Below are 55,418 nucleotides of genomic sequence, written 5' to 3'. Positions count from 1 at the left end.
GTCGGCATCCCGGACCCGGACCGGCGGTTGGTGGAGTACCCGCACCAGCTGTCCGGCGGCATGCGGCAGCGCGCGCTGATCGCCATCGCGCTGGCCTGCAAGCCGCGGCTGCTGATCGCGGACGAGCCGACCACCGCGCTGGACGTGACCATCCAGGCGCAGATCCTCACCCTGCTCAAGCAGCTGGTCGACGAGACCGGCACCGCGCTCATCATGATCACGCACGACCTGGGCGTGGTGGCCGGCCTCTGCGACACGGTCAACGTGCTCTACGGCGGCAAGGTGGTGGAGCGGGCGCCGCGGCACGAGCTGTTCGCCCGGGCGCGGCACCCGTACACGCACGGGCTGCTCAGCTCGGTGCCGCGGCTGGACTCGCCGCGCGGCGAGCGGCTGCACGCCATCCGCGGCTCGGTGTCCGACAACATCCCGTGGGCGGAGGGGTGCGCCTTCGCGCCCCGCTGCGACAACGTGGTGGACGCCTGCCTGGAGGGCTCGCCTCCGCTCGAGCCCACCGCCACCGGCGGCGACCTTCGCTGCAACAACCCCGTTTCCGAGGAGGTGGCGGTACCGTGACCGAGCGGACCGGACCACTGGTCGAACTGCGTGACCTCAAGGTCCACTTCCCGATCAAGAGCGGCCTGCTCTTCGACCGCACCGTCGGGTACGTCTACGCGGTCGACGGCGTCTCGCTGTCGATCAACGCGGGTGAGACGTACGGGCTGGTCGGTGAGTCGGGCTGCGGCAAGTCCACGCTGGGCCGGGGCCTGCTCCGGCTGGTCGAGCCGACCGATGGCGAGATCGTCTTCGACGGCACCGACGTCCGCCAGCTCAAGGGCGAGACGATGCGCCGGGCCCGGCGCCGGATGCAGATGATCTTCCAGGACCCGCTGTCCAGCCTCGACCCCCGGCAGTCGGTGGAGTCGCTGCTGGTCGAGGGGCTCAAGGCGCACGGGCTGGCCGACGACAAGGCGGAGACGAGCAGGCGGCTGCGGGAGACCCTGGACGCGGTCGGCCTGCCCGCCTCGGCGCTGAGCAAGTACCCGCACGAGTTCTCCGGCGGCCAGCGGCAGCGGATCGGCATCGCCCGGGCGCTGGTGCTCAACCCGGAGCTGATCGTCGCCGACGAGCCGGTCTCGGCGCTCGACGTGTCGATCCAGGCGCAGGTGCTCAACCTGATGGAGGACCTGCAGAACGAGCGCGGGCTGACGTACCTGATCATCGCGCACGACCTGGCGGTGGTCCGGCACATCGCCGACACGGTGGGCGTGATGTACCTGGGCGGACTGGTGGAGGAGGCGTCCAGCGACGACCTCTACCGCGAGCCGATGCACCCGTACACCAGGGCGCTGATGTCGGCGGTGCCGGTGCCGGACCCGCTGGTGGAGGATCGCCGTGAGCGGATCCTGCTCGCCGGTGACCTGCCCTCGCCGACCAACCCGCCGGCCGGGTGCCGGTTCCACACCCGGTGCCCGTGGGCGCAGCCGACCCGCTGCGCCGACGAGCGGCCGGCGCTGCGCGAGGTGGTCACCGGTCACCGGGTGGCCTGCCACTTCGCCGAGGACATCGCGGCCGGGCGGATCCGCCCGCACGAGGTCGAGCCGGAGCTGGTCCGGCCGGACGACGGGGCGGCACCGGGTGACCCCGGCGAGCTGATCCCCACCCCGTGAGGACGTGACGAGGCCCCCTTCCCCGCCCGGGGAAGGGGGCCTCGTCGGGTCTCAGCCCTCCGGCCGGTTGAGCAGCGCGACCGCGATCGCGTGCACCGCGTCCAGGCCCGCCGGGTCGTCCAGTTTCGCCTTCGCGCCGGTGACCGCGTACCACTCGTCGGCGTCCTTGTACTGGACCGCGAGGGTGACCTGGCCGTCGGCGTACCCGGTCTTCAAGGTCAGCTCGCCGGTGACCACGCCGACCTCGTCGGTCATCACCCCGCCCGGCCCGGCGGTCAGGTCCGCGGTCAGCTCCCGCGGTGCTCCGGTGCCGCCCGCGTCGGCGTGCATGCCGGCGCCCGGCACCTCGGCGGACTCGGCCGGCCTACCGTCGGCATTCATCCCGGCGGTGGTGGCGCCGGGCGCCGGCGCGGGGCCGGCACCGCCCTCGCCGATGGCCGCGGCGGTGCCGTCCCCGCCGGCGTCCGGCATCTTCTCCGGGGCGGGCCTCGCCCCGGCCCCGGTCACCGCTTGCTCGCCCATGTGCAACCCTCCAACATGTCGCCGAGAGCGGCCTTCTCGGCACTGGTCACCGTCAGCCGCCAGTAGTGTTTGACCGTCACCCAGTTTTCCGCGTACTTGCACCAGTACGAGCGGTTCGCTGGCTTCCACTGCGACGGGTCCTGGTCACCCTTTGCCCGGTTGGAGGTCGCGGAAACCGCGATGAGCTGCGGTCGGGTCACGTCGTTGGCGAAGTTGCCACGCTTCGCGTCGTCCCACTCGTCGGCCCCGGAACGCCAGGCGTTGGCGAGCGGGACCATGTGGTCGATGTCCACGTCGGAGGGATCGGTGAAGGTCCGGCCGTCGTAGACGCTCGACCACCGCCCGGCCACCACGTTGCAGCCGGAGAGCCGGATGTCCTTCCCGTCCCGCTTCAACACGCTGTCCCGCACGTCGCAGTTCGTGCCGGTGTCCCGCCAGTGCGGGAAGCGTGCCCGGCTGTAACCCTTCATCGAGCCGGCGGACGCGACGGTCAGCTCGGCCAGCTGCTCACCGACGTTGCCGGCGCCGCTCGGCGGCGCCTCCGGCTCGTCGATGGCGATGTCGCAGCCACCCACGCCGAGGGCGAGCGCCGTGGCCAGCGCGGCCGCCACCGCCGCACGGGCTCCTGATCTGGTACGCACAGACGACACCTCTCCAGCTTGCGGGCTCCGGGCGATCCCGCACAGTACCCAAGCGTGGTTTCCGCGTTTCGTGGCGTCTCCACGGCGGTCCGGGCAGATTGGTACCCATGACGACTCCCGCTCACGCGCTCCGGGTGGGCACCCCCGCCGGTCGGGGAACCCTGCTCGCGGCGATCCTCGCCTCCGGCATGGTCTTCCTCGACAGCACGGTCGTCAACGTGGCACTGCCCCGGCTCGGCGCCGAACTCGACGCCACCGTCGCCGATCTGCAATGGACCATCAACGGCTACCTGCTGATGCTCGCCGCGTTCGTGCTGCTCGGCGGGGCGCTCGGGGATCGCTTCGGCCGGCGGCGGGTCTTCCTGCTCGGGGTGGTCTGGTTTGCGGTCGCCTCCGTCCTCTGCGGCCTGTCGCAGGACACCGGCCAGCTGATCGCCGCCCGCTTCCTCCAGGGGGCCGGCGGCGCGCTGCTCACCCCCGGCTCACTGTCGGTGCTCCAGGCCAGCTTCCACCCGGACGACCGGGGCCGGGCCATCGGCGCCTGGGCCGGGCTCTCCGGCGTCTCCACCGCCCTCGGCCCGCTCCTCGGCGGGTGGCTGATCGACGCCCTCTCCTGGCGGTGGATCTTCTTCATCAACCTGCCGCTGGCGGTGGCCGTGGTGCTCGCCGCCCTGCGCTGGGTGCCGGAGAGCCGGGACGAGGACGTCTCGCGTACCGGGGCGGGACGCCGCCGGTTCGACGTGACCGGGGCGCTGCTCGGCGCCCTGGCGCTCGCCGGCATCACGTACGCGCTGATCGACGCCCCGGCGCGCGGCGTCGGCTCGCTGCCGGTGCTGGTGGCCGCGCTGGTCGGCGTCCTCTCCGCGGTGGTGTTCGTGCTGGTGGAGCGGCGGCGTGGGGACAGCGCCATGCTCCCCACCGGACTCTTCAGCAGCCGGCTCTTCTCGGTGCTGAACATCTTCACCGTGGTGGTCTACGCGGCGCTCGGCGGTTTCACCTTCTTCCTCGCCGTCTACCTGCAGAACGTGGTCGGCTGGTCGGCGCTGCGCACCGGCCTGGCCACCATCCCGATGACCGTGCTGCTCCTGCTCGGCTCGGCCCGGGCCGGGGCGCTCGCGGCGAAGATCGGCCCGAGGCTGCCGCTCACCGCCGGCCCGGTGATCGCCGCCCTCGGCCTGCTGCTGCTGCGCGGGGTCGGCCCGGGCGCGTCGTACTGGCGGGACGTGCTGCCCGGGGTGACGCTCTTCGGCCTCGGCCTGACCCTGGTGGTGGCGCCGCTGACCGCCTCGGTGCTGGCCGCCGTCGCGGACCGGTTCGCCGGGGTGGCGAGCGGCTTCAACAACGCCGCGTCCCGGGCCGGCGGCCTGCTCGCGGTGGCCGCGCTGCCGCTGCTGGTCGACCTCTCCGGCACCGGGTACGAGCAGAGTGCCGCGCTGACCAGCGCGTACCGGGGTGCCCTGCTCTGGTGCGCGGGCGGGCTGCTGGCCGGCGCGGCGATGGCCGCCGTGCTGATCCACCGCCCACCCCGGGAGGCCCCGCCCTCCCAGCCCTGCCCCTCCCTGCCCGCCTCGACCCCGCCGGAGAAGCGCCGCTGACCCGGCGAGGCGCCACCGTTGCTACGGTCCGTGGATGGACGATCATGATGGCCGGCTGCGCTACCGGCTGCTGACCGGGCCGGACGACGCCGACTTCTGCCGCCGGGTCAGCGAGGCGCTCGGCGACGGCTACCGACTGCACGGCTCCCCGGCGATGACCTTCGACGGTGGGCGGGTGGTCGTCGCCCAGGCGGTGGTGCTCGGCGACGGCTGGTCCGCCGGGGTCACCCCGGTCTGACCGCGCGTCGGCCGGGGCCCGGCCGGAGCCGGGCCCCGGCCCCGTACGTCAGCCGCGAGCGCGGTTGACCGCGCTGGTGACCGCCTTGATGGAGGCGGTGACGATGTTCGCGTCCGTGCCGACCCCCCAGACCGTACGACCGTCCACGTCGCACTCCACGTACGCGGCGGCCTGCGCGTCACCGCCCGAGGAGAGCGCGTGCTCGTGGTAGTCGAGCACCCGCACCGCCACGCCCACCGACTGGAGCGCGTTGACGTACGCGTCGATCGGGCCGTTGCCGACCGCGGCGAGTGACCGCCGCTGGCCGCCGAGACCGACCTGGGCCTCGATCTCGACCTTGCCCTCGGCGGTGCCGATCGTGTAGTCGGCCAGCGTGAGGGCCGGGTCCACCTGATGGTCGAGCAGGTAGTTGCGGGCGAAGATCTCCCACATGGTGCCCGGGTCGACCTCGCCGCCGTCGTGGTCGGTGAGCTGCTGGACCACCCCGGAGAACTCGATCTGGAGCCGGCGCGGCAGGTCGAGCTGGTGCTCGGTCTTCATGATGTACGCGACGCCGCCCTTGCCGGACTGCGAGTTGACCCGGATGACCGCCTCGTAGGTGCGGCCCAGGTCCTTCGGGTCGATCGGCAGGTACGGCACCGCCCAGGTCTGCTCGTCGACCGGGACCCCGGCCGCCGCCGCGTCCGCGGCCAGGGCGTCGAAGCCCTTCTTGATCGCGTCCTGGTGGGAGCCGGAGAACGCGGTGTAGACCAGGTCGCCGGCGTACGGGTGGCGCTCGGGCACGGGCAGCTGGTTGCAGTACTCGACCGCCCGCTTCACCTCGTCGATGTTCGAGAAGTCGATCATCGGGTCGATGCCCTGGGAAAAGAGGTTCAATCCCAGCGTCACCAGGTCGACGTTGCCGGTGCGCTCGCCGTTGCCGAACAGGCAGCCCTCGATCCGGTCCGCGCCGGCCAGCAGGCCCAGCTCGGCGGCGGCCACCCCGGTGCCCCGGTCGTTGTGCGGGTGCAGGCTCAGCACCAGGCTGTCCCGGCGGGGCAGGTGCCGGTGCATCCACTCGATCGAGTCGGCGTACACGTTCGGCATGGCCATCTCGACGGTGGCCGGCAGGTTGACGATCAGCTTGCGGTCCGGGGTGGGGTCGACCACCTCGATGACCTTGGCGCAGACCTCCAGCGCGTACTCCAGCGCGGTGCCCGTGTAGGACTCCGGCGAGTACTCGTAGTGGATGTCGGTGTCCGGGGTGTGGATCTCCGCGTACTTCTGGCAGAGCCGGGCGCCCTGGGTGGCGATGTCGGTGATGCCGTCCCGGTCCAGGCCGAAGACCACCCGGCGCTGCAGCGTCGAGGTCGAGTTGTAGAAGTGCACGATCGCCCGGCGCGCGCCGCGCAGCGATTCGAAGGTCCGCTCGATCAGGTGCTCCCGGCACTGGGTGAGCACCTGGATGGTGACGTCCTCCGGGATCAGTTCCTGCTCGATCAGCTGCCGGACGAAGTCGAAGTCGGTCTGGCTGGCCGACGGGAAGCCGACCTCGATCTCCTTGTAGCCCATCTGCACCAGCAGCTGGAACATCCGGCGCTTGCGCTCCGGGGACATCGGGTCGATCAGCGCCTGGTTGCCGTCGCGCAGGTCCACCGCGCACCAGCGCGGCGCGACCTCGACGTGCCGGGTGGGCCAGTTGCGGTCCGGCAGGTCGATCCGGAACTGCTGCTGGTAGGGCTGGTAGCGCGCGAAGGGCATCCGGCTGGGGCGCTGCCGGGCGATCGGATCGGTCTCGGTGACGGGTTGAGCCATGGCGGAGAGCTCCCGTGGGTCATGTCGGGCGTCAGCAATCGGAAGGCGTCGGCGAGGTGCCGGGCGACGGTGCCCGAGCGGGTGCCGAGGAGAAGTTCGGATGTGCTGGACGGCGCGGTTCGACTCCGCGACGAGGTGCCGGCCGGTCAGGCCTCGTCGCGGCGACCAAGGAGGAGGTACGCCCGCCACATGACAGAGTGACCCTACGTGATGGGCCGGGGGGTGGGAAGGCAGGTCCGGACTATGAGACCGGAGCCGCAGCCGGAGTCGTAGCCGCAGCCGCAGCCGCAGCCGCCGGCTCCGGCTCCGGGGCCGGCTCGCCGAGCCGTGGGCGGCGGGCCGCCCAGCCCACCAGCGGCATCGCCGCGAGCGCGGCGACGGCGAACATCGCCGCCATCGGGAGCCAGCCCCACCCGCCGGTGCCGACCCCGAGCGCGGTCAGCCCGGCCGGGGCGGCAAGGTACTGCAGCTGCCCGCCGAGCCGGAAGGCCCCGACGTACGCGCCGCGGTGCGTGGCTGGCGGCAGGGTGCTGGTGAGCCCCCACATGCCCGCCGACTGGACCAGTTCGGCGAGGGTGAGCACCACCGCCGCGATCACCAGCACCACGATCGTGGCGACCCCGCCGGTCAGCGTGGAGATCGGCAGGACCAGGCAGAACAGGGCGATCAGCAGCCCGCCGGTGCGCAGCGCCCGGCCGGCGCCGGGGGTCGTGTCGGCGCCCCGGCTGACGCGGACCTGGAGCAGCACGGCGAGGATCGTGTTCAGCAGCACCAGCGCGGCGATCAGGATGCGCGGGGCGTCGGTGTGGCTGAGCACCCAGAGCGGGAGCACCACCAGGTAGAGCGTGCCGTGCGAGCTGAGCAGCCCGGACAGCAGCGACACCGCCATGAACGGCCGGTCGCTCAGCACCGCCAGCCGGCTGGTCTTCTCCGCCGGCCGCGTCGCCTCCGGGATCCGGGGCAGCCGCCGGACGAAGACCGCGGTGACCAGCATCATCGCCGCGTTGAACCAGACCATTCCCCGGTACGCGGCCATCGTGTCCACCGCCAGCACCACGCCGCTGATCACCGCGCCCAGCCCGAAGCCGACGTTGAGCGCCGAGCGCTGGTAGGCGAGCGCGGTGACCCGCTGGTCCGATGGGAGCACGTTGATCGAGTAGACGTGCCGGGCCACCCCGGCGGTCGCGTCCACCGCGGCCAGCGCGACCACCACGGCGAGGAACCCGGCGAAGCTCCCCACGAACGGGTACGCCCCGAAGAGCGCCGCCTCGGCCAGCAGCCCGACCAGCCAGATCCGCCGCGCGCCGTACCGGTCAGTGAGCGCGCCGAGCGGGACCGTGCCGAGCAGGGACACCCCGGCGGCCAGCGAGAGTCCGAGCCCCACCTGGGTCGGGCTCAACCCGAGCGCCCGGGTGAAGAAGACCGCGCTGCCGGCCTGGAAGAGGCCGTGGCCGATCGCGTAGACCGTGGCCTGCACGGCCAGGGCGCGGGTCAGCCCGGCCGGTGGTACGACGTCCCGGACGGCGGTGCGGATGGTGTTCCTGGTCCCCATGGCCGCCGAGCCAACCGTGCCCCCCACCGGCGGGTCGAGCCTTTTAGGCTGGGCCGAATTCTCGACGGGGGTGAAGGATGTCCCAACTGCGGTTCGGCGCGGCCGACGTCGCGGGCGTGCGGCTCGGGGTCTCCCCGGTCTGGGAGACCGTCTCCAGCCACTGGGCGCTCCGCGAGCCGGTCCGCAACGCGGTGCACCTGCCCTGGATCGACCGGGCCCGGGCGATCGTGCGGCGCCCCGAGGTGGCCGCGCGGGTGGGGCCGCTGGTCGAGCTGACCGGGCTGCGGCGCTGGCTGCCCGATTTTCTGACCCCGCCGCCGTCCCGGCCGGACGTCACCTTCGACGAGCAGCTCGACCAGATCGCCGCCACCGGGCCGGACGTGGTGGTCCGCGACCTGCTGGCCACCACCCGGAAGCGACCGCTCGGCGCGTTCGGCCAGGCGCTCCTGGTCGAGCCGGCCGCCCTGCTGCCGTGCCTGGTCACCGCCCTGCGGGTCTGGTACGACGAGGCGATCGCCCCGGACTGGCCGCGGATGCGGGCCCTGCTGGAGGCGGACATCGCCCACCGGGCCGGCCTGCTCGCCGAGCAGGGCGCCGGCCAGCTCTTCGACCGGTTGCACCCCACCCTGCGCTGGGCCGGTGACCGGGTGGTCAGCGACGACCCGTGGCGGCTCGACTTCGACCTGGGCGGGCGGGGGCTGGCACTCAACCCCGGCGTCTTCACCGGCCGCCGGGTGCTGTGGAACCTGCTGGAGGCCTCGCCGCCGGGCGGGACGTACCCGGTGCGGGCGGTGGCCACCCTCTGGGAGGCGGTCCCGTCCGCGGCCGGCGATCCGCTGGCCCGGGTGATCGGGGCGGGCCGGGCGGCGCTGCTCGCCCGGCTGGACACCGCGTCCACCACCACCGACCTGGCGCTGCGGACCGGGATGTCGTGCGGCAACGTCTCCCAGCACCTGGCCGCCCTGCACGCCGCCGGGCTGGTCTCCCGGGTCCGGCAGGGCCGGCACGTGCTCTACCGGGGGACCGAGGCGGCGGCCGTCCTGCTCCGGGCCAGCCGGGGCGAGTGACCGCCGGCCGGGTCAGCGGAGCAGCAGGGCGGCGACCGGGCGCCGGCGGCGCAGCGCGGCCTCCCGGTGCCGCAGCTCCTCGGGGAGGCTGAACGGGTCGCCGAGCCGCCCGACGGCGGCCACCACCAGCGGGCGTACCCCGGGCGGCAAGGCCAGCTCGGCGGCGAGCGTGGCGCGGTCCAGGCCGGTCAGCTGGTGCACGTGCAGGCCGAGCGCGGTGGCCTGCACGGTCAGGTGGGCCATCGCCTGGCCCAGGTCGTACGCCGCCCGCTCCGGGTCGAGGCCGGCGTGCGCGCCGACCACCAGTGCGGCGGCGTGCCGCGCCCAGCGCTGGTCGCCCGCCGGCAGGCTGACCAGGATCCGCTTCCACGTCTCGTCGTCCCGGTGCCCGAGGGCGAACCGCCAGGGCTGGGCGTTGCCCGTCGAGGGTGCCCAGCGAGCGGCCTCCAGCAGCGAGGCCGCCTCGTCGCCGGTCAGTTCGGCGTCCGGGTCGAAGGCCCGGGGACTCCAGCGGTACGCGAGCAGCGGGGTGAGGTCGGTCATAGGGAGAGCGTCCCGTATGGGCGATTCGCCGGAAGGGCCGGGTCGGACAGATGTGGCCAAGAGCACCCGTAACGCCACGCCGGGTCAGGACGTTCCCGCGCCCGGGCTCCCCGACGGGGTCGGCGCGGCGACGCCCAGCGGCTCGGCATCCACCACCGGGCCGGCCAGCGGCGCGGTGGCCGGCGCCGGCCCGGGCGGCCCGGCCAGGGTCAGCGTGCCGAGCGCCGCCCGCACGAAGGTGGGTGTGCCGTCCCGGTCGTAGCAGTAGATGCCCACGTCCAGCGGCGGGTTCAGCGAGGCGGAGGTGGTTTCCACCGCGTAGCAGCTCCCGGTCGCGCCGGGCGGAGCAGCGGCGGCGGAGACCGAGAGCGGCGCCCGTCGGTCGGTGAGCACCGGCAGCCAGTCGGTGAACGGGTGCTGCACCCGTGGGTCCAGCCGGCGGGGCAGGACGTCGTCCCGGTCGCCGAGGCGTACGCAGCTGGCGGCCTCGGGTCGTCCGGCCGACGGCAGGCCGCACTGGAAGAGCCCGTCGGCGGTGGCGGCGAGCGACACGTCGGCCGTGCCGCCGAGCGCCCCGCCCGGGACGTCGACCCGCCAGGTGCCGTCGTTCGCGCTGGTCACCGTGATGTCCCGGGCCGGGCCGTCGGTGCCGGTCAGGGTGTACCGGGCGGTCAGGTGGCGGTCCTGCGCCGCCGCCGCCAGCGCGGCCAGCTCATCGCGGGCCGCCTCCACCTCCGTCGGCGCGGCGGCGGTGGACGCGGGTGGGGTCCCGGAGGCCGTCACCGGCCCGTCGGCGGTGCAGGCGGCGAGGAGCGCCGGGAGGATCAGGGACAGGGCGCCGGACATCCGACGCGCCGTGCGCGGGTGGGCATGCACCGGAACATTCTGCGCCGTGCCGGCGCCGCCGCCGGGCCCGTCCGAGCGGTGGCCCGACGGCGTGTCGCGCGCCGCCGGACCTGCGCCGGGACCCACCGTCCGACCGTCGGCTCCCGCCGGATGGTGGGGTCACCTGACCCGGCCTCGTGGACCGCCCGATACCCTGAGGAGGTCTGACACGCGCCGCCGGACTCCGACGCCGGCGGCGTCGGCACGCTCAGGGTCGTCGCTGGGAGGGAGTGCACCGTCGTGGCACTCGTGGTGCAGAAGTACGGCGGGTCCTCCGTCGCCAACGCCGAGCGGATCAAGCGGGTGGCCGAGCGCATCGTCGCCGCCCGCAAGGCCGGCGACGACGTCGTGGTGGTGGTCTCCGCGATGGGCGACACCACCGACGAGCTGCTCGACCTGGCCAACCAGGTCAGCCCGCTGCCGCCGGGCCGCGAGCTGGACATGCTGCTCACCGCGGGGGAGCGGATCTCCATGGCGCTGCTCGCCATGGCCATCCACAACCTGGGGTACGAGGCCCGCTCGTTCACCGGTTCGCAGGCCGGCGTGATCACCACCTCGGTGCACGGCAGGGCGCGGATCATCGACGTCACCCCGGGCCGGCTCAAGGGCGCGCTCGACGAGGGCGCGGTGGTGATCGTCGCCGGCTTCCAGGGCGTCTCGCAGGACACCAAGGACGTCACCACGCTTGGCCGGGGCGGGTCCGACACCACCGCCGTGGCGCTCGCCGCCGCGCTGGACGCCGACGTCTGCGAGATCTACACCGACGTGGACGGCATCTTCAGCGCCGACCCGCGGATCGTGCCCAACGCCCGGCACATCCGGCAGATCACCTACGAGGAGATGCTGGAGCTGGCCGCCTGCGGCGCCAAGGTGCTGCACCTGCGCAGCGTGGAGTACGCGCGGCGCGCGGGGTTGCCGATCCACGTCCGTTCGTCATACTCGACCAACACCGGCACCATGGTCACCGGATCGATGGAGGACCTTCCCGTGGAACAGGCACTGATCACCGGGGTCGCCCACGACCGCAGCGAAGCCAAGATCACGATCGTCGGCGTGCCCGACGAGCCGGGTGCGGCCGCGCGGATCTTCGACACCGTGGCCGGTGCCGAGATCAACATCGACATGATCGTGCAGAACGTCTCCACCGAGGGCACCGGCCGGACGGACATCTCGTTCACCCTGCCCAAGACCGACGGCCCCACCGCGATGGCCGCGCTCAGCAAGATCCAGGAGCAGGTCAAGTTCAAGGGCCTGCTCTACGACGACCACGTCGGCAAGGTGTCGCTGATCGGCGCCGGCATGCGCTCGCACCCCGGTGTGGCCGCCGGCTTCTTCTCCGCGCTCGGCGCGGCCGGTGTCAACATCGAGATGATCTCCACCTCGGAGATCCGGGTCTCCGTGGTCTGCCGGGACACCGACCTGGACAAGGCGGTCCGGGCCATCCACGACGCGTTCGAGCTCGGCGGCGATTCCGAAGCCGTGGTCTACGCGGGGACGGGACGGTAGCGCCGATGACGGCGCTGCCCACCCTTGCCGTGGTCGGGGCGACCGGTGCCGTCGGCACCGTGATGTGCGAGCTGCTCTCCTCCCGGCGCAACGTGTGGGGCGAGATCCGGCTGCTCGCCTCCGAGCGCTCGGTCGGGCGGACGGTGCGCTGCCGGGGCGAGGAACTCACCGTCCAGGCCCTCACCCCGGAGGCCTTCGACGGCGTCGACGTGGCGATGTTCGACGTGCCGGACGAGGTCTCCGTCGACTGGGCGCCGGTCGCGGTCGCCCGGGGCGCGGTGGCGGTCGACAACTCCGGCGCGTTCCGGATGGACCGGGACGTCCCGCTGGTGGTGCCGGAGATCAACCCGGAGCAGGTGCGCAACCGGCCCAGGGGGATCATCGCCAACGCCAACTGCACCACCCTCGCCATGATCGTGGCGATCGCCCCGCTGCACCGCGAGTACGGGCTGCGCGAGCTGGTGCTCGCGTCGTACCAGGCGGTGTCGGGGGCGGGTCAGGCCGGCGTGGACGCGCTGCACCTCCAGCTCGGGAAGATCGCCGGTGACCGGGTGCTCGGCTCCCGCCCCGGCGACGTGCGGCAGGCGGTCGGCGACGAGCTCGGCCCCTTCCCGGCGCCGCTGGCGCTCAACGTGGTGCCGTGGGTCGGGTCGTTCGGCGACGGGGGCTGGTCCTCCGAGGAGATGACGATCCGCAACGAGTCGCGCAAGATCCTCGGGCTGCCCGACCTGAAGGTCTCCGCCACCTGCGTACGGGTGCCGGTGGTGACCGGTCACTCGGTTGCGGTGCACGCGGTCTTCGCCACCGAGGTGGACGCGGAGAGCGCCCGCGAGGCGCTGCGCAACGCCCCCGGCGTGATCCTGGTCGACGACCCGGCCGCCGGCGAGTTCCCGATGCCCATCGACGCGGTCGGCACCGACCCCTCCTGGGTGGGCCGCATCCGCCGCGCCCTGGACGACCCCAGAGCCCTCGACCTCTTCGTCACCGGCGACAACCTCCGCAAGGGCGCCGCCCTCAACACCGCCCAGATCGCCGAACTCCTGGCCAGGGAACTGACCCCCCGCTGACCCCTCCCCCCTCCCCCCTCCTCCCCGCCCCCGCGATCTTGCACTTCGTGCCCGGGCAAATGGGGCGACGGCCGCGAATCAAGGGCCGAAAGTGCAAGATCGCGCGGCGCCGGGGTGCGGTCAGGCGGCGGAGAGGCGGACGGCGTCGCGGCCCTGGCGTTTCGCCGTGTAGAGGGCCTGGTCGGCGCGGCGGAGGGTGACCTCCGCCGGTTCCCCGGGGTGGGGGAGGGCGACGCCGACGCTGATGGTGCGGCCGGTGCGTCTCGCCGCCTCGGTGAGGCGCTCGGCGATCCGGACCGCCTCCTCCGGGCGGCTCACCTCGATCACCGCGACGAACTCGTCGCCGCCGGTCCGGTACAGCTCGTCGCCGTGTCGCAGCGCCCCCTCCAGGGCCCGGGCCAGGCTGACCAGCAGCCGGTCGCCGGCCTGGTGGCCGTACGTGTCGTTGACGGTCTTGAAGCCGTCCACGTCGATGGCGAGCAGGGCGGTACGCCCCGGCGTGGCCGCCGCGATCCGCCGGCCGAACGGCCCGGTGTGCCGCAGCCCGGTGAGCGGGTCGGAGCTGGCCTGCTCGCGCAGCTGGGCGAGGGTACGCAGCCGGTCCAGCGCACCCCACGCCTGCCCGGCGAGCAGCTCGATCAGGTTGACCGTGGTCGGGTCCGGCTTCAGCAGCCGCTCGTCGGCCACCAGCAGCACCCCGCCGGAGTCGGGCGGGCCGACCGGCACCGACACCAGGGTCCGCACCCCGGCCCGGGCCAGTGGCAGGTACTCGTCGGTCGGCGGATGCCCCGCCTCGCCCAGCGTGTACGCCGAGCCGTGCCGGTGGGCGCGGGTGACGATCCGGCCGAGCGGACCCGCGCCCGCCTCGGTCAGCTCGGCGCGGATCCGGGACTCCAGCTCCCCCGGAGCTCCGGTCGGCGCGGAGAGCCGTGGGCCGCGCCGGCCGTGGAGCACCAGCACGGCGGCGGCGAGGGTGGAGACGTCCCGCGCGGCGCCGATCGCGGCGGTCATCAGGTCCCACTCGGTGGGGGCGGAGGTCATCGCGGTGGCGTGCCGGAGCAGCTTCTCGCTGCGGCTCTCGGCTGGCGGGCCGCCGAGGGCCGTGATCCGGGCGCCAAGTCGGTCGGCCAGCCGCTCGGCGGTCTCCCGCCACCGGTCCAGCTCGGCCGGCTCGCTCCACTGCAGGTCGAGCACGCCGATCGGGCGGCCCGCCGGGTCGCACACCGGTACGCAGATCTCGGCGGTGACGTCGGGGCGTAAAGGGAGGTAGTCGGGGTCGTCGGCGACGTCGGGGACGGTGGCGCCCGCGCCGGAGGCGTACACCCGGCCGACGATGCCGGACTTCGGTGGCACGGTGGAGAAGACCTGCCAGGAGCCGGTCGCCGCGACGCAGCGGAGCCGGTCGTGGACCTGGAGCAGGACGGAGATCGTGGCGGGGGCGTGCCGGGCGAGCGTGCTCACCGTCCACTGGCACGCCTCGACGGCGGTCGACGCCATCGGCAGGCGGACCGTGACGTCCCGGACGACTCGCTGGTGATCCACGTCTTTCCAGGTGGGGGAGGGGCCCGGTCGGCGCCGGGACTGCGATCAAGCGTACTCAGCCCGTCGCGCTCCGCCCACGGCAAGATCACCCAGCGTTCGTACACATGTGCCATCCACAGGCTGTGGACGCGGCCTGTGGGTACCCGGCGGGGGCCTCCGGGGGGTTAGCGTGAGGGTCCCGGTCGCAGTGGAGGAGCCATGCTCATCGCCCAGCTGAGTGACCCGCACCTGACCACCGGCGTGCTCGCCGACGCTCCCGCCGCCGGGCTGCACCGCGCGCTCGGCCGCGCGCTGGCGCTGCGCCCCCGCCCGGACTGCGTGGTGATCACCGGCGACCTGGTCGACCAGGGCCGCCCCGACGAGTACGCGGCGCTGCGCGAGCTGATCGGCCGCTACCCGCTGCCGGTGCACCTGGTGACCGGCAACCACGACGACCGGGAGTCGCTGCTCGACGCCTTCGGCGGCACGCCGTACCTGGGCGGTGGCTTCTCCGCGTACTACCACGTCGATCATCCGGATATGACCGTCGTGGTGCTGGACTCGCTGGTGCCCGGTGAGGGCGGCGGCCGGCTCGGCGACGACCAGCTCGGCTGGCTCGACGGCGTGCTGGCCGGCCGTCCGGAGGTGCCGGCGATGGTCTGCCTGCACCACCCGCCGGCCGCCGTCGGCGTCCCGGCCGCCGACGCGATCCGGCTCGCCGACGGCGACGCGCTCGCCGAGGTGATCCGCCGGCACCCCCACGTGGTCCGCGTCGCCGCCGGCCACCTGCACCGCGCGGTGACCACCGGGTACGCCGGCACCGTGCTCACCGTCGCGCCGAGCACCTGGCGGCAGGCGTCGCTCACCATGACCGCCGACGACGAGATCGGTTGGGTGGACGAGCCGACCGCCTTCCTGCTGCACCGGGTGACCGGGGGCGGCTGCGTCACGCACACCGTGCAGGTCAGCCACGCCGCCGGGCAGACCTGCGGGTTCTGAGCAGGCCCCGACGGTGGACCTGCTCTGGTACGTCGCGCACGGATCGGACCTGCACCCCGCCCGGCACCGAGCTTGACCTGGTCGACGTGGCGGTGGCCGACAGCCGGGCCACGGTCGGCCCGGGCCGGTACGAGACGCGGCACCCGGGCACTGACCGGCCCCGGGCCGGCCATGCCGGGGGGCCGCCGGTCAGCCGAGCAGGGCGCGGCGCAGTGCGGGGGCGAGCCGCTCGGCGGGCACCTCGTGGAAGCCGCCCTCCAGGCTGACGTGCCGGGCGCCCGGGACCGCCTCGGCGGTCGCCCGCGCCGCGGCGCGCAGCCAGGCCGGGCTGCCGGTGCTGTCCACCACGACCGTCGGGGCGGTGATCGCGGCGAGCCGCCCGGCGGGGAGCGTGCCGTCGCCGGTGACGGTGCTGTCGTAGACCAGCGTCGGGGCCATCGCCTCCAGCCACGGCCACATCGGCTGCCCGCGCATCCCGCGCACCTGCTCGGTGGGGATGCCCACCGCGTCCACCATGAAGCACTCGACCGCGTCACCCCGCAGGCCCGCCGCGACCAGCTCGGCCAGCCGCCCGGCGATCGACGTGCGGGACCCGGCGTGCGGCCCGACCTGGAACGGCGGCTCGAACAGGGCCAGCCCGGCGACCGGCAGGCCGGCGGCGGTGGCCAGGGCGGCGAGGATCGCCCCGGACGAGACGCCGTAGAGGTACGCGGTGCCGCCGGCCGCGTCGATCACCGCGGCGAGGTCCTCGATCTCCCGCTCGACCGCGTACGGGGTGGTGTCACCGCTGTCGCCCCGGCCACGCCGGTCGTAGCCGAGGACGGTGAAGTCCGCGGCCAGTTCGGCGGCGATCGCGCGGGTGGTGGAGCGGTCGTTGAAAGCGCCGCCGACCAGCACGATGGCCGGCCCGTCGCCGGAGCGCTCGTACGCGATGGTCGTGCCGTCGGCGGAGCGCGCCGTGCCCACCGTCAGGGTCGTCCCACTCATCTCCCGGATCCTTCCGTCGTCCGTCGTCTCCATCCTGGTCGGAGCCACCGACGGAAATCCGACGGCATGCGTGGCTGCTCTTTCACCTACCCGTCATGTCGGAATGGTCCGAACGTCCGGCCCGGGTCACCTCACGTATCCGCAGGTCTGTTCGACTTGCCCGGTCGACCGGCGGTGGCAGGAGATGAGAGGCTGTCCTTCGAAGAGAGCGGCGACCCCCGACCGCCGCCCTCCGCGATCGACCCCTGTCACGGCACGGATCAGGGTTCCCGGGCGAACCATCGCCCGCGAGCGTCCAACGCCGAACCTCACGAGGAGTTCCATGTCCGTCCCCGGGATGCGTCGGGCCGCCATCGGCCTGACCGCACTCGCCGCGGCCGCGCTGAGCACGGTCGCCGTCCACCCGAGCCAGGCCGAGGCCGGTCCCCCGCCGGTCGACGTCAAGCTGCTCGCCATCAACGACTTCCACGGCAACCTCGAGCCGCCGACCGGCTCCAGCGGCACCATCGCCGGGCAGCCCGCCGGCGGCGCCGAGTACCTCGCCACCCAGCTCGCCAAGCTGCGCGGGGCCACCGAGGAGGAGCAGGAGCGCACCATCACGGTCGCCGCCGGCGACCTGATCGGCGCCTCCCCACTGCTCTCCGCCGCGTTCCACGACGAGCCGACCATCGAGTCGCTCACCATGGCCGGGCTGGACTTCGCCAGCGTCGGCAACCACGAGTTCGACGAGGGCGCCGCCGAGCTGCTGCGCATCCAGAACGGCGGCTGCCACCCGGTCGACGGCTGCGCCGACGGCACCCCGTACGCGGGCGCCGGCTTCAAGTACCTGTCCGCGAACGCGTTCAAGACCGCCACCGGCCAGCCGCTGCTGCCGCCGTACGCGGTCAAGAAGGTGGAGAACGTCAAGGTCGGCTTCATCGGGATGACCCTGGAGGGCACCCCGCAGATCGTCAGCCAGGAGGGCGTCGCCGGCCTCACCTTCGCCGACGAGGCGGAGACCGCCAACAAGTACGCCCGCATCCTGCGCGCCCAGGGTGTGGAGACCATCGTCGTGCTGCTGCACGAGGGCGGCCAGCAGGAGAGCACCGGCGGCATCAACGACTGCAACGGCTTCACCGGCCCGGTCGTCGACATCGTCAACCGGATGGACCCGTCGATCGACGCGATCGTCAGCGGGCACACCCACCAGGCGTACAACTGCGAGATCAACGGCAAGCTGGTGACCAGCGCCAGCTCCTTCGGCCGGCTGGTCACCGACATCGACCTGCGGATCGACCGCAAGACCGGCGACGTGCTCACCGCCAGCGCGAACAACGTCGTGGTCACCCGGGACGTCACGAAGGACGCGGCCCAGACCGAGCTGATCACCCGGTACAAGACCGCGCTCGGCCCGGTCGCCATCAAGGTCGTCGGCGAGACCGCCGAGCCGCTCAACCGCGTCCAGGAGACGCTGTTCGGCACGGCCAAGGGTGAGTCCCCGCTCGGCAACGTCATCGCCGACGCGCAGTTCGCAGCGACCGACAACGAGCAGGGCGCGCTCGGCGCGTTCATGAACCCCGGTGGTGTCCGCGCCGACCTCGACGCCGGCCCGGTCACCTACGAAGAGGCATTCACGGTCCAGCCGTTCGCCAACAACCTGGTGACGCTGGACCTCACCGGGGCGCAGCTCTACTGCGTGCTGGAGCAGCAGTTCGTGGTCGGCCGGACGCTCTACCCGTCCTCGTCGGTCCACTACACGGTCGACGTGAACGGCGTCACCGGCACCACCACCGACCCGTGCGCCGGCACCCGGGTCGTCCGGGGCAGCCTCAGCCTCGGCGGCGTGGCGGTCACCGACGCCGGCACCTACCGGGTCACGGTGAACAACTTCCTCGCCGGCGGCGGGGACGGTTTCTCCGTCCTCAAGGGCGGCACGAACCAGGTCACCGGCATGATCGACCTGGATGCGTTCGTGGCGTACCTGACCGCGTCCTCGCCGGTCTCCGCGCCGACGCTGGACCGGATCCGTACCACCGCCGAGGTCCCCGTCGCCTGACGGCAGGACCCCCGCGCGCAACGGGCCCCGGAGCATCCGCTCCGGGGCCCGTCCCCGTTCCCCGCCCCGCCGTGCCGGCCCGTCCGGCAGATCCGATCTTGGTGGGTGCGGCCCGGCGCGGCGGGCGTGGGGCGGGCGCGGTCCGACGCGGGCGCGCGGGCAGGTGCGTGCGGGCGTGGGCCCGGTGGGTCGGGGGTGGTGTGAGCCTGCCGGGCCGTGATCAGGCGGGAACGCCCTCGGCGGCCCGGTCGGCTGCCGGGGCGCGGCCATCCTGGACCGCGGTGAGCAGCGGGCGCAGGGAGAGGGCCACCACCGAGGCGGCCAGGCAGCCGCCGACCACCACCGCCACCCAGACCTTCCCGTCGGCGGCGCCGATCAACGGTCCGGCGGTGACCGGGCCGATCACCCCGCTGATCCCGAAGATCATCGAGCTCATCGCGTTGTACCGGCCGCGCAGCTCGTCGGTGGCGAGGGCGTTGGTCAGCGCCGGCATGACCGGCGACAGCATCGTCTCGCCGAAGCCGAAGATCGCCGCGCAGGCCACCACGCCGAGCGCCGCGACCAGCGCGTCGCCCGTACCGACCTGGCCGGCGGCGCCGAGGACCAGCCAGGCGGTCGCGAAGACCGCGCCCACCGCGACCAGCGCCCCGGTCCGGCTGCGCCCCTCGATCCGGCGGAGCACCAGCAACTGGGAGAGCACGATCATCACCGTGTTGGCGGCCAGCGCCCAGGCGACCACCCGTGGGGTCACCTCGGCCACCCGGATCGCGTACGCGGTGAAGCCCACCTCGATCTGGGCGTACCCGCAGGTGGTGAGGACCAGACCGAAGATCACCAGGCGCCGGAACGGGCGGTCCCGGAGGACCGTGAGGTAGCCCCCGGCCGAGGTCGCCGCCCCGGTCGCACCGGCGGCGACGAGCCGGTGCCCGACGTGCGGCAGGCTCAACAGGATGATCGCCGGGGTGAGGTAGCTGACCGCGTCGATCAGGTAGATCAGCTGGAAGGTGGCCGGCCGGGCGGTGTCCACGATGGCGCCGGCGGTGAGGCCGCCAACGCCGATGCCGAGGTTGAGCAGGGCGAAGTTCAAGCCGTACACCCGTTGCCGCTCGTCGTCGGCGGTGAGTGAGGCCAGGATGGTGTTCTGCCCCGACCAGATCGCCGAGCTGCCGACCGCGATCACGGTGGCCACGCCGAACGCCGACGCCGTCGAGTCGACCAGCGCCAGCGCGCCGGTGCCGATCGCCTCGACCAGCAGGCACGGCAGCACCACCCGGCGCGCGCCGAACCGGTCGATCAGCGTCCCGCCCAGCGGGGAGAGCGCCAGGGTGACCGCGCCGTACCAGCCGATGACCAGGCCGGCACGCGGGTCGGAGAGGCCCCGCACGTCGGTCAGGTAGATGAAGAGGAACGGCAGGGTCAGGCCGCGCCCCACGGCGGACAGCAGGGTGCCGAGCAGGATCCGCCGGGCTTCCGGACGGCGAGGGAGGGCGCGACGCAGCATGCCGCGATTCTCCGCGCAGGGTACGACGGCCCGCGAACCGTTTACCGTCCGTCCGGCGTGGCGGCCGATCGCACGTGACCAAGCGCACGTCCGCGTCGGCCCGTCGGCCTGTCGGGGTGCTCTGCCATGCTGGCCTGGTGACCGTGACCTGGCGACACCTGCCCGCACCGGCCCGCGAGATCGCGCTGGCCGCCACCGAGGCGGTGGACGCCGCGAAGGACCGCGACGACGAGGCGTACGAGGCGGCGGTCGCCCGGCTCGCGGCCGCCGAGCGGTCCGGCCTGGTCCTCGGCGCGGTGGTGCGGCTGCTGCTGGAGGAGACCCACCCGGACGGGTTGGACGGCGACGACGTCCGGCGGGTGCTGGAGCAGTGCGTCCGGTCGGCGGCCGGATGGCGGCCGGACGTAAGCCCGCACGTGGTGCTGGTGCTGCTGGCCGGTGCGCTCGGCGTCTACAACCCGGGCGAGGACGACTCCCCGCCCGACCCGGCGGCGATCGCCCGGCACGCCCCGCTGCTCGTCACCGACCTGATCGCGGCGACGGGCCGGCCGGTGGCGGGCTACCTCGACGCGGCGTTCGCCGAGATCGAGCGCACCGAGCGGCACGACTGACCGGCCCGGCGCCGCCGGTCAGGGGCTGGCGGCGAGGAAGACGAAGGCTGCGAGCAGCACGAGGTGCACCCCGCCCTGGAGCACGGTCGCCCGGCCCGGCACGACGGTGAGCACCCCGGTCACGGCGGTGAGCGCCAGCAGGGTCAGCTGGGTGCCGCCCAGGCCGAGCAGCAGCGGGCCCTCCAGCCAGATCGAGGCGAGCGCGATCGCCGGGATGGTCAGTCCGATGCTGGCCATGGCGGAGCCGAGGGCGAGGTTCAGGCTGATCTGCACCTGGTCCCGGCGGGCCGCGCGGGCCGCCGCGAGGGTCTCCGGGAGCAGCACGAGCAGCGCGATGACCACCCCGACGAATGCCTGCGGCAGGTCCGCCGCGGCGACCCCGGCCTCGATGGCGGGCGAGACGCTCTTCGCCAGGCCCACCACCGCGATCAGCGAGACGACGAGCAGGGCCAGGCTGGCCAGCGCGGTACGCGCCGACGGCGGGTCGGCGTGCCCGTCGCCGTCGGCGTCCAGCACGGTCCCGTCGCTGGTGACCGGGAGGAAGTAGTCCCGGTGCCGTCCGGTCTGCACCATCACGAACAGCCCGTAGAGGGCCAGCGAGGCGACGGCGGCGAAGGCCAGCTGGTCGGGGGAGAACTCGGGCCCGGGCCGGCTGGTGGTGAAGGTCGGCACGACCAGACTCAGCGTGGCCAGGGTGGCCACCGTCGCCAATGCACCGCCGGTGCCCTCCGGGTTGAACACCGCCACCCGACGCCGGAGCGCGCCGATCAGCAGGGACAACCCGAGGATGCCGTTGCAGGTGATCATGACCGCGGCGAAGACGGTGTCCCGGGCCAGCGCCTGGGTCTTGTCCCCGCCGCTGATCATCAGGGTGACGATCAGCGCCACTTCGATCACCGTGACCGCCACCGCGAGCACCAGCGAGCCGTACGGTTCGCCGACCTTGTGGGCGACCACCTCGGCGTGGTGGACGGCCGCGAGGACCGCGCCGGCCAGGAAGGCCGCGACCACCGCGACCAGCACCGCCGGCAGGTCACGGCCCCAGGTGAGGATCAGCAGCACGACCGCGAGCGCGGGTACGACGAAGGTCCAGTCGGTCATCCGGGAGCGAATCAGCGCGGCCATCCGCCAACCTTGCCAGGAAAAATGATCAACTGCCCCCGCGTGCGCACTTCACCGCCCGATCGCGTCGCCCGATTTCGGAAGGAAACACCCCGCATGAGAGACGTCGCGAACGAGGCCGCCCGGTTGGCCGAGCGCCGACTACGCGAGTGGTGTGACCTCGGGTACGCCGACTGGCTCGCGATGGTCGACGAGAAGGAGACCCGGCAGTGGCCCTCCACATCGGCCATTCGGCGGCACCCGGATCGGCGACGGTGACGGAGCCACCCAGCCGGCGGCCTCGAACGTCAACTTCGTCGCGGGCGAGACGGCCGCGAACCTCGTCGTGGCGGGGGTGGGCCCTGACGACCAGGCGGTCATCGTCAACAACAGTCCGGTCAACACCCACGTGATCGTCGACGAGGCGGGGCACTTCATCGCCGCCGCGTCCTGACCCGCGTACCTCTGAAAGGAGCCGGCGCCCCGGGATCAGCGGGGCGGACGCCGGCTGGGCCTGTCGTGGGGCCGGAACAAACCCGTCGATCCGGTTGAGCCGTCCCTCCGGGGGTACGGACTTCCTTGCACGCGAAGGACGGATCCCTCCCGGGTGGAGGGAGGTTCGACCGGAACGAGGAGGAGTGTCATGACCACCAAGGTCGAGAAGTCGATCGAAGTCGGCGTCCCGGTCAGCACCGCCTACAACCAGTGGACGCAGTTCGAGGAGTTCCCCCGCTTCATGGGCGGCGTCCAGGAGGTGCGTCAGCTCGACGACAGGCGGATGCACTGGGTGGCCCAGATCGCCGGGGTCAAGCGCGAGTGGGACGCCACGGTGCTCGAGCAGGTACCGGACCAGAAGGTGGCCTGGGCGGCCACCGAGGGCGCGACGAACGCCGGCGCGGTCTACTTCCAGCCGGTGGGCGCCGACCGGACGATGGTCCGGCTGCATCTGGAGTACGAGTCGGAGGGGCTGGTCGAGAAGGCCGGCGACAAGCTGAACATCGTCGAGAAGCAGGCCGAGTCCGACCTGGAGAAGTTCAAGAGCTTCATCGAGTCGCGGGGCGCCGAGACCGGCGCCTGGCGCGGCTCGGTGGGTGAGGGCCACGGCGTCGGCACGCCGGGCGTGGCGCACGCCGCCTCGTCGCGGGGTGACAGCGGCAAGGCCGGCGTCTCCGGCACGGCGGTCGCGGCCGGCGCCGCCGCCGCGGGTGCCGCGGCCGCCGCGGGTACGGCCGCCGCCGCCAACCGGTCCTCGGACGACGACGACCGCACGGCCGGCAGCACCGAGCCGGAGTACGTGGTGACCGAGGTCGAGGTGGTGCCGGAGACCGGCACCACGCCCTACCCGGGTGGCCCGGTCAGCGAGCCGAACCGCCCCATCTGACGTACCTCTGTGAAGGGCTCGGCGGCCCGACCACCCGGTCGGACGCCGGGCCCGCGTCTGTGCCCGGCACCGGGAGTGGCCCCGCCGAACGCGAACAACGTGAGGCCCTGCACGCTGAACTTCTCACCGAGGTGGCTGCTGGCCACCCCCTGCACGGTCAAGGGAAGAACAGAAAGATCGTCTAGCCGGACGTGTCACCCACGTCCCGAGAAAGATCTGTCACGGACGTCCTGAGACCCGACATCGCCGGCAGTCGGCCGGCTTGGCTGTACGGATGGCTGTACTGATCCCCTAGCCTGGCATCGTCTAAGGGAGGCGTATGGGTACGTGGGGCGAGGGTCCGTTCGACAGCGACGGGGCAGAGGACTTCCTGGACTCACTTGAGGAGTTGACGCCGGAGGCGCGCCTGGTGGTGGTGTCGCGGCTGCTTCGATCCGCCGCCGTCCCGCTTTCTGAGTGGCCACGCGATCTCGGGGACATCGAGGTCATCGCGGCCGCAGCCGTCCTGGCCGTAAACGTCGCCGGCAACGACCCGTTCGATGCAGAGCAGGACGTGACGCACTGGCTTCCGAAGCCACTGCGATCAGAGCTACTGACCCTTGCGCTGCGTGCGCTCGAAGAGGCAACCACCCCCGGTAGCCCGTGGTCGCGAAGCTGGACCACGGATCAGAGCCGCGCCGACGCATTCGACGCCATCGTCCATATCCGCGACGTCATTGCCGGCGAGATCCAGCAGAGCGGGTGATCCGCACCGTCAGTTTGGAAGGACGAGGATCACTGCCCCGAGATGCCCGGAACGTCTGTTCGTGGCAGGGGAGTGGCGCACAGTTCGTGCCCGCTCCTGCCTTGGCTCCGTCCGCTCGGCGGCCTGGCAGTGGACCTTGACCTTAAGCCCGCTTGAACTTCTACCGTGGCTGGGTCTGTGAAACTGGTCAGAAGGAGCCTCGAGCGTGGTTTTGAAGGAATACTCCCAAGACAAGCTTGCCTCCCAGCCCATCGGCTACTGGAGCGGGGAGGCGTATCGCAGAGCGGTCGGCCGCATTCGAGCGGAGCTCGCTGTGGAGGATCTCACCCAGCCGCACTGGTGGACGCTCAACCATGTCGCTGGCTCCCCCAGCACCTGGAGCCGCCCCGCCCTCGCCGAACGGCTCGCCCCGTTCGATGACCTCGGGATCGATTTCGACGAGGTGTTCACCGACCTGCTCGCCCGTGGATGGATGAAGGAGGACGGTGGAGCCTTGACGCTCACCGAGGAGGGGGAGGCGGGACGGCTCCGCGCCAAGGCCCGAAACGCACGGGCTCACGAGCAGATGCACGAAGGCATCGGAACCGCCGAGTACGTTGCGGCACTCAACGTCCTGCGCCGCATGATCGCCAACCTGGGTGGTAACGGCGACCTCCCCTAGCAGGCGGCGCTCGCCACCGCCTCGGGGGCCAGCACCCGGGTGCCGCGATCATGCGGTCTACCTGGGCCTCCGCGGGTGGGAGCGGGCGACGGGAATCGAACCCGTACCGTCAGTTTGGAAGAGCGCGCTCAACCGGTCGTGATGCCCAAAACGCCTGCTGCCGGCAGCCGACCCGGTTGCGTCTCGTGCCCGCTCGTGACCGCTGCGTTCCACGGTTGCTGGCCCACGGATGGCCCATGACGGTCTTGGGATTAGAAGAAGATCGGAGCGGGCTGGTAGGGGAGCCGTCAGGTGAGAGTCTGTCTCACCTGGCCCTTGCCTCTGGTCGGGGTGGCCGGGATTCGAACCGACGACCTCTTCTTCGTCCCGAACGGCCGTCGGTGCTGTCAGCCGGTATCGGTCGCTGTCGTTCGTTCGCGGTGACCCAGGGTCGGCGGCCGTCTCCGGCTCGTTGACGGGGAACCGCTGTCAGGCGTTCGCTGACTTTCTGCTGACGGGGCTGCCGCAGGTGGCTCGGATGCGTTGTGGGGATGATGATGAACTCTGCTACGGGCGCGCCTCGGCTTACTCCCCCTGGCCCTGGCGGCCCGCCCGCCATAGCTCGTGTTCTCTGAGCACCCATGCGAGCCAATAGAGGCCGAAGGAGACCACGAAGACGGCGAGCAACACCAGCGCCGCAGCGTTCACAACGCCGTTCGAAGGTGGTTCATTGAGGATGAGGAGCACGACGCCTAGGAAGAGGGCGGTCAGCATCAGCGACCGGAAGACCGGTTGTTCCACGGGATGCTTGCGGGGGCTCGGCATCAACGCTCCTTCGCGAGGTGGGCGTGGCCGGTGGCGTGATGCTGACCTACTGTCCGACAATCGGTTGCGCGCCAGCCCCCGCCGGTGCTGCTGCACCGCGTGGCGGTCACGAGCCGGACCCTTCGTCCGGCGGCGCCCGGGGGCCAGTCCGGGGTCGCTCGGAAAGCACCAGAGGGCAGATCCAATGACTGGATCTGCCCTCTCACTCGTCCGGGTGGCCGGATCAGCGGTACGCGCGGTGGCCGGACGTCCGCCGGCCTGCCTCGTGCGCGGCTCTATTTCCCTCGCAGGACGATCGCGTTGCCGACGCGGCGTTCGGTGACCGGCTCGTGTCCCCAGTAGTCCGTGGGCCGGTTGTACAGGATGTCGTTGATCATCAAGGTGCTGTCCCCGCCGATGCCGAGCATCATGGCGTCAACGGCGCCCAACCACTTCATCACCCCGGCGGCCTCGGGCATGGTCACGCCGACACTCACGCCCGGCCGTCGCCCGTCGATGACCACCAGCAGCAGTTGGCCGGCGGCGGTGATGCCGGCCAACGTCCGTGGGTGCCGGTCCAGGAAGAGGCCGGTGTGGTAGCCGTCGCGGGATCGGTAGCCGTTCGCGCCCACGTTGATCCACACCTCGCCGCCCCGCACCAGGGCCGGGCCACCGGAGATCGCGGTGAAGGTCGGGCTGGTGACCCGCTGCCCCTGCGGGTCGAGGATCTGGGCGCCGGGCTGGAACGCCTGGTTGAGGACGGTGTGGTCCCTCAACCACTGCGCGCCGGCGCCGATGCCCTGCATCACACGGCTCCCGGTCGGGATGGGACCGCCGGCCGGGCTGCGCAGCTGCTTGGCCACCCAGTTGCCGTCCATCACCACGTCGACGCTGCCGGCGGGTCCGGCCGGGGTCTCCGGTCCCCACTCGGGACGGAAGATCACGATCTCGTCCGGGTCGGTGCAGGTCTCGTACCGCCACGGCTCGTCGGCGTCGGGCAGGTCACCCGGCATGCCGCCGGGCGTCGATGGAGGCCGCAGGTCTCCGCCGACACCGCCGCAGTGGGCGATGCGCCCCGGCTTCCGGTGGATGCCGTCGATCTGCCACTGTTCGCCGTCCGGGGCCTTCACCGTCGTCGACGTGGTCAGCTCGGTGATCCGCAGCGGGCCGTTCGCTCCGTTCAGCAGCAGGGCCGTGCGTCCGTTCACCGCCTCGCTGAGCAGGTTGTTGCCCTGTACGTAGATGCCCATCGGGTCGCCGTCGAATCCGTTGAAGTCCGGGTTGTTCGGGCTGTTTATGTCGAACTCACTGCCGTTTACCCCGGCGAGGGCGCCGGCGTGCCGGGCGATGTCGCGCACGGTGTCAGCGCTGCGTAGCTCGGGCCCATGCGCGCCGCCGATCGTCACGGCCGCCGTGGGCTCCACGACCAGGACCCGGACTTCCCACGGACCGGTGCTGACCTGCTCCCGGAACGCCTCGTGTTCCACGACGCCGCGCAGGCCGATGCCCTCGAGTTGCTTCAGGTGGTCGGCCGCGCCGGCCTGATCAGAGAACTTGCCCGAGTGCACGCCGTAGAAGCGGGTGGCGTCGGACGGAGGCCGGTAAGACAGGTCCGCGGGAAGGGGCGGGTCGAAGCTGACGAGGGAGGCGTCATACCCGCCGTCGGCGACGAGCTTCCGATAGGTTTCCGCGGTGTCGGAATTGCGGGTCACCACCTCGCTGCCAGCAGCGGAAAGGTACACAGCTACCGTCCAGGCAGAAGAGGCGTACCCCTGGGTGTACTTGCGGTAGGTGACACCGGGCGCGGGCGTCTGCACCGCCCCGACCGTGGTGACCAGGGTCTCCGGCCCCAGGGGCATGCGATCGCCCGGGTTCTGGAAGGGGGCCGGGCCGTCAACGGCCGCCAGCGCGCCCATCCCGGCGGACGCAGGTCGCGGCGACACGGCCACGGCAGCCGGTGCTACCAGCGCGGGACAGGCGGCGGCCACCAGAACGATTGAACGGATCCGGTGACGCCGACCCATGGAAGACCTCCACTGCAGACGGAATACCGCAGCCCCCGCGCGGCTGCCCAGGAGTCTGGCATCCCGGGAGGCCTCGTGGGGGGCGGGCCGCTGTCGGCGGTCGGCTGCGCCGCCTCCGGTCCTGGTTGCATTACTGGTCGTCCTCGGCATCCCGACTCCCAGAAGCGAAACCTTGCCTCAATTGATCGGCCGAGGTTTCCAGCTGGGGAGCAAACAACCGCATTCATGACCGCGGGAGGCGTTCGCGGGGAACCTCCTACCGGAGATCCCGGAGCGGTACCGGGCGCTTGTCGGGGTGGCCGGAGGTGCGGGTCTGCGGTGGGGAGAGTGCGTCGGGCTGACCTGGGACGCGATCGACTTGGAGAAGGCCTCCGTCCGTGTTGGCCGGGTCGGCATCGAGGTCGCCGGACACGTGACATACAAGCCCTAACCAAAGACACGGGCTGGCCGCCGACTTGTGCCGCTGCCGCCGTTCGTGGTCAAGCTCCTGCGGGCGCACCGCACGCTCGTGCCGCCCGGCCCCGCCGGCGAGGTGTTTACCAACGAGGCCGGCGGGCCGCTGCGTCGCACGGTCTTCCGGGCTTGGATCTGGCGGCCGGCGCTCGTGCGTGCGGGTCTGCTCGGCAAGGTCGTCCAGGTCGGGCCCAGGGTGTGGCGGGCGACCTGGCGCGATCGGGACGGCAACGAGGTGATCGAGGAGTTCCCGAACCGCCGGGTGGCGCGGGCTCGCGTCCCGCGCATGGCTCAGGGGGGCTCCGATTCCATGATCTGCGGCATTCGTACGCGACCTGGCTGTGTCGGACGGCGTACCGATCAACGACGTGGCGCGGGTCATGGGCCACGAGCAGATCTCGACCACGCTGGACCGGTACACGCACGCCTTCGAGGCCGGCGCGGAGAAGGTCAGGGAGTCGTTCGCTGGCTTTCCGCTGACTCTCGAGGCTGACGAGGACGAAAGGGCCGATTAGCCGGCGGCCTGAGTCGATCGAGGAGAGCGTCGGGGCATGACAAAAGGCCAGGTGAGAGACGATCTCACCTGGCCTTTTACCTCTGGTCGGGGTGGCCGGATTCGAACCGACGACCTCTTCGTCCCGAACGAAGCGCGCTACCAAGCTGCGCCACACCCCGAGGCGTGCCGACAAATAGTAGCCCACCCGGTCCGATGGTCAAACTCGGTACCCCCGTGCCGGCCCGGGGACGTCGGCCCCCGGTCAGCGGGGGATGAGCGTCAGCACGCTCGCCTCCGGTGGGCAGGCGAACCGCACCGGGGCGGTGGGATGGGTACCCAGGCCGGCGGAGACGTGCAGCCACGAGTCGGAGCCGGGCCAGCGGTGCAGACCGCGCGCCATCGACCGGGGCAGCCCGCAGTTGGTCACCAGCGCCCCGTAGCCCGGCACGCAGACCTGCCCGCCGTGGGTGTGCCCGGCGAGCAGCAGGCCGAAGCCGTCCGCCGCCATCTGGTCGAGCACGGCCGGCTCCGGGGAGTGGGCGAGCGCGATGGCGAGGTCGGCCGAGGACGAGACCGGGCCGGCCACCGAGGGGTAGTCGTCCCGCTCGACGTGCGGGTCGTCCACGCCGACCAGCTCCAGCAGCCGACCGCCGGCCTTCACCGACGTCCGGGAGTTGTTCAGGTCCACCCAGCCGGCCCCGGTGAAGACGTCGCGCAGCTCCTCGTACGGCAGCTCGGCGCCCTCGGTGTACTCCCGGTCGGGCAGGAAATAGGTGAACGGGTTCTTCCAGACCGGCCCGGTGTAGTCGTTCGAGCCGAAGACGAAGGCTCCCGGGAAGTCCAGCAGCGGTTGCAGGGCCCGCAGCACGCCCGGGACGGCGCCCGGGTGGGCCATGTTGTCCCCGGTCACCACGACCAGGTCCGGGTCCAGGGCGGCCAGCGACGCCACCCACTGCTGCTTGCGCCGCTGGTCCGGCATCATGTGCAGGTCCGACAGGTGCAGCACCCGCAGCGGCTCGGCGTCGGCCGGCAGCACCGGCACGTCGTACCGGCGCAGGGTGAACATGTTGCGCTCGACGAGCGACGCGTATGCCAGGGTGGCCGCGCCCGCGGCGACCGTGCCGGCCCCGAGCCGGAATAGTGTGCGCTTTCGCATGTCGTTCAGGGTAGTTTGACCGTCCATGAGCACGCTGAAGGACCGCCTGACCGCAGACATGCGCGCCGCACTCAAGGCGCGCGACGAACTGACCACCTCCACGCTGCGGATGGCCCTGGCCGCCGTCGGCACCGCCGAGGTCGCCGGCAAGGCCAAGCGCGAGCTCACCGACGACGAGGTGCTCGCGGTGCTGACCAAGGAGGCGAAGAAGCGGCGTGAGGCCGCCACCGCCTTCGCCGACGCCGGCCGCACCGAGCAGGCCGGCAAGGAGACCGCCGAGGGCGAGGTGCTGGAGCGCTACCTGCCGAAGCAGCTCTCCGACGCCGAGCTGGCCGAGCTGGTCACCAGGGCGCTCGCCGCGGGCGGCTTCACCGGCAAGGCGCAGATGGGCCCGGCCATGAAGGCGGCCCAGGCCGCGGTGGCCGGCCAGGCCGAGGGGGGCCGGGTGGCCGCCGAGGTACGCCGACAGCTCGGTCTCTGACCCGGGTACGCGAAACGGGCGGGCACCCCCAGGGTGCCCGCCCGTTCTGCCTGCGTACGGTCAGCCGCGTGGCGGCCGGCTGGGACGGCTCGGGCCTGGCGGGGTGATGATGCCGCCGGGGCCCACGGTCGGCGTGCCTGACGGGGTGCCGGGGCCGCTGCTGACCTCGATGGTCACCACGCCGCCCTTGATGGTCCGGCGGTCCGGGCTGGTGCGGGCGACCGAACCGGCCGCGCAGTTCGACGGCACCTTGCGGTCGGAGACGACCACCTCGAAGCCGGCGTCCTTGAGCCGGGACCGGGCGCTGTCCACCGACTGGCAGGTCACACTCGGGATGGACCGCTGGTCACCCTCGATGATCTTGCCGCTCGGCGGGGTGAAGTTGATCCGTTCCTTGCCCTTCATGGCGTCGCGCAGGGTCTCGTAGACGGCCGGGTTGATGCCCTTGGGGGTCTCGTCGTGGCCCATCTTCTGGGTGGTCTGCGGCCAGTCCGGGTCGGCCATGATGCCGGCCACCGCGTACTGCTTGGTCATCGCGACCAGCGCGGAGGTCTTGTCCCCGTCGGTGGTGCCGGACTTGCCGGCCACCGGCGCGCCGACGATCCCGTGGACGTTGCGCGCGGTGGCGCCGTTGCACTTGGAGGTGGCCGACCCGTCACCGACCGGGCAGCGCGCCGCGTCCACGGCGGCCCGGGCCACCTGAGTGCCGATCCGCTGCTCGCACCGCGGGTTGGCGATGTCGAGCTTCTTGCCCTCCGGGTCCTTGATCTCCTGCACCGGGATCGGCTCGCAGTACTTGCCGTCCGCCGCCAGGGTGGCGTAGGCGTTGGCCACCTCCAGCGGGGTGGTGGCCGAGACGCCCAGGGTGAAGGCGCCCCACTGGTTGGCACCCTCTCTCGCGAAACGTGCGTCCTCGCTGTCGCGGAATGTGATGCCGAGCTTCTGCGCCGCCTTGATCACGTTTTCCGCGCCGACCTGCTGCTCCAACGGCACGAAGTAGGTGTTGACCGACTTGCCGAAGGCGGTCCACATGTTGTGCACGCCGGTCATGCTCTTCGACGCGTTCTTCGGGCAGTAGAAGTGCGTGCCGGGGCAGGCGGCGGGGGAGTTCTTCTCGATGATGTAGTTCGACTTGAAGGTTTCCGGTGCGTTGATCGTGTAGCTGAGCGGGATGCCCTTCTCCAGCGCCGCGACAATGGTGAACATCTTGAAGGTCGAGCCGGCCTGGTAGCCGGCGATGCCCTGGCCACCGCTGAGCAGTGGATTCACCGTGTTCGGGTAGTTGGCCCGGATCTTGGCCTTGGCCTTGGCCGGATTGCTGGAGAGCGGGTTCTGCCGCTTCCGCGGATCATCGATCTTGAAGTTCCGGTTCACCGAGAGCGCCCGGACCCGGCCGGTGCCCGGCTCGATCACCGCGACCATCCGGGCCGCCTTGCTGTTCACGCCGAGGTTCTTCCGGACGGCCCGGTCGGCGCCGTTCTGCGCCTGCACGTCGAGGCTGGTGGTGATGGTGTAGCCACCGCTCTTCAGCCGGCGCTCGCGGTCGTACGTGGTCGAGCCGAACGTCTCCTGCTGCATCCACCAGCGGTAGAAGTAGTCGCAGAAGAAGCCCCAGTCCTTCTGGTTGGTGGAGACGCAGCCGTTCGGGGTGCGCTTGTCCTTGACGACCATCTTGATGGCCTTGGCGGCGTCCGCCTCCTGCTGGCTGATGGCGCCGGTCTTGACCATGTTCTGCAGGACGTAGTTGCGCCGGTCCAGGGCGAGCGGCCGGCCGCTGCGGGTGGTCGGGTCGTTGGTGGTCGGCGCCTTGACCATGCCAGCCAGCAGCGCCGCCTCCTCGACCTTGAGCTTGCTCGGCGGCTTGCCGAAGTAGACCTGGCTGGCGGCGAAGATGCCGTACGCGCCGTTGCCGAAGGAGGCGATGTTCAGGTAGCGCTCCAGGATCTCGTCCTTGGAGAACTCCTTGTCGATCTGGATGGCGTAGCGCATCTCGCGGAGCTTGCGGGCGCTGGTGTCCTCGGTCGCGGCGACCACGTCGGCCGGGTGGGTGGCCGAGTACGCGATGGCCAGCCGGACGTATTGCATGGTCAGCGTGGAGGCGCCCTGCTGGGAGGCGGAGTCGGACTGGTTGTTGACGAAGGCGCGGGCGACGCCGTTGAGGTCGACCCCGTTGTGCTTGTAGAAGTCGTGGTCCTCGGCCGCGATGATGGCCTTCTGCATGACCGGTGCGATGTCGGCCAGCTTCACGTCCCGCCGGTTCTCGTCGTACATGGTCGCGAGCGGGGTCTTGCCGTCGGAGGCGAGCAGGTAGCTGATCTGCGGCGCGCGGGCCACCGTCAGCTCCTTGGGGAGTGCGCCGAAGGTCTCGGCACCGGCCTTCGCGGCCAGTCCGGACATCGCCACCGCGGGGAAGGCCGCCGCTGCGACCACCACTCCGGCCAACAGGCCACAGATCAGTAGCGATGCGGCGTTGGTGAAGACATTGTGGTCACGTTTCCGCATCCAGGTCACCTCGACAGAGTACGCGAGTAGGGACGAGGGGCGCTGGGGCGTTCTTTCCCCATTTCCTGCGCGCGCCGACCTCGTTGTGCTAAACGCACGACCCCTGGTGCGTGGTTGCGTGTGACCTGGCGCCGAGTCTCCTCCGAACGGGGGAGCCGCGCGGCGTTTTCACGTACTCGGGCCGGGTAAGCGGCGCGCGAAGGCCCGGCAAGCCGGGAGTGTCCGGAATGATGGATTTCGCCGACAACGTTGCGTAATCAGGCGACTACAGAGCATGATGGTGGCGGCGACAGGGCCACGTCGTCCGTGCCTCCTTGGGGAAGGAATGGGCCGGACGACTGGGGGGATTCGACGGCTGGTCGCACGAGGTCGGTAGGTACTGCAAGGGGGGACGTGTACACATGGGCATGATCACTGACTGGCCGTCACTGGCGGCGTGTCAGAACGGGGACCCGGACGCGTTGTTCGTACAGGGCGCCGAACAGAACGTGGCGAAGAGGATCTGCCGGAGCTGCCCAGTTCGGTACGAGTGCCTGGCCGACGCGCTCGACAACCGGATCGAGTTCGGGGTGTGGGGTGGCATGACCGAACGGGAACGTCGGGCGTTGCTGCGCCGTCACCCCCAGGTGACGAGCTGGCGCAAGATGTTCGAGGCCGCGATGAAGAAGAACGCCAAGGACAAGGTCGGCAAGGACAAGGTCCTGGTCACCGCCGCCGGCTGACGCCGGTCACGGCTGGCTGATCGCCGTGCCGATCGTCCGCAGCCCGTCGATGTCGTGCACGTCGGCGGGCTGCGCCGTCACCGACACCGCCGGCACCGCCGGGAACGCCTCGGTGAACCGGGCCGCCACCTCCCGCTCGCGTACCGCCTGCTGGGCCAGCGCGGCGTGGGCCCGCAGCACCTCGGCGGTGGCCTCGTGGCCGCCCAGCTCGGCCAGCCGCTCCGCGGCGGCCAGGCTCTCCGTCGCGTCCAGCGACTTCACCGCCGACCGGTGCACCCGGTTGAGCACCAGGCCGGCCAGGGGCATCCGCTCCTCCCGCAGCCGCCCCGCGAAGTAGGCCGCCTCCCGGACGGCGTCCGGCTCGGGGGCCGCGACCAGCAGGAACGCCGTTTCCCGCGCCTGCAGGATCCGGTACGTCTGCTCGGCCCGCTGCCGGAAACCGCCGAACATCGAGTCGAGCCCGGCCACGAAGCCGGACAGGTCGGTGAGCAGTTGGGCGCCGAGCAGCTTCTGCACCACCTTGGAGAACATCCCGAAGCCGGCGGTGACGAAGCTGAACATGCTCCGGCCGCCGCTGCGCGCCGGGGCCAGCAGCAGCCGCAGCATCCGCCCGTCGAGGAAGCGGGAGAGCCGGGCCGGCGCGTCCAGGAAGTCCAGCGCGGACCGCGAGGGCGGGGTGTCGACGACGATCAGGTCCCACTCGCCGCGGGCGTGCAACTGGCCGAGCTTCTCCATCGCCATGTATTCCTGGGTGCCGGCGAAGGTGGAGCTCATGGCCTGGTAGAAGGGGTTGGCGAAGATCTCCGCCGCCTTCGCCGGATCGGTGTGCTGGAGCACCACGTCGTCGAAGGTGCGCTTCATGTCGAGCATCATGGCGTGCAGCTCGCCGCCGCTGTCCTCGATGTCGATCCCCTTGACCTGCCGGGGGGTGTTGTCCAGCTCGGTCAGGCCGAGGGACTGGGCCAGCCGGCGGGCCGGGTCGATGGTGAGCACCACCGTCCGCCGGCCGTGCTGCTCGGCCGCCCGCAGCGCCAGTGCGGCCGCCGTGGTCGTCTTACCCACCCCGCCGGCGCCACAGCACACGACGATCCGCACGCCCGGGTCGGCGAGGATCTGGTCGACGTCCAGCTGCGGCGCCGCGTCTTCGGAAGGCACCAATCGAGCGTATCGGGCCGGTGGGGTCCGCGCCCCCGCGCGGACCGCAGGTGTGAGTCAATCGGCGCGGCCGAGCGCCTCCGCCAGCGTCTCCAGCCCGGCCCGGTCCACCCCGCCGGGCAGCAGCGGCAGCTCGGTCAGGGGCAGCCCCAGCTCCGCCAGGTCGGTACGGAGCGAATCCTCGAGCTCCCGCCGGACCTGCTGGTCCCGCGCCTCGTTGGCCAGGCCGGTGACGGTGGCCGGGTCGGCCGGCAGCCCGGCGGCGCGCAGCCCGCGCTCGAGCTCGGCCCGGGTCACCTCGCGGCCGGTCGGCAGCGGCGGCCGGGCGGCGTTGACGATCACCCGACCGACCGGGAAACCCAGCTGGGTCAGCTCCGTGATCGCGTCCACCGTCTCCTGGACCGGCATCTCCTCCAGCAGGGTGACCACGTGCACCGCGGTCATCGGGGAGCGCAGCAGCGCGGAGACCCCCTCGCTCTGCGTCTTGATCGGGCCGACCTTGGTCAGCCGGGCGGTCTCCGCGGTGACGTTGAGGAACCGGCCGATCCGGCCGGTCGGCGGCGCGTCCAGCACCACCGCGTCGTACGCGCGGCGCTGCCCGGAGGTGCGGGTGGTGGCCTCCTTGACCTTGCCGGTGAGCAGCACGTCCCGCAGGCCCGGCGCGATGGTGGTGGCGAAATCGATGGCGCCGACCTTGCGCAGCGCCCGGCCGGCTGCGCCCAGCTTGTAGAACATGTCGAGGTACTCGAGGAGCGCCTCCTCCGCGTCCACCGCCAGGGCCCGCACCTCGCCGCCGCCGGGGGCGTCGGTCAGGTGCCGCTCCTCGTACGGCAGCGGGTCGGTCCCGAAGAGCTGGGCGATGCCCTGCCGGCCCTCCACCTCGACCAGCAGGGTGCGCCGCCCGCCGGTGGCCAGGGCGAGCGCCAGCGCCGCCGCCACGCTGGTCTTGCCGGTGCCACCCTTGCCGGTCACCACGTGGAGACGGGACGGCCATCCGGTACCGGCCGGTTCGGCCGGCCGCTCAGCTGCTCGCATCCATCGAGCCTATCCACCTCGCGGAATCAGCCGACTTCGCAGACCCGCCAACCCGTCTTCCGCACCACGGTGAAGCGCAGCGCCTGCTCGGCGACCTTCTCGTCGGCAGTGGTCATGGTGAGCGTGGTGGTGACGGTGGCCCGGTCGCCGGTCTGGTTGTCCACCTTCGGGCTCGACCACCGGAAGCGCGGGTTCTGGTAGCCGGCGGCGTACCTGTCCACCTCGGCGACCTTCGCGTCGAGCTTCTCCTGGTCCCGGGAGGCGGAGCAGACGAAGGCGGTCGCCTTCCGGGCGTCCCGGTCCCGGTAGACGGCGGTGAGGAAGCCGTCCACCGCGACCGTCGGCTCCTTGGCGCCCTCGCCGCTCTCGGTGTCCCGCAGGGCCAGGAAGGCGGCGGTCCCGCCGCCGCCGCAGAGCAGGATGGCCCCGGCCAGCACGATCGAGGCGATCAGCAGGCCGCGTTTCCGGGGCGCGCCCGGCGCCTGGTACGCGGGGTAGGCGGATGGAGGCGGCGGGATGGCACCCGGGGTCGGCGCGCCGGGGGAGACCGGCCCGGTCTGGCCGGGTACGTCCTGCCGGAACGCCGGCGTGCCCGGCGATCCGCTCGCGCCACCGATCGGCGGTTGGGTCATGTGATCCCCCGGGGGATGGGGCGTCCTCGCCGCCCCTGGCGACGACGCGGGTTCGGGCACGACGGGCGACCCCTGATCGCCCGTACGATGCAGAAGGGTAGCGGTCGATGGGATGCCCGTGGCGGACCGCTCACGACCTGCTGTTCCGCGCGGTCGCCTTCCGGACCAGTCATGTGTCACATATGTGACTCGACGTGATCGCGCATGCGCGTCCCGTTGTGGGGCTCCGTGGGCTGGTCCTACGCCCGCGCCCAGTTCCCGCCCGGCGACCGGGCGAGGCGGCTCGGGCCGAGCGGCGACCATGACGGGCCGGCCGGCGTGATGCCGGTCAACGAGTTGTCGTACCCGCGCTGGCCCCAGCCGTACGACCACGAGGGCCCCTGCGGCGAGGTGCCGACCGCCCCTGAGCAGCGTCCCGCGCCCCGGCCGTCGCCCGGACCGTAGGCTGTCCCCGGAACAGTCCACGTCAGGCAAGGGAGCCTTCCACCGATGCAGAAGTGGGAATACGCCACGGTCCCGCTGCTGGTCCACGCGACCAAGCAGATCCTCGACAACTGGGGCGAGGACGGCTGGGAACTCGTCGCCGTGGTCCCCGGCCCGAACCCGGACCAGCTGGTCGCCTACCTCAAGCGCCCGAAGGGCTGAGGGCATGAGCAACGGACCCCACGCCAAGCTCGCCGAGCTGGGGCTGAGCCTGCCGGAGGTCGTGCCCCCGGTGGCCAGCTACGTCCCGGCGGTGCAGTCCGGCCAGCATGTCTACGTCTCCGGCCAGCTGCCGATGGCCGAGGGCAAGCTGCTCGCCACCGGCAAGGTCGGCGCGGGCGTCTCCGCCGAGCAGGCGAAGGACCTCGCCGAGCGGTGTGCGCTGAACGCAATGGCCGCGATCGACTCGCTGGTCGGCCTGGAGAACGTCGTCAAGATCGTGAAGCTGACCGGCTTCGTCGCGAGCGCGTCCGGCTTCACCGGGCAGCCCGGCGTGATCAACGGCGCCTCCGACCTGTTCGGCGCCGTCTTCGGCGAGGCCGGCCGGCACGCCCGCTCCGCGGTCGGCGTAGCCGAACTCCCGCTCGACGCCCCGGTCGAGGTCGAGGTCATCGTCGAGGTCTCCTGACGCCACCGTCCGTCCCCGCGATCTTGCGCAGTGCGTCCCGGCAAAAGGCGTGAACGGCCACAAACCACGGGCCGGAACCGCAAGATCGCGGGGAGTGGCGGACGGGGTCGTACGATCGCAGCCATGGGCGGGCATGTGACGGGGCCAGCCGCCGCGCTCGCGGACGGGCTGCCGGGCTGGGTGACGTTGCTGCGTGCGCCGAACCCGGGGCCGATGACGCTGGACGGGACGAACACCTGGGTGCTGCGGGCAGCCCCGGGCGAGCCGGCCGTGGTGGTCGACCCCGGGCCGGCCGACGAGGGCCACCTGGACCGGATCGCCGCGCACGGGCCGGTCGGCTCGGTGCTGATCACCCACGGGCACCCCGACCACACCGAGGGCTCCGCGCGACTGGCCGAGCTGCTCAACGGGGCGGCGGTCCGCGCCGCCGACCCGGCGCACACCATCGGCGGTCCGCCGCTGACCCCGGAGACCGGGTTGGCGGCCGCCGGCTTCACCATCCGGCTGCTGCCGACCCCCGGGCACACCGCCGACTCGGTCTGCTTCCTGGCCGAGCACGGCGACGAGCGGGTGGTCCTCACCGGCGACACCATCCTCGGCCGGGGCACCACCGTGGTCGCCCACCCCGACGGGCACCTCGGCGACTACCTGACCAGCCTGGAGCTGCTCTCGACGTACCGGGGGATCCCGGCGCTGCCCGGGCACGGCCCGGCGCTGGCCGACTGCGGCGCTGCCGCCGAGTTCTACCTGGCCCACCGCCGCGCCCGGCTCGACCAGGTGCGGGCCGCGGTCGCCGAGGGCGCCACCACGGCACCCGAGGTGGTCGAGCGGGTCTACGCGGACGTCGACCGGTCGCTCTGGTGGGCGGCCGAATGGTCGGTCCGGGCCCAGCTGGAATACCTCGGGGTGGAGCAGCCGTGACCTGTCCGGTCTGCGGCACCGTCGCCGTCCCCGGCGCCCGGTTCTGCCACAACTGCGGGGCCGCGCTGCCCGCCGCCGCGACCCTGCCGGCCGCCGAGCGGCGGGTGGTCACCGTGCTCTTCGGCGACCTCTCCGACTTCACCTCCTGGTCGGAGGACCTCGACCCGGAACGGGTCGGTGCGGTCACCGACCGGGTGCTCGCCGCGCTCGCCGGCGCGGTCAAGACCTTCGGCGGGCACGTCGACAAGCTCACCGGCGACGGCATCATGGCGGTCTTCGGCGCACCGGTCGCGCACGAGGACGACGCCGAACGGGCGGTCCGGGCCGCGCTCTCCATGCAGCGGGCAGTCCGCCGGGTGCTCGACGACGAGCGCGGCGGCGGCGCGTCGCTCGGCCTGCGGGTCGGGCTGAACACCGGTGACGTGATCGCCGGCATCCAGGCCGCCATCGAATACACGGTCATCGGCGACACGGTGAACACCGCCGCCCGGCTCGCCGACGCCGCCGCCGTCGGCGCGGTCTACGCCGGCGCCCGGACCTCCGCCGCCACCCGGCACGTCGCCTCCTGGCGGGCGCTGCGGCCGCTGCGGCTCAAGGGCAAGCGCGAGCCGGTGGAGGCGTACGAGCTGCTCGGTCTCCTGGACGCCCCGGGCACCCGCTCCGGCCTCGGCGACGAGGCGCCGTTCGTGGGCCGGGAGACCGAGATCGGCCGGGTCGCCGGCCGGATGGCAGAGGTGATCGACCGGGGCGAGCCCCGGGTGCTGCTGATGACCGCCGAGGCGGGGATCGGCAAGTCCCGATTCGCCGCCGAGGTGGAACGCCTCGCGGCCGGCTACGACGTCGGCGCGGGCCGGTACGCCGCGCACAGCGGCGCCCGGGTGCTCTCCGTACGCTGCGCCGCGTTCGGCGAGCGACGCCGGTTGGCCCCCCTGGCCGACCTGGTCCGAGCGGCGGTCGGCCTGCCCAACGACCCGGCCACCGCGCTCACCCGCCCGGCCGTGGAGGAGCGGCTGCGCCGGCTCGGCCAGCGGTTCGCCCGGCTCCCCGGCGACCCGCCCCCGCTCGCCACCGACCAGCTCCTTGCCCTGCTCGGGTACGCCGAGCTGCCCGCCGCCGCCGAGAACGGCGAGTGGAATGCCGCCTCCCCGCCGCCGGACGCCGAGGCGGTGCCGAACGCGGTCGCCGGGCTGCTCAGCGGGCTCGCCGTCGAGGCGCCGCTCGTGATCGTCGTGGACGACCTGCACGACGCCACCCCCGAGACCATCAAGGCGCTCGCGCTGACCCTCAACCGGCTCAGCGGTCCGGTGCTGGTGCTGCTGCTCGGCCGCCCCGAGCTGGTGCGTACCGCCGGAGCGCTGACCCGGGTCGCGGACGCCGAGGTGCACTCGCTGCCCGCGCTGCGCGGCGCGGACGCCGCCCGCCTGCTCACCAGCTACCTGGGTGGGGGGAAGCTGCCGCCGGCCGACGCCGACCGGCTGCTCGCCACCGCCCAGGGCAACCCGTTCTACCTCGCCGAGCTGGTCACCATGCTGCGCGAGCGCGGCGCGCTGACCGCCGGCCCGGACGGCGGCTGGCGGCTGGTGCCCGGATCGCTGGGCAGCCGGCTGCTCTCCCGCGACCTGGCCGCCGTGCTCGCCGCCCGGATCGACGCGCTGCCGGCGAACGCCCGTTCGGTGCTGCGGGACGCCGCCGTGGTCGGCGACACCGTGCCCGCCGGGGCGCTGGAGGCGCTGCGCGAGCAGCGCGCCGGTTGGGACGGCCGGCCGGCCGCGGTGGCCGCGGTCGAGCTGGAGCGGGCTGTCGAGGAGCTGCTGCAACGGCGGATGCTGCACCGCACCCGCACCGGCTACGCCTTCGCCACCCCGCTGATGCGCGAGGCCGCGTACGCGGGGGTGAGCAAGGCCGAGCTGGCCGAGCGGCACGCCGCGCTGGCCCGGTGGGCCGCGCCCGCCCCGGAGGCCACCGTCACCCTGCCGGGCGGCTTCACCGACGCCGCCCGGGACGACTTCGTCGCCGAGCACGTGGAGCGGGCCGCCGCCCTGGCCGACGCGGTCAAGCTGCGGCCGGACGCGCCGGCCCGGACGGTCGCCCCGCTGGGCGTGGCCGCGCTGGGCCGGGCCGCCCGCCGGTCGCTGCAGGCCGGCGAGCCGGCCCTCGCGGTCGAGTACGCCGAGCGCGCCGCCGAGCTGGCCCGGGACGGGCTGCCCCCGGCGGACCGGGTGGTGCACGCCCGGGCGCTGCTCCAGGTCGGGCGGCCCGCCGACGCGCTCGCCTTCGCCGAGAAGATCGCCGCAAACACGGGCGACGAGGCCACCCGGGCCAGCGCCCTGCTGCTCGCCGGGCAGGCCCACCAGACCCTCGGCGACCAGGGCCGGACGGTGGCCTGCTGGCAGGAGGCGTTGCAGGTGGCCACCGCGGGGAACCTGCCGACCCTGCGCGCCTCGGCGATGCGCCGGCTCGGCATGGCCGACTTCATCGCCGGCCGGCTCGGCCAGGCGAGCAGCCGGCTCGCCGCGTCGTACCAGGTCAGCCTCGCCGCGCACGACCCGCGCGGGCAGGCCTGGTCGTTGCAGAACCTGGCCTGGGTGACCACCACCCGGGGCGACTTCGCCGGCACCGACGCGGTGCTCGGCCGGGCCGCCCGGCTCTTCGCCGAACTGAAGGACCCGTACGGGCGGGCCTGGCTGCGTGGCACCACCGCCTTCGCCCGGCTGCTCGCCGGGCGGCTGAGGGAGGCCCGCCAGCTGGCGAACGTCTTCCTGCCCTTCGGCGAGCGGGTCGGCGAGGCGTGGGCGGTGGGCACGCTCCGCGCGGTCGAGGCGTTTGCCGCGGCCGAGCTGGGCGAGATCGCCGAGGCCGACCGGGAGGCGCGCCGGGCGTACCGGGATTTCGCCGAGGTCTCCGACGACTGGGGTCGTGGGTTCGCCCTGGTCGTACGGGGGGTGGTGGCGCGCGGGCTGGGCGAGCCGGAGCACGCCGCCGACCTGCTCACCGACGCGCTGGCGTACGCCGAGCGCAGCTCGCACCCGCTGCTGACCGGGATGGCCGGCACCCTGCGCGGCTTCGTGGCGCTGGACATGGGCGACTGCGAGACCGCCGAGCGGGACGCCCGCGCGGTGCTGACCACCGTCGAGCCGCACAACCCGCAGGCGCCGGCCCAGGCCGCGCCCCGGGTGCTGCTGGCCACCGCCCGGCTCGCCGCCGGCGACCCGGCCACCGCGGTCGGACTGCTCGCCCCGGTGGCCACCACCGCGGCCAACACCCCGACGCTGCTCTTCTCCCGCCGCCAGACGATGGCCCGGTACGCCTCCGCCCTGCTCGCCCACGGCCAGCGGGAACAGGCGCTGGACTGGGCCCGGCGGGCGGTCGCCGCCCCGGCGGAGGACGTGCGCAGCCAGGTGATCGGGGCGAGCGTGCTGGCCGAGGCGCTGGCCGCCTGCGGCCGGCCGGTCGAGGCGCTGGCCAGCGCCGAGGAGGCGGTCCGGTTGGCGTACGCCACCGAGCAGCGCAGCGAACGTCCGGCCGCCGACGCCCTGCGCGCCCGCCTCGCCGCCGAGGTCTGACGGCGGCTGGTCGGCCCGGGCCGGACAGGTCTGGCGGTTCCGGGGATGTGCGCGTCGGTGGGGGCGGTTAGCGTGTCACTTCACGCGGTCGTCCGTCGATGACGGTCGCGCCGTCCGGGTGGGAGGACAGATGAGGCTGCCGCGTTCCGGCGCCGGCTGGACGATCGCGGTCTTCGGCGTCCTGGCGTTGCTGATGGGGGCGCTTGGGCTGGTCTGGCCGGAGGCGCAGCTGCGGCTGCTTGGCTTCGAGGTGCCGGAGACCCGGGCGGCCGGCGACCACACCGGCACGTTCCTCACCGCTTCCTCGATGGCCTCGTTCAACATGGGGGTCTACTACCTGCTGGCGACCGCCACCGAGTGGCGGCCGTTCTACCGGTTCACGGTCGTCTTCCGGCTGGTCACCTTCACCGTCTTCACCCTGACCGTGCTGGCCGACGTCGCGCCCGACCGGTTCATCGGGGTCGCCCTCTGGGAGGGGCTCGGCGCGGTCGCCACCGCGCTCGGCCTGCACTGGGACGCCCGGCGCGCAGCCACGTCGACGCCGGTCGACGGCCCGGACGGCGACCCGGCGGGCGCCGGGGAGAGCACCGGGTCGGCGTCACCCGCCGGTACGGTCCGCTGAGCGCGTCGGTGGGACGGGTATTTTCGAAGCCGTGACCGAGACCCCGCCCGGCGCCCTCCGGCTGCCCATCGTGCCCGGTCTGACCGATCTGCAGGTGTTCGCCCGGGGCGGTTACGCCACCGTCTACCGGGCCACCCAGATCTCGGTCGGGCGCGAGGTCGCCGTCAAGGTCGAGAACCGCACGCTGGACAGCGAGCGGGACCAGGCCCGGTTCCTGCGGGAGGCGCGGGCGGCCGGGAAGATGTCGTCCCACCCGCACGTGGTCGACCTCTTCGACGTCGGGGTGACCGTCGACCAGCACCCCTACCTCATCATGGAGCTCTGCGACGGCTCGTACGCCGAGCGGATGCGGACCTCGCCGCTCGGTGCGTCCGAGACCCGCGACCTCGGCATCAAGATCGCCGACGCGCTCGCCCACTCGCACGCGGCCGGGGTGCTGCACCGCGACGTCAAGCCGGCCAACATCCTCTACTCGCACTTCAACCCGGCGGTGCTGGCCGACTTCGGGCTGGCGGTGCTGGCCGAGGTGCGCGACGCCTCGGTCACCCTCGAGGTGCTGACTCCGGCGTACGCCCCGCCGGAGATGTTCAGCCACAGCCCGCCCTCGCCGGCCGTCGACGTGTACGCGCTCTGCGCCACCCTCTACGCGGTGATGAGCGGCCGCCCGCCGCGCTGGCAGTCGGAGCGGAACCCGAGCCTGGTCACCGTGCTGGAGATGTTCCACCAGCAGATCCCGGAGCTGCCCGGGGTGCCGACCGAGCTGGTCGACGTGCTGCGGGCGGGCATGTCCAACGACCCGGATGCGCGTCCCTCCGCGATCGAGCTGCGCGACCTGCTGGTCGCCCTGCCGTTCGACCCGGCCCCGGCGCCGGTGAGCGGGGCGCCGGTCTCCGGGGCGCCGGTCGGCGGCCGGTCCACCACCGGCGGCCCGGCCACCACCGGCAGCCCGCATTCCGGCGGCCGGACCAGCCCGCGTACCCCGCCCGAGAGTGACCATCCGACGGTGCCGCACACCGGCCGGCGCTGGCGACGGCGGTGGTTCCTCGGCGGCGCCGGGGTCCTCGCCCTGGCCGCCTCGGCGAGCGCCGGGGCGTGGGTCGCCGGCGGCGCCCCGCTGGTGGCGGCGCCCAGCCCGACGGCGGCGGGCAGCGGGTCGTCCTCGCCGGCCGCCGGCGGGGGTCCCCTGCCGGGCTGCGCGACGGTCGGACCGGCGGTGTCCCTGCCGGTGGCGGCGCGCTGCGCCCCCGAGCTGGAGTGCTTCGGGCCGGTGCGGCTGCGCGGCGACCGGGCGGAGGCGGCCCGGATCTCCTGCGACGGCCGGCACACCTGGGAGTCCTACCTGGAGGGTGACCTGCCCGCCCGGCTGGTCGGCGCCGGCCACGCCGAGGTCAGCGCCGACCCCGTCGTGGGGGCGGTGTGCAACACGCGGACCTTCCGGCTGACCAGTGGCCTCGACCAGACCACCGGCTGGCACCTGGAGGTGCTACCGCCGAGCGGCACGGATCTCGACCGGACCTATCGCTGCCTGGCCGGCCGGGGCGTGGACGTCCTGGCCATGCCGACCCTCACCGGTCGCTGACCTGCCCGCCGGCCCTCAGTGGTCGCCGACCTGCCGGGTCGCGCCGAGCCGGGCCCGCACGGCGCCGCTGTCCAGCGCGTCCAGGGTGTCCGCGTCGAGGCCGGGTGGTCCGGCGTCCGGCTGGCCGGGGGAGGCGGTGGCCACCTCCCGGTCGTCCCGCTGCCGTAGCGCGGCCACCGCGGTGCCGGCGACCGTGGCGAGCAGGACGCAGAGCAGCGCCAGCCCGACCGTCAGGATGCCGACGGGGTGCCAGACGACCAGGACCACCAGCACCGCGACGGCCGCCAGTGACGCGACCACCGCCACGGTCCGCGCGTCCGGCCTCAGGATTCGCCCCATCCGACAAGCATGTTCGCCCGGCTCCCGCTGTCAATCCGCGCATCGGCGGGTGGTCAGTACGACTTTTCCTGGCCGAGGACGTGCTGGGCGACGAAGTTGAGGACCATCTCCCGACTGACCGGGGCGATCCGGCCGGCCCGGACCGCGCCGAGCAGCGTGGCCACGCCGTACTCGGTGGTCATGCCGGCCCCGCCGAGGGCCTGCACGGCGGTGTCGACGGCGAGCGCGGCGGCCTCACCGGCGGCGTACTTGGCCATGTTGCCGGAGACGCCGGCCTCCAGGTCGCGCCCGGCGTCGTAGAGGGCGGCCGCCTTGTGGATCATCAGCCGGGCCAGCTCCACCTGCACCGCGGCGTGCGCCAGCGGATGGGACACCCCCTGGTGCGAGCCGATGCTCCGGCCGCCCCAGACCTTGCGGGTGGCGGTGTACTCCGAGGCCCGCTCGATGGCGTACCGGCCGGTGCCGGCGCCCATCGCGGCGACCGTGATCCGCTCCGGGTTGAGCCCGGCGAAGAGCGCCGGCAGGCCGGCGTCGAGCGACTCGCCGACCAGGGCGTCGGCGGGCAGCCGCACGTCGTCCAGGTAGAGCAGGAACTGGTTCTCCGGGGAGAGGATCTCCATGTCCAGTTTGGACCGGGTCAGCCCGGGCGCGTCGGTCGGCACGATGAACAGCGCCGGCTTCAGCTTGCCGGTCGACTCGTCCTCGGTGCGGGCCACCACCAGCACGTACCGCGCCTCGTCGACCCCGGAGATGTAGCACTTGCGGCCGGAGAGCAACCAGTCGTCGCCGTCCCGGCGGGCCACCGTGCCGAGCCGGTGGAAGTTCGAGCCGGCCTCCGGCTCGGTGATCGCGAAGACCACCTTCAGCGAGCCGTCGGCGAAGCCGGGCAGGTAGCGCTTGCGCTGCTCGTCGGTGCCGTGCTTGTTGATCACCGTGGCCGCGATAGCGGGGGAGACCACCAGCAGCAGCAGCGGGCAGCCGGCTGCGGCCAACTCCTCGCAGACAATGGCCAGCTCGGTGATGCCGCCGCCCCCGCCGCCGTACTCGGTGGGGATGTTGACGCCGAGATAGCCGAGCCGGCCGGCCTCGTTCCACAGTTCGGTGGTGTGCTCGCCGGCCTTGGCCTTCTCTACGAAGTAGCCGTGGCCGTACCTGCGGCCCAGCGCCCGGACGGCGTCGCGGAGCTGGTCCTGCTCGGGGGTGAGGTCGAAGTTCATCGCGGGTCCTCCTCGGGGTTGACCACGGCTAGCACGGCCCCGGTCTCGACCTGGCCGCCGGCCGGCACCGGCAGTTCGGCGACCACCCCGTCGGTCGGGGCGAGCACGGGGTGTTCGAGCTTCATCGCTTCCAGGGTCACCAGCAGGTCGCCGGCGGCGACCCGCTGGCCGACCTCGACGTGCACCCGGGTCACCGCGCCGGGCAGCGGCGCGAGCAGCGACCCGGCCGCCAGCTCCGCGGTGGGCAGCGGGAAGCGGGGCAGCTCGGAGAGGCTCGCCGCCCCGTCCGGGCCGTCCACGAAGACCGCCGACCCCACCCGGTGTACGCGGAACGCCCGCCGCACCCCAGCCACGTCGAGCACGACCCGGTCCGGGGCGGCCTCCACCAGCGTCACGGTGGACCCGCTGGTCGGCTCGGTGGACCACTCGGCCAGCGCGCCCGTCCGGTCCAGCCGGTAGCGGACCTCGATCTCGCCACCGTCCGCCGTGGCATAGCGGGTCAGCTGCGGGAACGCCGGGACGTTCCGCCAGCCCGACGGCAGCTCGGCGAGCACCGGGGCGTCGGCGCGGCGGGCCGCGGCCGAAGCCAGGGCGGCGGCCAGGGCGGCGAGCGGGACCTGCTCGGCCGGCAGCAGCGGGGCGAAGATCTCGTCGTGCCGCTCCAGGAAGCCGGTGTCGACCTCCGCCGCGCCGAACTCGCGGCTGCGCAGCACCCGGACCAGCAGGTCCCGGTTGGTGGCGACGCCGTGGAACTCGGCCCGGGCCAGCGCGCCGGCCAGTGCCCGTACCGCCTCGGCCCGGGTGGGCGCCCAGGCGACCAGCTTGGCCAGCATCGAGTCGTAGTGCGCGCCGACCGTCGAGCCGTCGACCACCCCGGAGTCCAGCCGCAGGCCCCGTGCGGGGGCGAAGGACGCCGTCACCCCGGGTACCGCGATCCGGTGCAGGGTGCCGGTGGCGGGTCGGAAGCCCTGCGCCGGGTCCTCGGCGCAGAGGCGCACCTCGATCGCGTGGCCGTCGGTGGGCGGGGTCGCCGCCAGCGGCAGCGGCGCGCCCTCGGCGACCAGCAGTTGCAGCCGGACCAGGTCCAGGCCGGTGACCGCCTCGGTGACCGGGTGCTCCACCTGGAGCCGGGTGTTCATCTCCAGGAAGAAGAACTCCCCGGTCGGGGCGAGCAGGAACTCGACCGTGCCGGCGCCGACGTAGTCGACCGCCCGGCCGGCGGCCACCGCGGCCTCGTGCAGCCGCTGCCGCAGCTCCGGCGGGACGACGGCGGGGGCCTCCTCGAGGATCTTCTGATGCCGGCGCTGGATCGAGCAGTCCCGCTCGCCGAGGGCGACCACGGTGCCGTGGGTGTCGCCGAAGATCTGCACCTCGACGTGGCGGCCGCCCTCGACGTACCGCTCGATGAAGACCGTGCCGTCGCCGAACGCCGCAGCCGCCTCGCGACGCGCGGAGGCGACGGCCTCGGCGAGGGCGGCGGCGTCCCGGACGATGCGCATCCCGCGCCCGCCGCCCCCGGCGGACGCCTTGACCAGCACCGGGAAGTCGGTGATCTCGTCACCGTCGGTCCAGGTCGGCAGCATCGGCACGCCCGCCTCGGCGAGCAGCGCCTTCGCCGCCATCTTGTCGCCCATCGCGGCGATCGCCTTGGCCGACGGGCCGACCCAGGTCAGCCCGGCGTCGGTCACCGCTGCGGCGAACTCGGCGTTCTCGGCGAGGAAGCCGTAGCCCGGGTGGACGGCGTCCGCGCCGGCGTTGCGCGCCGCGTCCAGGATCTTCTCGATCCGGAGGTACGTCTCGGCGGGCGTGTTCCCCGGCAGGCGTACGGCCTGGTCGGCCTCGGCGACGAACGGCGCGTCCGCGTCGGCGTCGGAGTGCACGGCGACCGTCCCGACGCCGAGCGCGCGGCAGGTGGCGAAGACCCGGCGGGCGATCTCGCCCCGGTTCGCGACAAGCAGTTTCCGAATCATGTCCGCCTCACATTCGGAAGACGCCGAAGCCGCCGGCGCCCTTCACCGGTCCGTTGTGGATCGCCGACAGGCAGAGCCCGAGGACGGTACGGGTGTCCCGGGGATCGATCACCCCGTCGTCGTAGAGCCGGCCGGAGAGGAAGAGCGCCCCGGACTGGGACTCGATCTGCTGCTCGACCATCATCCGCATCGCGGCGTCGGAGTCCTCGTCGTAGTCCCGGCCCCGGGCGGCGGCGGCCTGCCGGGCGACGATCGAGAGCACCCCGGCGAGCTGGGCCGGGCCCATCACCGCCGACTTGGCGTTCGGCCAGGTGAACAGGAACCTCGGCTCGTACGCCCGGCCGCACATGCCGTAGTTACCGGCGCCGTAGGAGGCGCCCAGGTTGACCGTCAGGTGCGGCACGGTCGAGTTCGACACCGCGTTGATCATCAGAGCGCCGTGCTTGATGATGCCGCGCTGCTCGTACTCGGTGCCGACCATGTAGCCGGTGGTGTTCTGCAGGAAGATCAGCGGGGTGTCGGCGGCGTTGGCGAGCTGGATGAACTGGGTCGCCTTCTGCGCCTCCTCGCTGAACAGCACGCCCCGGGCGTTGGCGAGCACGCCGACCGGCCACCCGTGCAGCTCGCCCCAGCCGGTCACCAGCGCGGTGCCGTAGCCGGGCTTGAACTCGTCGAACTCGCTGCCGTCCAGCACCCGGGCCAGGACCTCGCGCGGGTCGAACGGCACCTTCAGGTCGGCGCTGGCGATGCCGAGCAGCTCCTCCGGGTCGTACCTGGGGGGCTGCGGGACGCCGGTGCGCGGCGGCGGGCCCTGCTTGCGCCAGTTGAGCCGGCGTACGCACTGCCGGGCGAGCCGGATGCCGTCCCGCTCGTCCTCCGCCAGGAAGTCCGCCAGGCCGGACTTCGTGGCGTGCATGGCCGCCCCGCCCAGCGACTCGTCGTCGGTGACCTCGCCGGTGGCCATCTTCACCAGCGGCGGCCCGGCCAGGTACACCTGCGACCGGTCCCGGATCATGATGGTGAAGTCGGACATGCCCGGCACGTACGCGCCACCGGCGGTGGCGTTGCCGAAGACCACGCTGACCGTGGGGATCTTCGCGGCGGAGAGCCGGGTCAGGTCGCGGAACACCCGGCCGCCGGGGATGAAGATCTCCGCCTGGGTGGGCAGGTCCGCGCCGGCCGACTCGACCAGGTTGACCATCGGCAGCCGGTTGGCCAGGGCGATCTCGCCGGCCCGCCGGGTCTTCGCGAGCGACCACGGGTTGACCGCGCCGCCGCGCACCGTCGGGTCGTTGGCGACGACCAGGCACTCGACGCCCTCGACCACGCCGATGCCGGTGACCACGCTGGCGCCGACCGGGAAGTCGGTGCCGTACGCGGCCACCGGGGACAGCTCCAGGAACGGGCTGTCCGGGTCGAGCAGCAGCTCGATCCGCTCCCGGGGGAGCAGCTTGCCGCGCCTGTGGTGCCGGGTCACGTACTTCTCGCCTCCGCCGGCGCGGGCCTGGTCGAGCGCGGCGTCCAGCTCGGCGAGGCGTTCCAGCAGGGCCTCGCGGTTGGCCGCGAACGCCGGCGAGGACGGGTCGAGCGCGGTGTCCAGTGTGGTCACAGCCCCATGCCCTTCGCGATGATCTCGTTCATGATCTCGGTGGTGCCGCCGCCGATGCCGAGGATCCGGGCGTCCCGGTAGTGCCGTTCCACCTCCGCGTCGCGCAGGTAGCCGAAGCCGCCGTGCAGCTGGAGCGCCGCGTCGACCACCTGGCCGCAGGCCGCCACCGCGACGTTCTTCGCCATCGCCACCTCGGTCACCACCGGCTCGCCGGCCGCCACCCGGGCGGCCACCTGGTGCACGTACGCCCGGGCCGCCTCGGCGCGGGTGTGCATCTCGGCCAGCCGGTGCCGGATCAGTTGCCGGCTGGCCAGCGGCCGGCCGAACGTCGAGCGGTCCCGACACCAGCGCACGGTCAGTTCCACGCAGCGCTGCGCGGTCGCGTACGCCTGGGTGGCCAGCGAGAGCCGCTCGGCGGCGAATCCCTGCATGATCGCCAGGAAGCCGGTGTCCTCCGGGCCGATCCGGTTCGCCACCGGCACCCGTACGTCCACGAAGGACAACTCGGCGGTGTCCGAGCAGTGCCAACCCAGCTTCTCCAGCCGCCGGCCGACCGTGAAGCCGGGCGTGCCCTTCTCGATCACCAGCAGGGAGAGCTCTCCGCTGCCAGGGAAGTCGGTGCAGACGGCGGTGGTCACGAAGTCGGCCCGTACCCCGCTGGTGATGTAGGTCTTCGACCCGTTCACCACGTAGTGGCCGCCGTCCCGGCGGGCGTGGGTGCGGATCGCGGCGACGTCCGAGCCGCCGTCCGGCTCGGTGATCGCCAGCGCGCCGATCATCGTCCCCGCGAGGGTGGGCCGGACGTACCGGTCGACCAGGTCGGTGTCACCTGAGGCGACCATGTGCGGCAGCGCGATGCCGTGCGTGAAGAGCGCGGCGACCAGCCCGGACGAGCCGCCCGAGCGGATGATCTCCTCGGTAACGAGGATCGAGTCGAGCAGGTCGCCGCCGCTGCCGCCGACCGACTCGGGGAAGCCGATGCCGAGCAGGCCGAGCTTCGCGGCGGTGGCGTGCAGGTCGCGGGGGACCTCGCCGGCCCGCTCCCAGTCGTCCAGGTGCGGCAGCACCTCCTTCGTCACGAAGGCCCGGGTCAGCTCCCGTAGCTGCCGCCGTTCCGGGGTGTCCACGATGGTCACGCGATCACCTCCGCAGCCGGTCCCGGCAGCTCCGCCGGCAGGTCGACGATCCGGGACCGGAGCAGCTCCCCGAGCGCCTTGGCCTGCGGGTCGAACCGGGTGGAGGCGGCCACCCCCTGCCCGAGCAGCCCCCGGATCACGAAGTTCACCGCGCGCAGGGTCGGCAGCTCGTACCGCTCGACGGTCAGCGGGGCGGTCTCCGGCAGCAGCTCGGCCAGCCGCTCGTTGGTCAGCCAGCCGCGCAGCCAGCCGTACCCGGCGTCGGTGCGGGCCCAGACGCCGAGGTTGGCGTCGCCCCCCTTGTCGCCCGATCGGGCTCCGACCAGCTCGCCGAGCGGCCCGCGCCGGGTCGTACCCCGCGTCGTCGCGGTGGCCTCGGCCCGCCCGGGCTCGACCGCCGCGACCTCGGTGGACGCCGCGGTGCGCGGCGGCGGCGGGATCGGCACCCGGTCGCCCGAGGGCAGCACCGCGACGTGCGGGACCGCGCCCTGCGGCACGGCGTCGGCGGTGAAGACGCCGTACGGCGTGGCGTCGCCGGGCAGGGTGGTCAGCGTGCAGCCCGGGTAGGAGGCCAGCGCCAGCTCCACCGCGGCCGCGGAGAAGGCACGCCCGGCCCGCGCCTTGTCGCCGTCGCGCAGGTGTACGTGCAGCAGCGCGCTCGCCGCCTCGGTGTCGGTCGCGTCGGGATGGTCGGTGCGGGCCAGGGTGACCTCCAGCCCCTCCTTGCCGACCGCCTCCTCGATCTGCCCCCGGACCAGGGCGGCCTTGGCCGGGATGTCGAGTCCGCAGAGCACGAAGGTCATCGAGTTGCGGAAGCCGCCCAGGTTGTTGACGCCCACCTTCAGCGTGTCCGGCGGCGGGGTGCCCCGGACGCCGGAGACCCGGACCCGGTCCGGCCCGTCCTGGCGCAGCTGGACGGTGTCCAGCCGGCTCACCACGTCCGGCCCGAGGTACGCCGGGCCGCCCACCTCGTACAGCAGCTGGGCGGTGACCGTCTCCACCGTGACAGCGCCGCCGGTGCCCGGGTGCTTGGTGATGGTCGACGAGCCGTCCGGGTGGATCTCGGCGATCGGGAAGCCGGGCCGGTGGCCGCCGTCGGGCAGCTCGGTGAAGAAGCTGAAGTTGCCGCCCGTGACCTGCGCGCCGCACTCGATCAGGTGGCCGGCGACGGTCGCCCCGGCCAGCGCGTCCAGGTCGTCGCGCCCCCAGCCGAACCGGGCGATCGCCGGGCCGACCGCCAGGGACGCGTCGGTGACCCGGCCGGTCACCACCACGTCCGCGCCGGCGTCGAGGCAGGTGGCGATGCCGAACGCGCCGAGGTACGCGTTGGCGGTGAGCGCGTCCGGACGCTGGAGGGCGTCGCCCTCGACGTACCCGATTCTGGCCGTGAGGCCGAGCCGGTCGGAGAGCGCGCCGATCGCGGCGGCCAGGCCGGCCGGGTTCAGCCCGCCGGCGTTGGTCACGATCCGCACGCCCCGGTCGAGCGCGGTGCCGAGGCAGCCCTCGAGCTGGCGGAGGAACGTCTTCGCGTAGCCCAGGTCGGGGTCGCGCATCCGGTCCCGGCCGAGGATCAGCATGGTCAGCTCGGCCAGGTAGTCGCCGGTGAGCACGTCCAGCTCACCGCCGTCGAGCATCTCCCGCCAGGCGGCGAACCGGTCGCCGTAGAAGCCGGAGGCGTTGCCGACCCGCAGCACCCCGCTCATGCCCGCACCCCGCTCGCCGGCTGCGGCTCCCGGCCGGCGCCGGGCGGACCGGCGAAGGCCTGCGCCACGTCCAGCCACGCGTCGGCGGTCGGGCCGGTGGCGACCAGGGCCAGGTCGGCGCGGTGCCGGCGCTGGGTGACCAGCAGGCAGAAGTCCAGCGCCGGGCCGGACACCCGCTCGGTGGCCTCTGCCGGCCCGAAGGCCCAGGCGTCGCCGTCGGGCGCGGTCAACTCGACCCGGACCGGCGCGGTCGGCACGGCCCGGCCGTGCGCCGCGAAGCCGTGCCCGAGGGTACGGACGCCGAGGTGCGCGACGTGCCGCAGCCGCGCCGTCGGGGTACGCGTGACGCCGAGCGCGTCGGCGACGTCCTCGCCGTGCGCCCAGGTCTCCATGATCCGGGCGGTGGCCATCGAGGCGGCCGACATCCCGGTGCCGTACCAGGGCACCTTCTCCCCGGCCGGGACGGCGGCGAGGGCCTCGGCGAGCCCGGCGCGGCCGGCCCGCCAGCGGGTGAGCAGCTCGGCCGGCGGGGCCAGGAACTGCTCGGCGCCGTCGTCGACCAGTCGACTCGGGTCCGGCGCCGAGGTGACCGAGGCGTAGAAGGCGTCGGTGTCGGTCGCGGCGAGCCGGGCCACGTGGTCGGTCCAGGCGAGGTGGGCGATCTGGTGGGCGACCGTCCATCCGGGGGCCGGTGTCGGCCGGGCCCACCCCTCGGGTGGCAGCGTGGCGACGAGGGCGTCGAGCTGCTCGGACTCGGCGGTCAGATCGGCGAGCAGGGCTGTCAGGTCGATCATGGTGCCTCCCGGGCGGGTGTGCCGGTCAGGGCCTTCGGGTCAGGGCGTGCCGCGCCCGGCTGCTCCGGTCGCCGGCGGTACCGCCTCCGGCGGCCCGGCGTCGGGCGTGAGCAGGGTGGCGAGCTGGCGTTTCCAGGTGTGCAGCAGGGCGGTGCGGCGGGCCGAGTCGTCGCTGAGCAGGTTGGCCACCCCCAGCCCGCGGAGCAGGTCCAGGGTGGCCTGGACCGCCTCGCGGACCCCGGGTCGGCGCTCGTCGACGCCGAGCAGCCCGACGGTGAGCCGGTGCATCTCCCGGCCGACCCGGGCTTCCAGCGGCACCAGGGCGTCGCGCAGCTCCGGGTCGGTGCGGGCGGCCACCCACAGTTCGAGGGCGGCGACGAAGAGCGGCCCGGTGAAGGCCGCCGCGAGCAGGTCGATCACCCGGTCGAGCCGCTGCGGGCCGGCGGGCAGGGCCTCGGCCTCGGTGCGCACCTCCTCGGCCCTGCGCTCGGCGAGGTGGGCGACCGCGGCGGTGACCAGGGTCGCCCTGGTCGGGTAGTGGTGCAGCTGCGCGCCGCGCGAGACGCCGGCCCGGGCCGCGACGACGGTGGTCGTGGTGCCGGACCAGCCGTGCTCCACCAGGCAGTCCACGGTCGCCTCCAGCAGCCGGGCCTGGGTGGCGCGGCTGCGCTCCTGCTGAGGGACGCGGGTCGATGCGGTGGGCACGGGGACAGCGTGCCGGCGTCGAAACAAACAGTCAAGACTGACTTTTTCTGGGCCGGCATCCGCGAGTGCGCGCTCCGACCGGGGGCGGTCAGCGGCCGTCGCGGGGGCCGAAGACGGCGAGCGCGTCGGCGTCGCTGTGCCGGGAGCGGAGGTACTCGTCGGCCCACTCGGCCGCGTCCGGGAAGGCCGACTCCGCCGCCACCCGGGCGCACGCCGCCTCGACGTCGAACTCCGTCCGGCGCAGCTGCACGCCCGGCCCGAGCAGCGCCCAGTCCGCCCCCGGCCCCCCGTACGGCATGCCGACGCTGCCCGGGTTGACCACCAGGCGGCGGTCGACCAGCCGGGTGAACGGCATGTGGGTGTGCCCGCAGACCACCGCGCGGACCCGGGTCGACAGCCCGGCGAACACCTCCGTCCAGCGCTCCATCCGCAAGTCGACGAGGACGACCTCCTCGTCGTCCCGGGGCGTGGCGTGGCAGAAGAGCACGTCACCCAGCCCGGTGACCGGCAGGGTGACGGTCAGCGGCAGCGCGGCCAGCCGGGCGAGCTGGTCGTCCCGCAGCTGCGCCGCCGCCCAGTTCGAGACGTCGTGCGCCGACGGCCGGCCGGCCCGGGCCTCGACCAACTCCCGGTCGGCGTTGCCGCGCACCCAGCACGCCCGGTCGCCCAACCCGGCGAGCAGGTCCAGCACCTCCACCGGCTGCGGGCCGGCCGCGATGTCGCCGGTGAGCACGACCAGGTCGGCGTCGGCCACGTCCGGCTCGGCCAGCACGGCCTCCAGCGCCGGCAGCGCGCCGTGGATGTCGGAGAGGACCGCGACACGTTCGGGCATCCGCCCACGGTGCCGGCCGATGGCCGTCGGCGTCGAGGAATTCTGCGGACGGCAGAGCGATCCCGGGTACGACGACGCCAGGGACCGCCGATGGGCGGTCCCTGGCGAGGTGGTCGGACCGGGTCAGACCCGCGCGCGGCGAGCCAGGCGCTCCGGGTCGAGGATGATGATGCTCTTGCCGTCCAGCCGCAGCCAGCCGCGCGAGGCGAAGTCGGCGAGCGCCTTGTTGACCGTCTCCCGGGAGGCGCCGACCAGCTGGGCGATCTCCTCCTGGGTCAGGTCGTGGGTCACCCGCAGCACGCCGCCGTCCCGGGTGCCGAAACGGCCGGCCATCTGGAGCAGGTTCTTGGCGACCCGCCCGGGCACGTCCGTGAAGATCAGGTCAGCCAGCGAGTCGTTGGTCCGGCGGAGCCGGCGGGCCAGCACCCGCAGCAGCTGCTCGGCGATCTCGGGCCGGTTGTTCAGCCACGGCCGCAGGGCCTGCTTGCGCAGCCGTACCAGCCGGGTGTCGGTCACCGCGGTGGCCGTGGCCGTCCGCGGACCGGGGTCGAAGAGTGACAGCTCGCCGACCATGTCCGACGGGCCCATCACCGCGATCAGGTTCTGCCGGCCGTCGGCAGCCCGTCGCCCGACCTTGATCTTGCCAGACAGGAGGATGTAGAGACTGTCGCCGGGCTCGCCCTCGTTGAACACGATCTCGCCCTTGCGGACGTCGATCGTCTCCATCTCCTTGGCGAGCGCCTCGGCAGCCTCCGGGTCGACACCCTGGAAGATCCCGCTGCGGGCCAGTACCTCGTCCATCGCGCACCTCCGGTTGCGCGTGCCGTCCGTCGGCCGGGTCCGCCGTCCGCTGATCCCGCGCGCGCCGACAAGTCTAGGCGCACGTGAGCACGAATCAGCGCTGCACCCCTGGAAACTTGATCGTTGGGTGTAGCCCTCCGGACCTGATCAAGGGCTAAGATCGCGCGCCCGGGTCGGGTGGTCACCGGCCGTCGTCGCCGCAGGTCGTAGGGTGACCGGCGTGCTGAACGAGCCCGTGCTGACCACCCGCCCCGAGGACGGTTGGGACATCCCGCTGTTGGTGTGGCGCGCTGACGCGCCGCTGCAGGCGGTCAGCTCCGCCCCGCTCGGCGGCGGGATCGGCGTACGGCGGTGGGTGGTCAACGCGACCGTGCCGATGTCGTACCACCGGGACGACCCGGCGGACCACCTGGCCGGACTGGCCGACCGGCTCGGCCTGGCCGGGCCCGGGATCGGCC

The 55,418-nt window shown here is 73.2% G+C and carries 51 protein-coding genes, 1 tRNA gene and 1 pseudogene (2 of these 53 only partly in view); 25 read left to right on the top strand and 28 right to left on the bottom strand.

Annotation, left to right across the window (positions count from 1 at the left end; translation table 11 throughout):
* Window positions 1–573: the 3' portion of an ABC transporter ATP-binding protein gene (locus ACLQ2U_RS03380; protein ID WP_425749035.1), read on the top strand. The gene continues 414 nt to the left of window position 1, outside the view; only the last 573 of its 987 coding nucleotides appear in the window; the start codon falls outside the window, past its left edge; its stop codon occupies window positions 571–573.
* On the top strand, window positions 570–1,667 hold the full coding sequence (locus tag ACLQ2U_RS03375; RefSeq protein WP_425749034.1) for an ABC transporter ATP-binding protein: 1,098 nt from the start codon (window positions 570–572) through the stop codon (window positions 1,665–1,667). The genes ACLQ2U_RS03380 and ACLQ2U_RS03375 overlap by 4 nt, the downstream gene beginning before the upstream one ends.
* A gap of 51 nt (window positions 1,668–1,718) precedes the next feature.
* Here ACLQ2U_RS03375 and ACLQ2U_RS03370 read toward each other — a convergent pair whose 3' ends face one another.
* Entirely contained in the window at window positions 1,719–2,189 is a 471-nt protein-coding gene (locus ACLQ2U_RS03370) for a hypothetical protein (RefSeq protein ID WP_425749033.1), read from the bottom strand.
* Complete coding sequence (locus ACLQ2U_RS03365) at window positions 2,171–2,830, bottom strand: HNH endonuclease family protein (RefSeq protein ID WP_425749032.1); 660 nt, start codon at window positions 2,828–2,830, stop codon at window positions 2,171–2,173. The genes ACLQ2U_RS03370 and ACLQ2U_RS03365 overlap by 19 nt, the downstream gene beginning before the upstream one ends.
* A 107-nt stretch (window positions 2,831–2,937) precedes the next feature.
* Between ACLQ2U_RS03365 and ACLQ2U_RS03360 the strand changes: the two genes are divergently transcribed.
* Together ACLQ2U_RS03360 and ACLQ2U_RS03355 are read left to right on the top strand one after the other, a co-directional pair.
* Window positions 2,938–4,425: an MFS transporter gene (locus ACLQ2U_RS03360; protein WP_425749031.1), complete on the top strand. Its 1,488-nt coding sequence runs from the start codon at window positions 2,938–2,940 to the stop codon at window positions 4,423–4,425.
* A gap of 34 nt (window positions 4,426–4,459) precedes the next feature.
* On the top strand, window positions 4,460–4,663 hold the full coding sequence (locus ACLQ2U_RS03355; RefSeq protein WP_425749030.1) for a DUF1737 domain-containing protein: 204 nt from the start codon (window positions 4,460–4,462) through the stop codon (window positions 4,661–4,663).
* A gap of 48 nt (window positions 4,664–4,711) precedes the next feature.
* Here the strand turns inward: ACLQ2U_RS03355 and leuA are convergent, their stop codons facing one another.
* Both leuA and ACLQ2U_RS03345 read right to left on the bottom strand, forming a co-directional pair.
* Window positions 4,712–6,457: a 2-isopropylmalate synthase gene (gene leuA / locus ACLQ2U_RS03350; RefSeq protein WP_425749029.1), complete on the bottom strand. Its 1,746-nt coding sequence runs from the start codon at window positions 6,455–6,457 to the stop codon at window positions 4,712–4,714.
* 241 nt (window positions 6,458–6,698) lie between these two features.
* Window positions 6,699–8,009, bottom strand: a complete 1,311-nt coding sequence (locus ACLQ2U_RS03345; protein ID WP_425749028.1) for an MFS transporter — start codon at window positions 8,007–8,009, stop codon at window positions 6,699–6,701.
* Between the two features lie 77 nt (window positions 8,010–8,086).
* Between ACLQ2U_RS03345 and ACLQ2U_RS03340 the strand changes: the two genes are divergently transcribed.
* Window positions 8,087–9,076: an ArsR family transcriptional regulator gene (locus ACLQ2U_RS03340; protein WP_425749027.1), complete on the top strand. Its 990-nt coding sequence runs from the start codon at window positions 8,087–8,089 to the stop codon at window positions 9,074–9,076.
* 12 nt (window positions 9,077–9,088) lie between these two features.
* Here ACLQ2U_RS03340 and ACLQ2U_RS03335 read toward each other — a convergent pair whose 3' ends face one another.
* Together ACLQ2U_RS03335 and ACLQ2U_RS03330 are read right to left on the bottom strand one after the other, a co-directional pair.
* Window positions 9,089–9,619, bottom strand: coding sequence for a nitroreductase family protein (locus ACLQ2U_RS03335; protein WP_425749026.1), 531 nt, complete (start codon window positions 9,617–9,619; stop codon window positions 9,089–9,091).
* A gap of 84 nt (window positions 9,620–9,703) precedes the next feature.
* A complete protein-coding gene (locus ACLQ2U_RS03330; protein WP_425749025.1) occupies window positions 9,704–10,495 on the bottom strand; it encodes a hypothetical protein in 792 nt (263 codons plus the stop codon).
* A 249-nt stretch (window positions 10,496–10,744) separates the two neighbouring features.
* Between ACLQ2U_RS03330 and ACLQ2U_RS03325 the strand changes: the two genes are divergently transcribed.
* The gene (locus ACLQ2U_RS03325; protein ID WP_425749024.1) at window positions 10,745–12,010 is read left to right on the top strand and encodes an aspartate kinase; all 1,266 of its coding nucleotides are present in this window, start codon (window positions 10,745–10,747) and stop codon (window positions 12,008–12,010) included.
* Window positions 12,011–12,015: 5 nt separating this feature from the next.
* Complete coding sequence (locus ACLQ2U_RS03320) at window positions 12,016–13,077, top strand: aspartate-semialdehyde dehydrogenase (RefSeq protein ID WP_425749023.1); 1,062 nt, start codon at window positions 12,016–12,018, stop codon at window positions 13,075–13,077.
* Between the two features lie 120 nt (window positions 13,078–13,197).
* Here the strand turns inward: ACLQ2U_RS03320 and ACLQ2U_RS03315 are convergent, their stop codons facing one another.
* Window positions 13,198–14,574 carry a diguanylate cyclase gene (locus ACLQ2U_RS03315; RefSeq protein WP_425749327.1) on the bottom strand — a complete coding sequence of 459 codons (1,377 nt, stop codon included), beginning with the start codon at window positions 14,572–14,574 and terminating at the stop codon, window positions 13,198–13,200.
* Window positions 14,575–14,817: 243 nt separating this feature from the next.
* On the opposite strand from ACLQ2U_RS03315, the gene ACLQ2U_RS03310 reads away from it, so the two are divergent.
* Window positions 14,818–15,597, top strand: a complete 780-nt coding sequence (locus ACLQ2U_RS03310; RefSeq protein WP_425749022.1) for a phosphodiesterase — start codon at window positions 14,818–14,820, stop codon at window positions 15,595–15,597.
* 189 nt (window positions 15,598–15,786) lie between these two features.
* On the opposite strand, the gene ACLQ2U_RS03305 is transcribed toward ACLQ2U_RS03310, so the two are convergent.
* Window positions 15,787–16,584 carry an alpha/beta fold hydrolase gene (locus ACLQ2U_RS03305; RefSeq protein ID WP_425749021.1) on the bottom strand — a complete coding sequence of 266 codons (798 nt, stop codon included), beginning with the start codon at window positions 16,582–16,584 and terminating at the stop codon, window positions 15,787–15,789.
* A gap of 322 nt (window positions 16,585–16,906) precedes the next feature.
* Between ACLQ2U_RS03305 and ACLQ2U_RS03300 the strand changes: the two genes are divergently transcribed.
* Complete coding sequence (locus tag ACLQ2U_RS03300) at window positions 16,907–18,619, top strand: bifunctional metallophosphatase/5'-nucleotidase (RefSeq protein ID WP_425749020.1); 1,713 nt, start codon at window positions 16,907–16,909, stop codon at window positions 18,617–18,619.
* Between the two features lie 220 nt (window positions 18,620–18,839).
* On the opposite strand, the gene ACLQ2U_RS03295 is transcribed toward ACLQ2U_RS03300, so the two are convergent.
* Window positions 18,840–20,120 (bottom strand): MFS transporter, encoded by a 1,281-nt coding sequence (locus ACLQ2U_RS03295; protein WP_425749019.1) that lies wholly within the window; start codon window positions 20,118–20,120, stop codon window positions 18,840–18,842.
* Window positions 20,121–20,257: 137 nt separating this feature from the next.
* Here ACLQ2U_RS03295 and ACLQ2U_RS03290 point away from each other — a divergent pair, with 137 nt between their 5' ends.
* Complete coding sequence (locus ACLQ2U_RS03290; RefSeq protein ID WP_425749018.1) at window positions 20,258–20,731, top strand: hypothetical protein; 474 nt, start codon at window positions 20,258–20,260, stop codon at window positions 20,729–20,731.
* Window positions 20,732–20,749: 18 nt separating this feature from the next.
* Here the strand turns inward: ACLQ2U_RS03290 and ACLQ2U_RS03285 are convergent, their stop codons facing one another.
* Window positions 20,750–21,856 carry a calcium:proton antiporter gene (locus ACLQ2U_RS03285; protein WP_425749017.1) on the bottom strand — a complete coding sequence of 369 codons (1,107 nt, stop codon included), beginning with the start codon at window positions 21,854–21,856 and terminating at the stop codon, window positions 20,750–20,752.
* 93 nt (window positions 21,857–21,949) lie between these two features.
* Here ACLQ2U_RS03285 and ACLQ2U_RS03280 point away from each other — a divergent pair, with 93 nt between their 5' ends.
* The 4 genes and pseudogenes from ACLQ2U_RS03280 to ACLQ2U_RS03265 all read left to right on the top strand — a co-directional run bounded on the left by ACLQ2U_RS03280 (window position 21,950) and on the right by ACLQ2U_RS03265 (window position 24,619).
* Window positions 21,950–22,111: a hypothetical protein gene (locus ACLQ2U_RS03280; RefSeq protein WP_425749016.1), complete on the top strand. Its 162-nt coding sequence runs from the start codon at window positions 21,950–21,952 to the stop codon at window positions 22,109–22,111.
* Window positions 22,112–22,475: 364 nt separating this feature from the next.
* Window positions 22,476–22,922: pseudogene (locus tag ACLQ2U_RS03275) on the top strand (SRPBCC family protein); the annotation flags it as partial.
* 610 nt (window positions 22,923–23,532) lie between these two features.
* Complete coding sequence (locus tag ACLQ2U_RS03270; RefSeq protein WP_425749015.1) at window positions 23,533–23,958, top strand: DUF4259 domain-containing protein; 426 nt, start codon at window positions 23,533–23,535, stop codon at window positions 23,956–23,958.
* A gap of 205 nt (window positions 23,959–24,163) precedes the next feature.
* Window positions 24,164–24,619, top strand: a complete 456-nt coding sequence (locus ACLQ2U_RS03265) for a MarR family transcriptional regulator (RefSeq protein WP_425749014.1) — start codon at window positions 24,164–24,166, stop codon at window positions 24,617–24,619.
* 564 nt (window positions 24,620–25,183) lie between these two features.
* Here ACLQ2U_RS03265 and ACLQ2U_RS03260 read toward each other — a convergent pair.
* Both ACLQ2U_RS03260 and ACLQ2U_RS03255 read right to left on the bottom strand, forming a co-directional pair.
* Window positions 25,184–25,423 (bottom strand): hypothetical protein, encoded by a 240-nt coding sequence (locus tag ACLQ2U_RS03260; RefSeq protein ID WP_425749013.1) that lies wholly within the window; start codon window positions 25,421–25,423, stop codon window positions 25,184–25,186.
* Window positions 25,424–25,698: 275 nt separating this feature from the next.
* Complete coding sequence (locus ACLQ2U_RS03255; RefSeq protein WP_425749012.1) at window positions 25,699–27,261, bottom strand: phosphodiester glycosidase family protein; 1,563 nt, start codon at window positions 27,259–27,261, stop codon at window positions 25,699–25,701.
* A gap of 959 nt (window positions 27,262–28,220) precedes the next feature.
* Between ACLQ2U_RS03255 and ACLQ2U_RS03250 the strand changes: the two genes are divergently transcribed.
* The gene (locus tag ACLQ2U_RS03250) at window positions 28,221–28,394 is read left to right on the top strand and encodes a hypothetical protein (RefSeq protein WP_425749011.1); all 174 of its coding nucleotides are present in this window, start codon (window positions 28,221–28,223) and stop codon (window positions 28,392–28,394) included.
* Window positions 28,395–28,477: 83 nt separating this feature from the next.
* Here the strand turns inward: ACLQ2U_RS03250 and ACLQ2U_RS03245 are convergent.
* Together ACLQ2U_RS03245 and ACLQ2U_RS03240 are read right to left on the bottom strand one after the other, a co-directional pair.
* Window positions 28,478–28,554: transfer RNA gene (locus tag ACLQ2U_RS03245), tRNA-Pro, on the bottom strand.
* An 83-nt stretch (window positions 28,555–28,637) separates the two neighbouring features.
* On the bottom strand, window positions 28,638–29,531 hold the full coding sequence (locus ACLQ2U_RS03240) for a metallophosphoesterase (protein ID WP_425749010.1): 894 nt from the start codon (window positions 29,529–29,531) through the stop codon (window positions 28,638–28,640).
* A 25-nt stretch (window positions 29,532–29,556) separates the two neighbouring features.
* On the opposite strand from ACLQ2U_RS03240, the gene ACLQ2U_RS03235 reads away from it, so the two are divergent.
* Window positions 29,557–30,012: a GatB/YqeY domain-containing protein gene (locus ACLQ2U_RS03235; RefSeq protein ID WP_425749009.1), complete on the top strand. Its 456-nt coding sequence runs from the start codon at window positions 29,557–29,559 to the stop codon at window positions 30,010–30,012.
* Between the two features lie 60 nt (window positions 30,013–30,072).
* Here the strand turns inward: ACLQ2U_RS03235 and ACLQ2U_RS03230 are convergent, their stop codons facing one another.
* The gene (locus ACLQ2U_RS03230; protein ID WP_425749008.1) at window positions 30,073–32,514 is read right to left on the bottom strand and encodes a penicillin-binding protein; all 2,442 of its coding nucleotides are present in this window, start codon (window positions 32,512–32,514) and stop codon (window positions 30,073–30,075) included.
* Between the two features lie 401 nt (window positions 32,515–32,915).
* On the opposite strand from ACLQ2U_RS03230, the gene ACLQ2U_RS03225 reads away from it, so the two are divergent.
* A complete protein-coding gene (locus tag ACLQ2U_RS03225; protein WP_425749007.1) occupies window positions 32,916–33,236 on the top strand; it encodes a WhiB family transcriptional regulator in 321 nt (106 codons plus the stop codon).
* Between the two features lie 6 nt (window positions 33,237–33,242).
* Here ACLQ2U_RS03225 and ACLQ2U_RS03220 read toward each other — a convergent pair whose 3' ends face one another.
* The 3 genes from ACLQ2U_RS03220 to ACLQ2U_RS03210 are packed head-to-tail and all read right to left on the bottom strand — an operon-like array spanning window position 33,243 to window position 36,058.
* The gene (locus ACLQ2U_RS03220; RefSeq protein WP_425749006.1) at window positions 33,243–34,394 is read right to left on the bottom strand and encodes an ArsA family ATPase; all 1,152 of its coding nucleotides are present in this window, start codon (window positions 34,392–34,394) and stop codon (window positions 33,243–33,245) included.
* Window positions 34,395–34,448: 54 nt separating this feature from the next.
* A complete protein-coding gene (locus ACLQ2U_RS03215) occupies window positions 34,449–35,426 on the bottom strand; it encodes an ArsA-related P-loop ATPase (protein WP_425749005.1) in 978 nt (325 codons plus the stop codon).
* Between the two features lie 26 nt (window positions 35,427–35,452).
* The gene (locus tag ACLQ2U_RS03210) at window positions 35,453–36,058 is read right to left on the bottom strand and encodes a hypothetical protein (protein WP_425749004.1); all 606 of its coding nucleotides are present in this window, start codon (window positions 36,056–36,058) and stop codon (window positions 35,453–35,455) included.
* 204 nt (window positions 36,059–36,262) lie between these two features.
* On the opposite strand from ACLQ2U_RS03210, the gene ACLQ2U_RS03205 reads away from it, so the two are divergent.
* The 7 genes from ACLQ2U_RS03205 to ACLQ2U_RS03175 all read left to right on the top strand — a co-directional run bounded on the left by ACLQ2U_RS03205 (window position 36,263) and on the right by ACLQ2U_RS03175 (window position 43,854).
* Window positions 36,263–36,502 carry a hypothetical protein gene (locus ACLQ2U_RS03205; protein ID WP_425749003.1) on the top strand — a complete coding sequence of 80 codons (240 nt, stop codon included), beginning with the start codon at window positions 36,263–36,265 and terminating at the stop codon, window positions 36,500–36,502.
* 45 nt (window positions 36,503–36,547) lie between these two features.
* Complete coding sequence (locus ACLQ2U_RS03200) at window positions 36,548–36,703, top strand: hypothetical protein (protein WP_088959894.1); 156 nt, start codon at window positions 36,548–36,550, stop codon at window positions 36,701–36,703.
* Between the two features lie 4 nt (window positions 36,704–36,707).
* Window positions 36,708–37,169 (top strand): RidA family protein, encoded by a 462-nt coding sequence (locus ACLQ2U_RS03195; protein WP_425749002.1) that lies wholly within the window; start codon window positions 36,708–36,710, stop codon window positions 37,167–37,169.
* A gap of 123 nt (window positions 37,170–37,292) precedes the next feature.
* Entirely contained in the window at window positions 37,293–38,090 is a 798-nt protein-coding gene (locus tag ACLQ2U_RS03190; protein ID WP_425749001.1) for an MBL fold metallo-hydrolase, read from the top strand.
* Entirely contained in the window at window positions 38,087–41,653 is a 3,567-nt protein-coding gene (locus ACLQ2U_RS03185) for an adenylate/guanylate cyclase domain-containing protein (protein ID WP_425749000.1), read from the top strand. The genes ACLQ2U_RS03190 and ACLQ2U_RS03185 overlap by 4 nt, the downstream gene beginning before the upstream one ends.
* 130 nt (window positions 41,654–41,783) lie before the next feature.
* Window positions 41,784–42,275: a hypothetical protein gene (locus tag ACLQ2U_RS03180; RefSeq protein WP_425748999.1), complete on the top strand. Its 492-nt coding sequence runs from the start codon at window positions 41,784–41,786 to the stop codon at window positions 42,273–42,275.
* 31 nt (window positions 42,276–42,306) lie between these two features.
* Complete coding sequence (locus tag ACLQ2U_RS03175) at window positions 42,307–43,854, top strand: protein kinase domain-containing protein (RefSeq protein ID WP_425748998.1); 1,548 nt, start codon at window positions 42,307–42,309, stop codon at window positions 43,852–43,854.
* Window positions 43,855–43,869: 15 nt separating this feature from the next.
* Here ACLQ2U_RS03175 and ACLQ2U_RS03170 read toward each other — a convergent pair whose 3' ends face one another.
* The 10 genes from ACLQ2U_RS03170 to ACLQ2U_RS03125 form a co-directional block, all read right to left on the bottom strand.
* Window positions 43,870–44,193, bottom strand: a complete 324-nt coding sequence (locus ACLQ2U_RS03170; RefSeq protein WP_425748997.1) for a hypothetical protein — start codon at window positions 44,191–44,193, stop codon at window positions 43,870–43,872.
* Window positions 44,194–44,246: 53 nt separating this feature from the next.
* A complete protein-coding gene (locus tag ACLQ2U_RS03165) occupies window positions 44,247–45,410 on the bottom strand; it encodes an acyl-CoA dehydrogenase family protein (protein WP_425748996.1) in 1,164 nt (387 codons plus the stop codon).
* Window positions 45,407–47,380 (bottom strand): biotin carboxylase N-terminal domain-containing protein, encoded by a 1,974-nt coding sequence (locus tag ACLQ2U_RS03160; RefSeq protein ID WP_425748995.1) that lies wholly within the window; start codon window positions 47,378–47,380, stop codon window positions 45,407–45,409. Before ACLQ2U_RS03160 ends, ACLQ2U_RS03165 begins: the two co-directional genes overlap by 4 nt.
* Window positions 47,381–47,387: 7 nt before the next feature.
* Window positions 47,388–48,989 carry an acyl-CoA carboxylase subunit beta gene (locus tag ACLQ2U_RS03155; protein ID WP_425748994.1) on the bottom strand — a complete coding sequence of 534 codons (1,602 nt, stop codon included), beginning with the start codon at window positions 48,987–48,989 and terminating at the stop codon, window positions 47,388–47,390.
* Window positions 48,986–50,125 carry an acyl-CoA dehydrogenase family protein gene (locus tag ACLQ2U_RS03150; protein WP_425748993.1) on the bottom strand — a complete coding sequence of 380 codons (1,140 nt, stop codon included), beginning with the start codon at window positions 50,123–50,125 and terminating at the stop codon, window positions 48,986–48,988. Before ACLQ2U_RS03150 ends, ACLQ2U_RS03155 begins: the two co-directional genes overlap by 4 nt.
* On the bottom strand, window positions 50,122–51,828 hold the full coding sequence (locus tag ACLQ2U_RS03145) for an acyclic terpene utilization AtuA family protein (RefSeq protein ID WP_425748992.1): 1,707 nt from the start codon (window positions 51,826–51,828) through the stop codon (window positions 50,122–50,124). The genes ACLQ2U_RS03150 and ACLQ2U_RS03145 overlap by 4 nt, the downstream gene beginning before the upstream one ends.
* Window positions 51,825–52,622 (bottom strand): TIGR03084 family metal-binding protein, encoded by a 798-nt coding sequence (locus ACLQ2U_RS03140; protein ID WP_425748991.1) that lies wholly within the window; start codon window positions 52,620–52,622, stop codon window positions 51,825–51,827. Before ACLQ2U_RS03140 ends, ACLQ2U_RS03145 begins: the two co-directional genes overlap by 4 nt.
* Window positions 52,623–52,661: 39 nt before the next feature.
* Window positions 52,662–53,327, bottom strand: a complete 666-nt coding sequence (locus ACLQ2U_RS03135) for a TetR/AcrR family transcriptional regulator (protein ID WP_425748990.1) — start codon at window positions 53,325–53,327, stop codon at window positions 52,662–52,664.
* An 88-nt stretch (window positions 53,328–53,415) separates the two neighbouring features.
* Complete coding sequence (locus tag ACLQ2U_RS03130) at window positions 53,416–54,159, bottom strand: metallophosphoesterase family protein (RefSeq protein WP_425748989.1); 744 nt, start codon at window positions 54,157–54,159, stop codon at window positions 53,416–53,418.
* A 123-nt stretch (window positions 54,160–54,282) separates the two neighbouring features.
* Window positions 54,283–54,960: a Crp/Fnr family transcriptional regulator gene (locus ACLQ2U_RS03125; protein ID WP_067306583.1), complete on the bottom strand. Its 678-nt coding sequence runs from the start codon at window positions 54,958–54,960 to the stop codon at window positions 54,283–54,285.
* Between the two features lie 220 nt (window positions 54,961–55,180).
* On the opposite strand from ACLQ2U_RS03125, the gene ACLQ2U_RS03120 reads away from it, so the two are divergent.
* On the top strand, window positions 55,181–55,418 hold the beginning of the coding sequence (locus ACLQ2U_RS03120; RefSeq protein ID WP_425748988.1) for an adenosylcobinamide amidohydrolase. 425 nt of this gene lie beyond the right edge of the window; the window shows 238 of its 663 coding nt (coding positions 1–238); the start codon lies at window positions 55,181–55,183; the stop codon falls past the right edge of the window.

The organism is Micromonospora sp. DT47 (assembly GCF_049844475.1).
Lineage (GTDB): Bacteria > Actinomycetota > Actinomycetes > Mycobacteriales > Micromonosporaceae > Micromonospora.
This window is presented reverse-complemented; position numbering and strand designations above follow the sequence as displayed.

Bases quoted from the DNA above. Each gene is read 5' to 3' on its own strand.
- ACLQ2U_RS03125 (WP_067306583.1), bottom strand. From the start codon at position 54,960: ATGGACGAGGTACTGGCCCGCAGCGGGATCTTCCAGGGTGTCGACCCG.
- ACLQ2U_RS03235 (WP_425749009.1), top strand. From the start codon at position 29,557: ATGAGCACGCTGAAGGACCGCCTGACCGCAGACATGCGCGCCGCACTC.
- ACLQ2U_RS03295 (WP_425749019.1), bottom strand. From the start codon at position 20,120: ATGCTGCGTCGCGCCCTCCCTCGCCGTCCGGAAGCCCGGCGGATCCTG.
- ACLQ2U_RS03140 (WP_425748991.1), bottom strand. From the start codon at position 52,622: ATGATCGACCTGACAGCCCTGCTCGCCGATCTGACCGCCGAGTCCGAG.
- ACLQ2U_RS03160 (WP_425748995.1), bottom strand. From the start codon at position 47,380: ATGATTCGGAAACTGCTTGTCGCGAACCGGGGCGAGATCGCCCGCCGG.
- ACLQ2U_RS03255 (WP_425749012.1), bottom strand. From the start codon at position 27,261: ATGCCCCTGGGGCCGGAGACCCTGGTCACCACGGTCGGGGCGGTGCAG.
- ACLQ2U_RS03225 (WP_425749007.1), top strand. From the start codon at position 32,916: ATGGGCATGATCACTGACTGGCCGTCACTGGCGGCGTGTCAGAACGGG.
- ACLQ2U_RS03335 (WP_425749026.1), bottom strand. From the start codon at position 9,619: ATGACCGACCTCACCCCGCTGCTCGCGTACCGCTGGAGTCCCCGGGCC.
- ACLQ2U_RS03205 (WP_425749003.1), top strand. From the start codon at position 36,263: ATGCGCGTCCCGTTGTGGGGCTCCGTGGGCTGGTCCTACGCCCGCGCC.
- ACLQ2U_RS03370 (WP_425749033.1), bottom strand. From the start codon at position 2,189: ATGGGCGAGCAAGCGGTGACCGGGGCCGGGGCGAGGCCCGCCCCGGAG.
- ACLQ2U_RS03190 (WP_425749001.1), top strand. From the start codon at position 37,293: ATGGGCGGGCATGTGACGGGGCCAGCCGCCGCGCTCGCGGACGGGCTG.
- ACLQ2U_RS03200 (WP_088959894.1), top strand. From the start codon at position 36,548: ATGCAGAAGTGGGAATACGCCACGGTCCCGCTGCTGGTCCACGCGACC.
- ACLQ2U_RS03360 (WP_425749031.1), top strand. From the start codon at position 2,938: ATGACGACTCCCGCTCACGCGCTCCGGGTGGGCACCCCCGCCGGTCGG.
- ACLQ2U_RS03285 (WP_425749017.1), bottom strand. From the start codon at position 21,856: ATGGCCGCGCTGATTCGCTCCCGGATGACCGACTGGACCTTCGTCGTA.
- ACLQ2U_RS03145 (WP_425748992.1), bottom strand. From the start codon at position 51,828: ATGAGCGGGGTGCTGCGGGTCGGCAACGCCTCCGGCTTCTACGGCGAC.
- ACLQ2U_RS03280 (WP_425749016.1), top strand. From the start codon at position 21,950: ATGAGAGACGTCGCGAACGAGGCCGCCCGGTTGGCCGAGCGCCGACTA.
- ACLQ2U_RS03230 (WP_425749008.1), bottom strand. From the start codon at position 32,514: ATGCGGAAACGTGACCACAATGTCTTCACCAACGCCGCATCGCTACTG.
- ACLQ2U_RS03355 (WP_425749030.1), top strand. From the start codon at position 4,460: ATGGACGATCATGATGGCCGGCTGCGCTACCGGCTGCTGACCGGGCCG.
- ACLQ2U_RS03240 (WP_425749010.1), bottom strand. From the start codon at position 29,531: ATGCGAAAGCGCACACTATTCCGGCTCGGGGCCGGCACGGTCGCCGCG.
- ACLQ2U_RS03320 (WP_425749023.1), top strand. From the start codon at position 12,016: ATGACGGCGCTGCCCACCCTTGCCGTGGTCGGGGCGACCGGTGCCGTC.
- ACLQ2U_RS03310 (WP_425749022.1), top strand. From the start codon at position 14,818: ATGCTCATCGCCCAGCTGAGTGACCCGCACCTGACCACCGGCGTGCTC.
- ACLQ2U_RS03130 (WP_425748989.1), bottom strand. From the start codon at position 54,159: ATGCCCGAACGTGTCGCGGTCCTCTCCGACATCCACGGCGCGCTGCCG.
- leuA (WP_425749029.1), bottom strand. From the start codon at position 6,457: ATGGCTCAACCCGTCACCGAGACCGATCCGATCGCCCGGCAGCGCCCC.
- ACLQ2U_RS03345 (WP_425749028.1), bottom strand. From the start codon at position 8,009: ATGGGGACCAGGAACACCATCCGCACCGCCGTCCGGGACGTCGTACCA.
- ACLQ2U_RS03315 (WP_425749327.1), bottom strand. From the start codon at position 14,574: ATGGCGTCGACCGCCGTCGAGGCGTGCCAGTGGACGGTGAGCACGCTC.
- ACLQ2U_RS03170 (WP_425748997.1), bottom strand. From the start codon at position 44,193: ATGGGGCGAATCCTGAGGCCGGACGCGCGGACCGTGGCGGTGGTCGCG.
- ACLQ2U_RS03215 (WP_425749005.1), bottom strand. From the start codon at position 35,426: ATGCGAGCAGCTGAGCGGCCGGCCGAACCGGCCGGTACCGGATGGCCG.
- ACLQ2U_RS03340 (WP_425749027.1), top strand. From the start codon at position 8,087: ATGTCCCAACTGCGGTTCGGCGCGGCCGACGTCGCGGGCGTGCGGCTC.
- ACLQ2U_RS03210 (WP_425749004.1), bottom strand. From the start codon at position 36,058: ATGACCCAACCGCCGATCGGTGGCGCGAGCGGATCGCCGGGCACGCCG.
- ACLQ2U_RS03305 (WP_425749021.1), bottom strand. From the start codon at position 16,584: ATGAGTGGGACGACCCTGACGGTGGGCACGGCGCGCTCCGCCGACGGC.
- ACLQ2U_RS03165 (WP_425748996.1), bottom strand. From the start codon at position 45,410: ATGAACTTCGACCTCACCCCCGAGCAGGACCAGCTCCGCGACGCCGTC.
- ACLQ2U_RS03300 (WP_425749020.1), top strand. From the start codon at position 16,907: ATGTCCGTCCCCGGGATGCGTCGGGCCGCCATCGGCCTGACCGCACTC.
- ACLQ2U_RS03180 (WP_425748999.1), top strand. From the start codon at position 41,784: ATGAGGCTGCCGCGTTCCGGCGCCGGCTGGACGATCGCGGTCTTCGGC.
- ACLQ2U_RS03195 (WP_425749002.1), top strand. From the start codon at position 36,708: ATGAGCAACGGACCCCACGCCAAGCTCGCCGAGCTGGGGCTGAGCCTG.
- ACLQ2U_RS03260 (WP_425749013.1), bottom strand. From the start codon at position 25,423: ATGCCGAGCCCCCGCAAGCATCCCGTGGAACAACCGGTCTTCCGGTCG.
- ACLQ2U_RS03270 (WP_425749015.1), top strand. From the start codon at position 23,533: ATGGGTACGTGGGGCGAGGGTCCGTTCGACAGCGACGGGGCAGAGGAC.